Genomic DNA, 50,053 nt, shown 5'->3' on the forward strand with positions numbered 1-50,053 from the left:
AACACCCCGAATCAGATGTATGAGCAAACTAAAACCGAGCTAATTGCTTAACTCGGTTTGAAGTGGAATACTGTCAATCTATTTCAGGACAAGACAAGCTATATGAGTTTATGGAATTTCATTTTCTTCTTCAAACTCAGGCTTCACTTGTACAATGAAGTCTTGACGGTTTAAGCCACGCCATAAAGCAAAAGCTGTACCGATGTAGATTGAAGAGTAGGTACCCACAAAAACCCCGACAAACATCGCTACAGAGAACCATTTCAGACCATCACCACCGAGTAACATCATCGAGATCACCACCAGTAATAAAGTCATTGAGGTGTGAATGGTACGACGTAATGTTTCAGTTAAAGCGATGTTAACGATTTCTAAAGGCGTTGCACCACGAATCTTACGGAAGTTTTCACGAATACGATCCGATACAACAATGTTGTCATTCAGCGAGAAGCCAATCAGGGCCAAAACAGCAGCTAAAACCGTTAAGTCAAACGGCCATTGCATCATGGCAAAAATACCGATGGTGACCACCACGTCATGGAACAACGACAGTACCGCACCCATTGCCAGTTTGAACTCAAAGCGAATTGTTACATAGACCAACATCAGCAGTAATGCTAAAGCCACAGCACCCGCTGAGCGAATGTAGAGTTCATTGCCGACTTGTCCACCCACCACATCAACTTTGTTAACTGAGGCTGAGTTACCCGGTAGCTGTACAGCTTGGGTAATGGTTTTGGTTAAGTCTTCTGCCGCTGTGTCTTCTTGTACAGGCATACGTACAATCAAATCACGATCTGAACCAATAGTTTGTACCACAGGGTCATGAAAACCTGCTGTGGTCAGTGCAGCAGAGACATCGGCTGACTTCACGGGTTTGCTATAGTTTAGTTCGGCAGAAATACCACCAGTAAAGTCCAAACCTAAGTTAAGACCCTTGGTGAAAATAAAGAATAGGCTGCCGATGGTTAAGACAATAGAAAGAATGGCTGCAGGCAGCGCAATCTTCATAAAATCTATCACACGCTCATCATCTGGACGGCCGTATTTTTTTGAATCTTGTTGAGTCACATCAGTCATCATCGATCTCCTTATATGCTCAACTTTTTCAAGTTACGTTTTTTGCCATAAATGAGCTGTACAATCGCACGTGTTACTGTAATAGCAGTAAACATAGAGCAGATAATACCGATCATTAAGGTCACAGCGAAGCCTTTAATTGGGCCTGTACCGATAGCAAATAGGATAAACGCAACCAAGAATGTGGTTAAGTTTGAGTCGAAAATGGTGTTATAAGCACGGTCATAACCCGCTACAATGGCTTGTTTGGGTGATGCTCCCCACTTCATTTCTTCACGTATTCGCTCACAGATCAAGACGTTGGCATCGACCGCCATACCAATGGTAATCACAATACCCGCAATACCCGGCAAGGTGAGGGAAGCACCAATCCAAGACATGACCGTTAGAATCATGGCTAAGTTGAAGACCAAGGCAAAGTTAGCAATTAAACCAAAGAGACGGAAGAAGACCACCATCCAGATTGCGACCAATAAGAAACCGATTTGCGTTGATAAAACACCTTTATCAATGTTTTCTTGACCGAGGCTTGGACCCACTACACGTTCTTCAACAAAGTACATTGGCGCAGCAAGTGCACCAGCACGTAGCATTAGTGCGAGTTCAGACGCTTCTTGAGGTGAATCTAGACCCGTAATACGGAATTGAGAGCCGAGTACCGCTTGAATAGTTGCAGCGTTAATCACGACAGACTCTGCATAAGGTGTACGGACTTCGGTTTGCACGCCAGTCGCAGGATCGGTGATATAGCTAATACGTTGTTTATTTTCAATAAACAACACTGCCATACGCTTACCTACAGCATTACGGGTTGCGTCTGACATCAGTTTGCCACCTGCTGTGTCTAAGGTAATATTTACCTCCGCACCGCCAGTGTCTTGGCTAAAGCCACTTGATGCGTTTTGGACACGTTCACCCGTTAAAATACGGTTACGGTTTAACAGTAATTCACGTCCACTGTCTAAAGACTGATATGCAAAAAGCTCAGTTCCTGGTGGAAGCGGTTGACCATTGCTCTTACTGGTATAAGGGTCAATCACTTGGTCATTTTGGTCAGAGACCAAACGGAACTCTAGGTTTGCTGTACGACCCAAGACACGTTTTGCTTCAGCAGTGTCTTGAACACCAGGAAGCTCAACTACGATGCGGTTACTACCTTGTGTTTGTACCAAGGCTTCTGCAACACCTAACTCGTTAATACGGTTACGTAAGGTGGTTAAGTTTTGGTTCACGGCGTAAGATTGAATTTCTTGGCGGCGAACATCGGTATAGGTTAAGCGTAAGGTTGCACCTGTCGCAGTTGCGACCGCTTGCTGATTAAACTCATTACCACTGCTACGTAAGTAGTCTTGAGCCGCAGTACGATCATCATTGTTGGCGAACTGAACGGTAATGGTGTTGTTGTTTAATGCAAGGCTGTTAAATTTAATTTTGTTGTCACGGAACTGACGACGTAAATCTGTCGCAGAGGTTTCCATGCGCTGAGCAATCGCTTTATCCATATCCACTTCTAATAAGAAGTGAACACCACCACGTAAGTCCAGACCGAGCTTCATTGGTTTTGCACCAATTTTTTGTAGCCACTCTGGCGTGGTTGGTGCCAAGTTCAACGCGACAACATAGTCATCACCAAGGCCACGACGTAACGCTTCTTTGGCTTTTAATTGTGCTTCGCTAGAGTCAAGACGTAACAGTGCAGCATTATTGCTAAAACTGTTGTCATGGCTTGAAATGCTTTCAGATTTTAAAATCTGCTCTGCTTTTTGTACGATGCTTTGGTCAATTTGGGTACCAGCTTTGGCACCAGAAATTTGAACCGCAGGCTCATCTGGATACAAACTAGGCAGGGCATATAATGTACTGATCGTCAAAACCACGAGAATCAGTAGATATTTCCATGCTGGGTAACGCATTTGTTTTCTTCTTAAAATGAAAAAAGTCGTGCGGATGCACGACTAATTTTTTTGATTAAAGGTTATTTAATGTGCCTTCAGGAAGAACTGAAATCACACTTGCGCGTTGGATTTTTACGTCTACACCACGGCTCAGTTCAACCACTGCAAAGTCACCTTCGAGTTTAGTGATTTTACCCATGAGGCCACCAGCAAAAACAACTTCACTGCCTACACCAAGACTTTCAACCAAAGAGCGGTGCTCTTTGGCACGTTTAGCTTGAGGGCGCCAAATTAAGAAGTAGAAGATTGCAATAAAAACAGCAATCATCAATAAGTTTGCGACCATACTTGGTTGTTGCGCAGCTTCACCCGCTGCGTGAGCTGTAGAAATAAAAAGGCTCATTTCAAATTCCTAAACTAAAAAAACGGTGACCAACGAATTGATCATAAATAGACTTGTTCTGCAATTTACCTTGTCTTTTTACCAAGCGCAAATGCTCACAACAATTAATCTTGGGGGCAAGGTGGAACTTCTAAACCACGACGTGCATAAAAATCTTCAACAAAGGTATCAAAGCGATCATTATCCAATGCATCACGAATGTCTTGAGTGAAGCGTTGGTAGTAACGTAAGTTGTGAATAGTACCGAGCATTGAACCCAGCATTTCACCACATTTTTCCAAATGGAATAAATAAGCGCGAGTAAAGTTGGTACAGGTATAACAGTCGCAGTGTGGATCAAGCGGACTTTGATCATGACGGTATTTACTGTTACGGATACGTACTAAACCATCGGTCACAAAATAATGTCCATTTCGGGCATTACGTGTAGGCATGACACAGTCAAACATATCGACGCCACGGCGGATGCCTTCTACGATGTCCTCAGGTTTACCCACGCCCATCAGGTAGCGCGGTTTGTCTGCTGGCATTTTTTCTGGAAGATAATCCAGCACTTTAATCATTTCTTCTTTCGGTTCGCCGACGGATAGACCACCAATGGCATAACCGTCAAAACCAACTTCAAGCAAGCCTTTTAAAGACTCATCACGTAAGTCTTCATACATACCACCTTGAATAATGCCGAATAGCGCATTTTTATTTTCAAGCACATCATGATGCTGAGTCTTACAACGCTTTGCCCAACGCAATGACAATTGTAGCGACTTTTGCGCTTCTTCATGCGTTGCAGGATAAGGCGTACATTCGTCAAAAATCATCACGATGTCAGAGTTCAATGTATGTTGGATGTCCATTGAGATTTCAGGAGACAAAAATACTTTAGAACCGTCAATTGGAGAGCGGAACGTTACGCCATCTTCTTTAATTTTACGCATCGCGCCCAAACTGAAGACTTGGAAGCCGCCTGAATCGGTCAGAATGGGTTTATCCCACTTCATGAATTTATGCAGACCGCCGTGCTCTTTAATCACTTCAAGGCCAGGGCGTAGGTAAAGATGGAAGGTGTTGCCTAAAATAATTTGCGCTTTGATGTCTTCAATATCACGCGGGAGCATGCCTTTCACCGTACCATAAGTACCGACAGGCATGAACACAGGGGTTTCAACCACACCATGCTCTAAAGTTAAACGACCACGACGGGCGCGACCCGACTGACCTAATTTTTCAAACTTCATAAAATATCCTGAACAAGAGCAAAGCACTGCTCTGCTTGCAGTGCAAGAGCGAAAAAACAGTTCGCCGCTAAAAGGAGGCTATTTTCCTTGATTATGCAAATAAACACCAGTGTTGTAACACTTTTAACGCAAAGCTTTTTTGTACGAAATTGTGTGCGGTGACAACGGTTTTGATTTGAGTATGTTGGGGAGCGTGGGAGATGAATTGCCGTGGCATAGCAAGCGATAGCTGCCAGAAGTGAAGTAAATGTAGATATTAAAAAAGGCAATCAAAATGAGTGCCTTGGATGTGTTCTTTGTGTTAGCGCGATCTTTTTAGTTGAAATTGGGACGGTAATCAAAATTTTGCAGCGCAGCAGCGTCACGGAATGGACGCACAGCTTTTTTACCGACAGTCATGGTGTTTACAATGTTGTTGGGAAAGATTTGAATGTGGTTGTTAAACAGTTCGACATTGCGGTTAAAGATGCTGATCGCAGCACCGACATTTTCGTTTTGCTCTTCAATTTCATTCATCATTTTTAGATAAATATCATTGGCTTTAAGTTCAGGGTAGTTTTCGACCACAACATTGAGGCTGCGCATCAGCTCTTGGTTTAATACTTCAATGCGCTGTAGCTGATTGACATCTGTATTGTTTAAGTTCAGGTTGAGAATGTTCTGACGGAGCTCAGTAACTTTTTCCAAAGTGCCTTTTTCAAAGCTGGAGTATTGTTCGACCAGAGGCTCTAAGCCATCTAGAATTTTTATTTTCTGGCGCTCATAGGTTGCTACATCCGACCATGCGCGAATGGTTGCATTGTGGTGTCGCACAATATTATTGCGAATGACGATTACGCCAAACACGATTGCAATAATAATCAAGAAGAAAATCAATAGCCCCATACAGTCCTCAAACAGCAAAATGTCATTATTTTAAAAATTGCGTTAGATCAGACTCTAAGCGCTCTAGATAAGGTAATTTAAAAGTGCGTAAGTGTCCACGCAATGTCGAAATGTCATTGATTTTTTTTGCTTTGCTGGAGATTTCAAACAGGTTTTGTGGGCTGATATAGCACAAGATATTTTTTTCAGGATGAAAAAGTAAATCGCCTTCACGAGAACGGAAAAAATCGGCAGTACGCAGTACAAATGCAGGGGAGAGAAGTTTGGCCATCTGCATCTGGTCAGTACCAAAAAATTTGAGTTTCTGGTTAATCTGAATATCACTACTATGCCACGGAAAGCTATAAGGGTAATAGAATTTTTTATTGTATGCGGTAATCGCGAGTCCTTGCGTGGGTATCTCAAAGACAAAACATCCCCATAAGTCTTTATGCACTTCTTTCACTTTTAACTCATTGCCATCTTTATCACGTACGCGAATTTCATCAACAAAATGATATTGAAACAGCAAAACCTGATGTTGTTGTCCTGCTTCATCCTGCCAAGTGGTACTGGCGTAGTAAGGAATATCGTTGCTGATGGTGCCTTGGTTAAAAATTGGAAACAACTGCTTTAAATGGGCAATAAAAAATGTAGGTTGTAGGACCACGCCAATATGCTGTGGAGGGGTAAACTCGTTGAGCTGGTATTTTTTATGAATAATTTGTTTTTCGAGATAGTCGGTGATCTCTTCAAGCGGATCATCTTGCTCATAACTTAAATAGGCCCAAAGCAGACAGCCTAAGCCGAATAAAAAGCTGAATAAGGTCCAAATGTGCTCTCCGGCAAAGAACACTGGCACAATAAAAAAAATGCCGACTATTCCAAGTAGAATAGGCAGCACATTTTCAAATTTCAGAGTAATCGGTGCTTTCCATGGATGTAACCGATCCAAGATTTCTTGGGCAGTGTCCGCACTCCGAGCAATGTCCCAAAGCCTATCGATATTATCAAACACGACCTGATTCTTTTTACGTCGAATATGAATAGAATGTTTGATCGTATCGAGAGGCATGGTTCTTCTTATTTGGGTTGAAGTTGGTCGACTAACATGGCATCGCCATAACTAAAGAAGCGATACTGGTTGGCTACCGCATGTTGATAAGCTGCCAAAATATTATCACGATTTGATAGCGCTGAAACCAACATCAAGAGGGTCGATTCAGGCAGATGGAAGTTGGTGATAAGACGATCCACCACTTTGAACTCATAACCTGGATAGATAAAAATTTGAGTATCTCCCGTCCACGCTTTGAGTTCACCATCATGCGACTGCGCTGCACTTTCTACGGCACGGGTGGCGGTTGTTCCAACTGAGATGACTTTGTTGCCGCGAGCTTTGGTTTGGCGAATCAGCTCAACGGCGTGCTCTGGAACATCACACCATTCACTGTGCATAATGTGATTGGCAATATCATCGGTACGTACAGGCAGAAAGGTACCAGCACCCACGTGTAAAGTGACAAAAGTTTTTTGAATACCTTTGGCTTCAAGTTGATCCAACAGCTTTTGGTCGAAGTGTAAGCTTGCGGTAGGTGCAGCGACACTGGCTAACTTGGTTGGATCATTAAATACTGTTTGATAACGCTCGGTATCAATGGCTTCAGCTTCACGGTTGAAGTAAGGAGGGATCGGAAGTTGTCCGTATAAATCCAGCACCGTTAAAATTGGCTGGGAAAACTCCACAATAAATAAATTTTCATGACGACCTAGCACCGTGACTTTAATGGCATCTGGGCCAATAAAGAGCTCAGCGCCGGCTTTGGGTGTGTTACTGGCTTTGATGTGGCAGTGTGCAATAAATGCATCTTGCATGCGTTCAACCAGAACTTCGACAGCTCCGCCGCTGGCACGTTTGCCTTTGAGACGTGCTTTCATCACTTTGGTGTCATTTAAGACCAGTAAATCACCTGCATCGAGCAAATCTAAAATGTCGGTGAATTGAAAGTCATGATGCTGACCTTGAGCATCGAGGTGTAACAGTCGAGAAGCACTGCGCGTGTCTAAAGGATAACGGGCAATGAGTTCATCGGGGAGGTCGAAATTAAAATCAGAAAGTTGCATGATGGGAAAGCAGCGTCAAAATAAGGGAGGTCAAAATTGCGCTTAGTATATGCGTTTTTGTTGAAAAACGCTGAAATTGCACAAATATAAAGCTAAAAAAACAAATGTGACTTAAAAATAGCCAATCACTACCAACTTGCGTTGACAAGTTTTTCAAAAAGTTTAATATACGCATCAACACCTTCCCGAGGTGGTGAAATTGGTAGACGCGGCGGACTCAAAATCCGCTGTCAGAGATGACGTGTCGGTTCGAGTCCGACCCTCGGGACCAAGATATTAAAAAACCCAAGCATATTCAGTCTTGGGTTTTTTATTGCCTGAAATTTAAGATTTGAATCAAATCGCCATAAAACATTACAGATGGCTTAAAGCAATTGAATGTTTGGTGCGGGTTTGCTTAATTATGTCCTCATATGATGGACTCACAATTTTGTTTTAATCCTTCTGATAAATAACGAGTTTTCAAAAAGAGAAAGTAGTCACAAGATAAAATTCTGAAATAATTAATTTTTTTGTTAAATGCCATGCTTGTATTGTTGTATTTTTATATTGTTTTAATGTTGAAAATTTGCTAATAAATACAAGTAAATAATAGGTTTGTGCCGAAAATCACAAAAGATGAGGCAGAAATGGGTATTCAATTGCTAGATATCGGGTCTGATACAGAACAGTTAAGTGCTTGTCACTTATCTTTATTGTTGGGCGTGAACAGTAATGACAATAAAATTAAGAGCTTTCTCAAATTTGCGCGAAAAATTTTAGGTGCACATGCCGCAATTTTAACGTTTAGCAATGAACCTTATAGTTGGTATGCGGGCAAACACGCATTCAATGCTTTTCAGTTACCCGCTGCAGCCAATTTTGCTACTCATTTTGAAGGGGAGATTGCGATTGATAGCCTACATTCCCATTATCATCATCTTTCTCAGCAGGTGAGTGCTTTAGGGTTTAAACATCAGCGGATCATCGCATTGGATTTAAAGGTATCGGATAAATCTGTAGGGCAAGTGATTTTCTTTGATGAGCAGTTGGAAGCTTTTACGCAAGATGCTGTAGAAAATGTCTATGAACTGGCCTCTGGGTTTCTTAATCTGCTGCATTTGCGTATGGAAAATGCGGAGCTCAAAGAGTTGTATGAACAACAAGTGGCTATGAATGTCAGTAAAACCAAATTTTTCCAAATTATTGCACATGACTTAAGGGCGCCTTTTCATGGCTTAATTGGTTTCTCAGAAGTGTTGGCTGAAGAGCGCAAAAGTTTGGATGAGTCTGGTGTGCAAAGCATTGCAGATTATTTGCATGATACCGCGCAATCGACTTATAGCTTGTTAGAGAGCCTACTGAATTGGGCGATGGCAGAGGGTGGGCGCTTTGTTTATCACCCCATCCATTACAAGCTTAAGCAGTCCTCTCAAATCGTTTTTGATGTGTTGCATGCGTTGGCTATCAATAAAAATATTCAACTGATTGACCGTGTCCCCGATGATTTAAAAATTTTTGCAGATATCAATATGGTGACCTCAGTGATCCAAAACTTGGTCTCAAATGCACTGAAATTTACCCATATGCATGGCGAAGGTGTTGTGACGATTGATGCCAAACAGCGTGACGATTTTATCGATATCTACATTCAAGATACAGGTTTAGGTATGACCTCGGGGCAAATTGAATCTTTGTTTGAACCGAAACTAACCGTTAGTTTTAAGGGGACAGCAGGGGAGAAAGGTACGGGGCTAGGTCTGGTGTTGTGTAAGCGTTTTGTTGATTTGAATAAAGGTGAAATTTCAGTCACATCGAAAGAAGGTGTAGGTTCAACTTTTATCGTCAGCCTGCCCCGTTCGAACAGCGCACATCAAGCATTGTCACTTGAGACATCTCAGCAAGAATTTAGTGAATAATCATACTTTTCTTATAAAATAATTCGCCTAATCTCATGATCTGCTGTTATAAATAACCAAAACAATGCGAAAGAGTCGATCATGAATGCTGAGCAATTGCAAAAGACATTGCGCGCAAGTCAATATGCGGAACAAGTCCTATCTATACATCAGGTTTATCTTGAACAAGATTATGCAATTGATCAATTTTCTCAGCCATTGACCACCGAACAAATTTTCGATGTCGTTCAAAACACCTTAAAAGACATCAGTGATGAAATCACGTGGATGCGCACCATCCGAATTTTACGTGCGCGTTTAATGTTTCGCTGGATTTGGCAGGATGCCAATCAATTGATCGATGTGATGACGCTAACGCGTGAGTTATCTGATTTTGCTGATGCAGCCATTTGTGTGGCAAAAGCGTTTGCCTTAGCACCATTGGTAGCTAAACATGGTCAGCCTGTGGGTTATAACCATAAAATTCAAGATTTAATTGTGGTCGCGATGGGGAAGCTCGGTGCACAAGAGCTGAATCTATCCAGTGATATTGACTTGATTTTTGCTTTTGATGAACAAGGTGAAACTGATGGTCGTAAATGCATAGACGTACAACAGTTTTGCATTTTGTGGGGTCAGAAACTCATTTACTTGTTGGACCATATCACGGCTGATGGTTTTGTCTTCCGTGTGGATATGCGCTTGCGTCCTTGGGGGGATGGTTCTGCACTGGCGATTAGTCATGCGGCACTGGAGAAGTATTTAAGCCAGCATGGTCGCGAGTGGGAGCGCTATGCGTGGATTAAGGCGCGGATTGTGACAGGGGGCAAAGAGGGGGATGAGTTGTTGGTCATGACTCGTCCTTTCGTGTTCCGTAAGTATGTCGATTACACCGCTTTTGAAGCCATGCGCGAAATGAAAGCCATGATTGAGCGTGAAGTATTACGCCGTAATATCGAAGATGATATTAAGCTGGGTGCAGGCGGTATCCGTGAAGTCGAATTTATTGTACAGGTGTTTCAGCTAATTTATGGTGGGGCAAAGTTAGAATTACAAGACCGTCAATGTTTAGTGAGCTTACATCATTTGGGTGAAGTGGGTTTACTGGATGGTCAAGCGGTCGGTGAGTTGGAAGATGCCTACTTATTTCTGCGCCGTGTAGAACATGCCATTCAAGCTTTAAATGATCAACAAACCCAGTCTTTGCCAACAGAACCAGAACTCAGACAAAGGATGATTGACACCTTGGGTTTTGTCAGTTGGGATGCATTTATTGAGTACTTAAACCAAAAGCGCGCCAAAGTTATTTACCAATTTGAGCATTTAATTAAAGAAAAAGAACATGACCCTTTCGTAGAAAGCTTTAGTCAGTTAGAAGCGCGTTTAAATGAGGTGTTGGATGCGAATGCAAAAAACCTCATTCATGAATTTTGGAATGGTCATGCGCTGAAAAAGCTGCCTGCAAAAGCGGTGCAACGCTTAAAAATGTTTTGGCCGCATTTGATTGAAGCGATTTTACAGTCAGATAAGCCGCAAGACGCGCTGCTACGCCTTATGCCCTTGGTCGAGTCTGTCATGCGACGCACCGTATATTTGGTCATGTTGATTGAGAGTAAAGGGGCGTTACAGCGCTTGGTGAAAATGGCAACCGTAAGTCCATGGATTTGTGAAGAATTGACCCATTATCCAGTACTCTTGGATGAATTTTTGTCCATGGACTTTGAGCTGCCGCGCCGTCAAGATTTGGAAGATTCTCTACGTCAACAGTTGCTTCGTATTGAGCTTGATGACGTTGAAGATTTGATGCGTGTGCTGCGCCTATTCAAAAAATCCAATGTTTTGGCAGTTGCGGCTAGTGATGTTTTGGCTGAAAGTCCGTTGATGAAAGTATCCGATGCTTTGACCGATATTGCAGAAGTTTCGGTCAGTACAACTTTAAATTTAGCTTACCAAATGACGGCAAAGAAACATGGTTATCCGCTCGATGTAGAAGGGCAGCGTTGTTCGATTGATCATTTGGCATTTGCTGTGGTGGGCTATGGAAAAGTTGGTGGGATTGAGTTGGGTTATGGCTCGGACTTAGATCTGGTCTTTATTCATTATATGGATGAGCAAGCCGATACCGATGGGCTGAAGTCGATCAGTGGATTTGAATTTGCAATGCGTGTTGCGCAGAAATTTATGTCATTGATGACCACGCAGACCCTCGATGGTCGGGTTTATGAAATCGATACGCGCTTACGCCCATCGGGTGAAGCGGGGGTCTTGGTCACCAGTTTAAAAGCCTTTGAGCAATATCAGTTGAAAAATGCATGGGTCTGGGAGCATCAAGCATTGGTACGTGCTCGCTCGATTGCAGGTGAGCCAAGTTTGCGTGATAAATTTGAAGCATTGCGCTGTCGGATTTTGACACAGCCACGAGATGAAGAAAATGTTCGCGCAGAAGTGCTGAAGATGCGTCAAAAAATGAAAGACCATTTGGGTTCTTCTAAAGAACAACAAAAAGATGGAATTTTTCATTTAAAACAAGATGCAGGTGGTATCGTCGATATCGAATTTATGGCACAGTATGCTGTGTTGGCATGGAGCGGATCTCATCCAGATCTTGCCCATTATTCCGACAATGTACGAATCCTTGAAGACGCCGCAAAAGCCAGTTGCTTATCCAGTGACGATGCGACTGCATTGATTCAAGCTTATCTCAGTGAACGAGCCGAGAGCCACCGCTTAGCCCTTGCGAATCAATCCATGCAAGTAAATGCTGCGGACTGGCGCGATACCCGAGTGATCGTTTGCAAATTATGGCAAAGATTAATTGATCCAAGCTCAATCGTGAGCATTGGGTAACATGACTGTGTATATAAATTTGGAGTGTGTGTCATGAATTTGGCTGATCGTGATGGTTTTATTTGGCAAGATGGACAATTGGTTGACTGGCGTGAGGCAAAAACTCACGTACTAACACATACCTTGCACTACAGCATGGGTGTGTTTGAAGGTGTCCGTGCCTATGAAACACCGAATGGCACGGCTATTTTCCGTTTAAAAGAACACACTAAGCGTTTATTGAACTCTGCAAAAATTTATCAAATGAAAGTCCCATTTGATCAAGCAACACTAGAGCAAGCTCAAATTGATGTGGTTCGTGAAAATAAATTAGCGTCTTGCTACTTGCGTCCAATTATTTTTATTGGATCGGAAAAATTAGGTATTGCTGCAACAGACAATACGATTCATGCGGTGGTTGCTGCGTGGAGCTGGGGTGCGTACCTTGGTGACGAAGCAATGGCGAAAGGTATTCGTGTGAAAACTTCATCATTTACCCATCACCATCCAAACGTGACGATGTGTAAAGCGAAAGCGTCAGGTAACTATACCTTGTCGATTTTGGCTCACCAAGAAGTAGCGCATTCTGGCTATGATGAAGCAATGCTGCTCGACCCTCAAGGTTATGTATGCCAAGGTTCTGGCGAAAACGTATTCTTGGTGAAAGATGGTGTATTACATACGCCAGATATCGCGGGTGGTGCACTGGATGGCATTACGCGTCAAACCATTATTACTATTGCAAAAGACTTGGGCTATGACGTGGTTGAGCGTCGTATTACACGTGATGAGTTCTACATTGCAGATGAAGCATTCTTTACAGGTACAGCTGCTGAAGTGACGCCTATTCGTGAATATGATGATCGTGAAATTGGGTCAGGTACTCGTGGTCCAATCACTGAACAAATTCAAACCACATTCTTTAATGCGGTTAAAGGTAAAGACCCGAAATATGCACACTGGCTAACTTATGTAAAATAAGTGATTCGGTGGGAAAAGGGCTCTTCAGAGCCCTTTTTTATTTTCTCTATTTTATTTTTATTGACTAATTTTGATTTTAAAATGATCAATACAACATTATCTATTAGTTTCTGAAAAAATATAATATTCACAAAGCATACACAATTGAATAAATTTGTTATTATTCGGTAAAAATTAGATATATTTAAAATTTTATCCATGATTAACAGTCTTATATATAAAGCAAAAGTATTTAGAACATTGTTTGTTTCTGATGAGAGATATTTAAAAAAGAGGTTTATTAATAAATTAGGGTATACCCCAAATTTTAATCAACCTGAAAGTTTTAATGAGAAAGTTACTGCACGAATGATTTTTGATAGAAGTGCACTACATACCAAATTAGCTGATAAATCGGCAGTAAGAGAGTTGGTTATAGATCGGATTGGAGAAAAACATCTGGTCCCACTTATAGGCACATATTGTGACTTTAATATTATTGATTTTAATCAATTTCCGAACCAATTCGTTTTAAAGTGTACTCATGACAGTGGAAGTGCGATTGTTTGCCGTGATAAAAGTACATTTGATATTAAACATGCAAAAAGTAAACTAAATAACAGTTTAAAAATGAATATGTACTACCGCAAGCGAGAGTGGCACTATAAAAATATTTCGCCGCTCATCTTGGCAGAGCATTATGTTGACTTATATCGTGATGCTAACACGAATGCCACCATTACAACATGTCGTGTTCACTGTTTTGAAGGGCAGCCTAAGTATATTGAAGTCGATGTCCAAGGGAGTGATGGTACAGAGTATTCAAATATTTATGATACCTCTTGGGTGTTACAGCCTTTTACGGTAGATTGCAAAGAGAATACGCCAGAAGCGGTGATAGAACCGTGTAAGATGCATAAAATGTTTGAGCTATCTGAGCAGTTATGTTTGGAATATGGCTATAGTCGAATTGACTTCCTATTGTCACAAGATGAAGTGCTGTTTAGTGAAATCACATTGACCCCAAATGCAGGGCGTATGGTTATTTCTCCTGTTGAGTGGGATGTAAAACTTGGAGAATTATGGCGTTCTTAATCATATATTGATAAATATATGCAAAAATAAAAATAAATAAATTATTTTTATAAAGATAGAGTCACCATGAGATTATTTATGGTGGCTCGGATGGTTTTTAATTTGGTATTTCTCTTGAGTAATTTAAGCCAATGTTTTGTATGGTATTAATGGTTTTTTGATACTGTAATTTTTAATAAAAAGCCATTTCATTAACCTCAGCGATTATAAATAAAAGTTGTCTTATTGCTAAGATGTTGCTATTTAAAAATAAGCTTCGTTTATTTAGTTGAGGATATTCAAGCGAAGGATAGGTTTTTTCTACCTCAAAGAATTTGTATAGGTATAGGGGACAGTTTTGTGTTGGATGGTGATTTAGTAAGAAAAATTTTATAGTGTAACGATCTACAATTTAATTTAAATACGGTTGTATTTAAAAACCCTAATTACTGTGTAATTAGGGTTTTTATTCTAGATTGGTTTAATTAGCGAGTGGCTTTTATTTAAACCTGATAAAAGTCACGATACCAATCTACAAATTGTTTCACACCATCTTCAACTGAAACAGAGGGTTTATACCCCACACTTTTTTCTAAAGCGCTGCTATCTGCGTAGGTATCAGGTACATCGCCTGCTTGAAGTGGGAGCAGTTCTAAGATGGCTTCTTGGCCAACGGCTTTTTCAATTGCTTGAATATATTCGATGAGTTTCACAGGATTGTTATTGCCGATATTGAATATACGGAAAGGCGCATTGCTGGTCGCTGGATCTGGATGATTGCTGTCCCAATTTGGGTTGACCTCAGCAATTTGATCACTTGAGCGAATCACGCCTTCAGCAATGTCTTCAACAAATGTGAAATCGCGTGTGTGATTACCATGGTTAAATACCGGAATTGATTGACCCGCAATGATGTTTTTGGTGAACTTAAACAGCGCCATATCGGGGCGTCCCCAAGGTCCATAGACCGTAAAGAAACGTAAGCCTGTGGTTGGCAGTTGAAATAGGTGACTATAGCTATGCGCCATTAATTCATTTGCACGTTTTGTCGCTGCATAGAACTGAATCGGATGGTTTACGCCATGCTGCTCACTAAAAGGCATAGTGGTATTTGCACCGTATACGCTGCTGGTGCTGGCATAGGTCAGATGTGGTGTTTTCGCATAGCGGCAAGCTTCAATAATATTGGTAAAGCCAATAATATTGCTTTCTACATAACTCATTGGATTTTCAAGTGAGTAGCGCACGCCTGCTTGTGCAGCCAAGTGAATCACACGGGCAAACTGGTGTTGTTGAAAGCATTGATCAACTGCTGTTTTGTCAGCAAGATTGGCTTGAATGAAGTCAAATTGGCCAGCACTTTGCTGAGCAGTTTGATGTAATAAGTCGATACGTGCTTGCTTTAAAGCAGGATCATAATAATCATTCATATTGTCAAAACCGACAACAGTATCACCACGCTCGAGTAGTTTTTTAGAGACATGAAAGCCGATAAAGCCTGCTGCACCTGTTACTAAAACCTTCATTCATCGCCTCCAAAAATATCACGGGTATAGATTTTGTTTTCAACATCACTTAAGTCCTGGGACTTACGATTGGCGATGATGACATCACTTTGTTGTTTAAATTGTTCTAAATCATTAATGACTTTGGATTTGAAAAATTCATCTTCATTTAAGGTGGGTTCATAAACAATCACATCAATGCCTTTTGCTTTGATGCGTTTCATGACGCCTTGAATTGCGGAGGCACGGAAGTTATCGGAGCCACTTTTCATCACTAAACGATAAATACCGACAGTATTGGGATTTTTTGCAATGATAGAGTCTGCAATAAAGTCTTTACGCGTACTGTTGGAATCTACAATTGCCTGAATCAAGTTACTCGGCACTTGATTGTAGTTAGCAAGAAGTTGTTTTGTATCCTTGGGTAGACAATAGCCACCATAGCCAAACGATGGGTTGTTATAATGATTGCCAATGCGTTGATCTAAACATACACCTTCAATAATTTGACGGGTATCCAGTCCGAAGGACTGAGCATAGGTATCGAGTTCATTAAAGTAAGCAACACGCATTGCGAGATAGGTATTGGCAAATAACTTGATTGCTTCGGCTTCAGTTGAATCGGTAAACAATACAGGACTGTCTTTTTTGATTGCCCCTTCGATCAGCATATCTGCAAACAATTGAGCACGTTGTGACTTTTCACCGACAATAATCCGAGATGGATAAAGGTTGTCATGCAGCGCCTTGCCTTCACGTAAGAACTCAGGGGAGAAGATCACATTTTCAGTGTTGTACTGGCTTTTGACTTTTTGAGTAAAGCCCACTGGTACTGTTGATTTGATAATCATCGTTGCCTGAGGATTAATCTCGACCACATCTCGAATGACACTTTCCACACTCTGTGTGTTGAAATAATTAGTTTGCGTATCATAGTCAGTGGGTGTTGCAATAATGACAAAATCAGCACCTTGATAGGCTTCATATTTGTCAGTTGTGGCACGAAAATTGAGCGGTTTCTCGCTTAAAAATGTCGATATATCTGCGTCTTGGATCGGAGAGATTTTTTGATTCAACATGTCGACTTTCGTGTCGATGATGTCTAGTGCAATCACTTCATGATGTTGTGAGAAGATCATGGCATTAGAAAGGCCGACGTAACCTGTGCCTGCAACTGCTATTTTCATATCAACCTGATTATATATTCTTCATATGAGGGCTTAAGTGAACCTTGTAAAGGATTTACATAAAGCGATTTCGTATCATAGCACAAACTATTTTTGAGTATTATGAAGGCTTTGAAAAAGCCATACACTAACTTATTGCAAGAAATGTTATGATACAACGCAGAATGCTGGTGGATGATAGAACATGCAGGAAAACGTAAACGACTCGTTGTCAAAACAGGCTGAAACACAGACAGATCAAAATATTGTTTTATGCATGAAATGGGGCACCAAATATGGGGCCGAGTACGTCAATCGTTTATATAACATGGTGAAGCGTCACACCACGGTTGATTTTAAAATGGTTTGTCTAACAGACCGCACCGAAGGAATCGACCCTGCAGTTGAATGTTTTCCCATTCCACCTTTAGCGCTTCCAGAGGGAAGTCCTGAACGTGGGTGGAATAAATTGTCTACATTCGAGCCAGACTTATACGGTTTACAAGGTAATGCGCTCTTTTTAGACTTGGATGTAGTGATTGTTGACAATATCGACAGTTTCTTTACCCATCCAGGAGACTTCCTAATTATCCATGACTGGAAACGTCCTTGGCGTATTACCGGTAATAGCTCGGTTTACCGTTTTAAACTGGGCGCTTTCCCGGGGTTGATGCCCTATTTTCGTGAGCATTTTGATGAAATTCGTCAAAAATTCCGCAATGAGCAAGCTTATTTGTCTTGGTATGTCGATCAAGAGAAAAAACTTTCTTACTGGCCTGATAGTTGGTGTAAGAGTTACAAATATCACTGTTTGCAAAAAATTCCGTTGGCATACTTTAAACCCCCTGTAAAACCTGTAGGGGTTAAGGTCATTATTTTCCACGGTGAAATCAATCCACCTGATGCGATTAATGGTGGTGGTGGGAAATGGTATCGTTATGTATTGCCATCACAGTGGATTAAGGATGCTTGGCAATAATTGCCTATTTAGACTCAGATTTTGAAGTGGTCAAGTGAATGCAAAATATTGATATCGTGATTGCCTGGGTAGATGGCAATGATCTTGAATTAAAAAAGAAACGCCATAAATATCTGACCGGTGAAGATGCATCTGATGCGGTCAGTGCGACGCGTTTTGCCAGTAATAACGAAATTTATTATAACATCGCTTCTATTTTGAAATATGTACCGTTCTGTCGTCATATCTATGTGGTGGCAGATAATCAGCGTCCTGAGTTTATCGATGAATTTGCAGCGCAAGGTTTGTGCGCCGTAGATAAAATTCGTGTGGTTGATCACCAAGAAATTTTTAGAGGTTTTGAAGAGCATTTACCGACCTTCAATACCCGTTCTATTGAAAGCATGCTTTGGAATATTGAAGGGCTGTCGGATTATTTTATCTATCTTAATGATGATTTCTTTTTTAATGCACCTGCGCAAGTCGAAGACTTTTTAAAAGCGGAAAACTTGGTGATCTATGGTCATTGGCAAAATAGTTTTGCACTCAAAGCAAAGCTCAAATATCGTCAGCTAATGAGTCGCCAATTTGGAAAGCCAATTCAGCCGAAACATATGATTGCGCAGATGCTTGGTGCGGATGTTTTGGGATTTAAGAAGTTTTTTGAAATCCATCACTATCCACATATTGTAGATCGTCGTGCATTAAAAGATTATTTGCTGGAGCATCCACAGCTTTTAGAAACGCAGATTAAGTTTAAATTTCGTAGTGTAGAGCAGTTGAATCCAATTTCATTAATGAACCACATTAAGATTCAAAAACAGCAGGCGGAGTTGAAACCAGATCTTGAATTGGCCTACCTTAAAAATCAGGACAGTTTGAATAGTTTTATACAAGCGTTGCATAATCCTGATATTAAGTACGGTTGTATACAGAGTTTAGATCAACTCGATAGAGGTGCTGCAGAGAAAATCAGTACGGCTATGCAGGAAAAATTAGCAGGCTATTTGCCCCATTCAGTTTTAGTTTAAAGGTTCATGATGAAAGTTGTTACTTATTTGATTAATTTGGACGGCAGTCAGGAACGACTTGAAAGAGCAACTCAGCAGCTGAATCAAGTCAACTGGCCTTTTGAACGCTTTTCTGCAGTCGATGGTCGTGGTAAAGCGTTAACTGAATTTGCAAACTACGATGATCAAGGGGCGAAGGACGTACTTGGTCGTAAATTGATGAATTCAGAGTTGGGCTGCTATTTAAGTCATTATGGCTGTGCGGAAAAATTTTTAAGTACAGATGCTGATTATTTGGTGGTACTTGAAGATGATATGAAAATTAATCAAGATTTTAAAGACAAGCTTGATGGTGTGATTGAGTATCTCGATCAGCATAAAGAGCTGGATTGGTATTTGATTAACATTGCAACCAAAAAGAAAAAGTTGGCCAAAGATATTACGAATATTGATGGTATGAGCTTGTGGCATGCTTTTTATTTCCCTATTCGTGGTTTAGGTTTGGTTTGGTCACGTCAAGGTGCTGATGCATTTATGCAGGCTGGAAAAAAAATGACCATGCCTGTCGACATTTTCTTCCAAACATGGCTCAGTAAAAATGGGAAGGGTTTAGGCGTGTGGCCTGCCTTAGTGAAACCTGCTGGTTTGGACAGTGATATTTTGGGGACTGTAGCCGCACAAGGCATTTCTCGGAAAGAAAAAGAAGGGCGTAGTCTTTCTCACGGCATCAAAAAACAAAAACGGATGTGGCGTGATAAATTTTATGCCATGAAGCATTTGGTTGCATCGAAATAAGTAGTATTGGTATGAAAAATATAGTCATCAGCTTAAAGACAGCCACAGCGCGTCGTGAGCACATCGTACAAGAGTTCGGTAAACAAAATATTGGGTTTGAGTTTTTTGATGCGTTAACGCCTGATCTGGCTCGTCCTTTAGCAGAAAAAATGCAGCTTAATATTCAGGAAGAATTTTTAAGTTCAGGCGAATTGGCTTGTTTTATGAGTCATGTCTCGATTTGGCAAAAAATGGTGGATGAGCACATTCCTCATTTGGCTATTTTTGAAGATGATGTGTATTTAGGTGATGCTGCTGCTGAATTATTAAATAACGCAGGCTGGATCAACCCAAATTGGGACATTATTAAGACGGAAGCATTTGCAGATCAAGTTTTTCTCGGTAATGCCCAGTCGGAAATAGCAAATGGCATGCGTCATATTGTTCAACTCACGGGAAAAAACTTGGGCACCGCAGGTTATATCCTGAGTCTTGAAGGTGCTCAAAAATATTTGGAATATGTGAAAAAAATTCAATTGATTCCACTGGACCAAGTGATGTTTGATGAATTTATACGTCATACATTTCATCCCGTATATCAGATGACGCCTGCTTTATGTATACAGGAAATGATGTTATTTCCTGAAAAGAAAACGACACTTTCAAGCGACTTGCTTGCAGAGCGTAAAGCTCGAATGAAAAAGCAAAAGAAGAAGGGCTTGGCTAAAGTTCGACTGGAGATTTTACGTATATTGAAACAAATAAAATATGCGTTAGTGGCTAAGCGGGTTGAGTTTAAATAAGAGCCGATCGGACAGTTAAACTGAATAACTTACTTAAAAAACCAAAATACAAATGTGATGAAATGATTCCTTTTCTAGATTTAAAAAATATCAATCAGCAGTATCGTGAAGAGCTAATTGCAGCTTGTACGCGTGTTTTTGATTCAGGCTGGTACATTGATGGTAAAGAGTTAGAACAATTTGAACAAAACTTTGCAAACTATTGTGGGGTCAAATTTGCTATTGGCGTGGCTAATGGTTTGGATGCATTAATTGTAACCTTACGTGCTTGGAAAGAGTTAGGTAAGCTTCAAGATGGTGATGAAGTGATTGTTCCTTCAAACACCTATATTGCCAGTATTTTAGCAATTACAGCAAATAACCTAATGCCTGTTTTGGTTGAGCCAGATCTTGCTACCTACAATATTGATCCATTGAAAATAGAAGAAGCAATAACCGCCAAAACTAAAGTTATTTTACCTGTCCATTTATATGGTCAATTAGCTGAAATGCCAGAAATTATGGAGATTGCAAAACAACATAATTTATTGGTTTTAGAAGACTCAGCACAAAGTCACGGTGCCCAATTAGATTGTAAAAAAGCGGGTAACTGGGGAGATGCTTCGGGTTTTAGCTTCTATCCGGGGAAAAATCTAGGTGCTCTAGGAGATGCTGGAGCGATTACAACAAATGATGCTGAGTTGGCAAAAACGTTGAAGGCCTTGCGCAATTACGGATCACACGAGAAATATAAAAATTTATTCGCGGGTGTGAATAGTCGATTAGATGAAATCCAAGCAGCAATACTTGATGTGAAATTAAAACATTTGGATGATGAAACCCAACATCGACGCCAGATTGCAGATCTTTATATGGCTGAAATAAATAACCCACTCATTGAATTACCAAAAGTAAATAAAGATGTACTTAATGATCAGCAACATGTTTGGCATGTATTTGTAATTCGTTCAAAGCATCGAATGGAATTGCAAAAGTATTTAGCAGAAAATGGCGTACAAACTTTAATTCATTATCCAATCCCACCACATAAGCAGCAAGCATATGAGGAATGGAATGACCTAAGTTATCCTATTTCTGAGCAAATTCATGCAGAGATTTTGAGCCTGCCGATGGGACCAACTTTAACAGTTGAAGATGCTGAAAAAGTCATTCAGCTTTGTAATGAGTTTAAAGTGTAATGGATAATTTACTAGATACACCGTTAGTTACAATTGCTATCCCATGCTATAACCATGAGGTATTCGTGCAGGATAGTATTAGAAGTGTTATTAACCAAACATATAAAAATATTGAGTTCATTATTATTGATGATGGTTCAACTGATCAGTCTGTGAATAAAATAAAGGAAATGCTCGGTCAATGTGAGCAAAGATTCACTCGGTTTGAATTTCGGGGTCGTGCAAATAAGGGATTATGTAACACCTTAAATGAAGCTTTAGAATGGGCTCAAGGAGATTATTTTTGTGTGATTGCTTCTGACGACCAGATGCTTCCTGAAAAAACAAGCTTACAGATTAGCTCGTTTAAGTCTGATACTGTGGGAGTTTTTGGCGGTGTGAATATTATTAACAATACAAATCAAATACTTTCCTCACGGGTAAGAGAATATTCTGAAACTGGATTTGAAGATATTCTTCTGAATAAACATGATCTACCAGCCTCTTCACAAATGTTTAAAACAGACATTTTGAGGCAGGTTGGCGGATATAATCCTAATGTAAAGGTAGAAGATTGGGATTTGTTGTTACGTATGTCAAAACTAAATAAAAAAATGGTTTATATACCACAATTGCTGATTAATTATCGTAAGCATGATTCTAACATTAGCTCAGATAACACCTTTATGTATACTGAAATGATAAAAATACTAGATCAATATGTAGATGAACCTAAATATGCACAGGCCTTATATATAGTAAAAAAAAGACTGCTTGTTAATCCTATGAAAAAAATAAGTAAGTTAAAGGCCTTTTTCTTAAAGATTAAGATTCTTTTAGAATATAAATTTAACTGAAACTTTAGTTTGAACTCAGTTTTTTTAGTAACTTAGCTGGATTTCCTGCATAAATTGAGTATGCGGGGACGCTTTTTGTGACAACAGAACTGTTACCAATGACGGAACCTTCTCCTATGGTTACTCCTTTTAAAATTCTCACATTTTCTCCGATAAATACATGATTCTCTATAGAAACAGGTAAGCATTGATAATTTCCATTTGATCGATCTTTTATTTCTACGCCTGGAAATCAGAGTCAGTGATAAATAAATTTGGACCAATTAAGCAGTGTTCCCCAATAGTTATAGAGGTTTTATCTGCAATAATTACAAAATTATTATTAATAATTGTATGATCTTTAATTGTCACCAGTGCCGAACTATTTCGTGCTTCAATATATCCGACAGTATTAGACCTCTTGCGAAAGTATCGTTTACCTAATTTTTGAACTAGCTAAAACCTTATTAAATGTAGCTTTAGGCTGTTTAAATTTTGACTAACGCAAGAAGTCTATTATAAAAATATGGAGAAGGGATGACACCTAATTGAGCCATTTCAATATGAATTTTCCCTTTCCCTGAGAATAACGTCGGATAGCGAGACTCTTTTTTAATAACTAAATGATCACAATCGGAAAGCAGTTTTTTGTAAATAAAACATCTTATTTTATTGTAAATTTTTCTAAATTTCATTAAGACATTTCTTTATGGCACGCAAAGAACAAATGTTAGAGGACAGAAGCTAAAAAAGCTAGAGGATTTTCATGACTTTATGGTGTGTGTATGGATGCAGGTCGCTCTTTGAAATTTTTAGTTAAGTAGGCTTAAATTTAAATAAGTGATGATGTGAAATGGATTGCTCATTTGTTGACTTTCTTTTTGTATGGGGTATCCATAAGTAGATGGGGGCAATCAATATGATAGGTATAAAGAAATATTGGGCTAAAAGTATGTTTTCACATGTAGTTTGATTTGCTTGATATTGTGCTGAATTAGGTTTGCGAATCTTTAAAAAACTGACTAATCTTTTTAGTTAATTTGCCTTTAAACTGTGTTTAATTGGCTGAGCGTTTTATAATAGCTACTTTATTTTTATCATCTATGAGTATCATGATAGAGCCAAATATAACAATTGTGACTGCTTTTTTTGATATTGGTCGCGGAGATTGGACTAAAGATAAGGGACATCCTGGTTATTTGCATAGGCCTACATCTCAATATTTTGATTACTTTAAAAACCTTGCTGAATTAGATAACCCATTCATTGTTTATACTTCATCTGATTTTGTGGAACAAATTTTAGAAATTCGAGAAGGTAAACCGACGACTGTTATTTCTATTGACCTTAAAGAAAAATTTTCATCTGTTTTAGAAAGAATAGACGTGATACAGAATGATGAACATTTTCGTTCAAAGGTAGATGATAAGCAGCTACGGAATCCCGAATATTGGTCTCCTTATTATGTATTGGTTAATAATTTAAAGTCCTATTTTGTTTATGAATCTATCAAGAACAATTTAGTCACGACAGATTTAGTTGCTTGGCTGGATTTTGGATACTGTCGAGATAAAAAAACCTTAAGCAAGCTACGACAATGGAGCTATAGCTTCGATACGTCAAAAATACACTTGTTTACCATTGCGGAGGAATTTGAATTCAGTGAAGCTAATGTGCTTAACTCAATTTTAGGTAATGTACCTTATATCATTGGTGGCGGTATCGTTGGTAGTGTTGAAAAATGGCCAGATTTTTACAATCTAATCTTAAGTAGCCAAATGGAATTGCTTAATAATAATTTGGTGGATGACGATCAAGGAGTTTATCTCTTATCAAAATTGAGAAATCCAGATATGATCCAGTTAAACTATTTAGGCAAAAACAATTGGTTTGGAATATTTAAAAAATTTAGACAAACAAATGGCTTGCTTGATAAGATAAAATTATTCCTGAATTTTTAGTAGTCTGTTTTTATGGAAAAGTGTTCCGAATTTCGCCCTGTTATTATGGGAGCAGCAACAGGTTATTCACCCGACAAAGTTGAATTATTTCTTAACAGTATATCTCGGACAAACTATACAGGTGTGGTAACTTTATTTTTAAATGGATCTCAGGTTACTGAATATAAAGATTTCTTCAAAAACAGAACGAATTATAAGTTTAGTTTAGAGTTTGTGGACTCTAAGATAGGAACCTTCAGTAGCTCTAAGAGCATTAGTAAAAACTTCAAGAAATGTATTCGTTTTTTAAGTAAATTTATTGTCTCTTCAGAACCTAAACTTAAGAAAGATTTTATCTATTTTCTTGCACCGCCTCATGTTTCTCGTTTTTTTGATTACTATGATTATTTGCAGCGCAATAATTTTAGTCATGTCGTGCTGACTGATACTCGAGATGTAATTATTCAGGGTGATTTGAACGAGCTAAATCAGGATGGGCTCTTTTTAGGCATGGAGGATAAGAGTTTACTATTAGGTAAAGATTCTTTTCATATTAAGTGGATTAGTGATGTTTATGGTAAAAACTATCTGAAAGAAATTGCTGATAAACAGATTTCTTGTGCTGGGGTAACCTTCGGTGATTATCAGTCTATGAGCAAATATCTTGATGTAATGATCAATGAATTTATGAGCTTGCCTTACTATACGATGGTGAGATCGAATTACGATCAAGGTATTCATAACAAGTTATTGTATTCTGGTGCATTTTCTGCATTGCACTTATGTCAGCCCTTAGAGTCTAAAATTGCAACATTAGGTGTTATGAATGTTGATAAAATAAATTTAAATGAGGATGCTATCCTTTTAAATTTAGATGGAACAACCCCTCTATTTGTTCATCAATATGATAGACATGAAGAGTTAGAAAACATCTTCACAGCGAAATATTTATAATTATTGAGTGAAAGGGCGGATAATTACTCCTTATCCGCATTTCCTTTCAAAACCATATAAATTAAGCCAACAAAAATGACAAAAGCACCTGCAAGGCTACTTACACAGAAAAAGACAATACGGTCATAGGTGGTTAAATTAAATAATTGATTGTCTAGAATATAGCGCATGAAAAACCATTGCACGATTGCAAACACAATTAGCACAATACCACGACGACGGACTTCAGGACGCATAGCCATTTGCTTGCTCACAACTGATATAAAACAGGACGCTATTATGCCATTGCTGAGAATTGATCTCAAATGAATAAAAGTATTCTATTCAGGCCTTTAGCAAATAGCATAAATTATTGCTTTCGAACTGCTTGAGATCATGTGCGAGTTTGTGGAGCCTATATTGGTGGCTGTATCCGATAAGCATTGATATTGCCATAACAATTTCGAAAACGTTTATAGGACCAAATATACTGTTCAGGTGCTTGGTTAATTATGTCTTGCATGGCAAGATTTAAACTGTCCACCGACAGCTGTAAATCTGTCGATAAAATATCTTGAGATAAATCTGTACAGTACACATTAAAACTCGCTGCGTCAGTATTACGAATACAACTTAATCCAATTACATTGCATTGTGTTTTAGCCGCCATTTTAGAGACCAGTGTCGTGGACAAAGTATTTTGCTGGAAAAAATATGAATAAATACCGCCACTCGGTTTTGGCAAATGATCCGGTAAAATCACTGTCAGGCCACCTTGTTTTAAGTGCCTGAAGATACTGCGGATACCCGTTTCATCAGTAGGAACAAGGGTTGCATTAAACTTTTGCCGTGCAGCTAAAATATAGCGATTAACCCCTTTAATTTTATAGGGTTTATACATGATCATCGGTTGCGTATAGACATTTAACCATGCATTTAACAGCTCCCAACAGCCAAAATGTGGAATGACCACAATCACGCCTTTTTTATTGGCTAAAGCCTCTGTTAGAACAGATTCCCCATGAATATTTTTTAATAAATCTAGGTTGTATTGTGGTGGCATTCCCCAACATTTTAAAAATTCAATATAGGTCTGACACTGGCTTTGAATGCTGAGATGAACGCGTTTCTGGAGTGCTATTGGGTCGAGCTCAGGGTAGACCAACTGTAGATTAATGGTGGTGATACGCTTAATTGAAGAGTCACTATAGTAAATCAAGTGCGCAATTCCGCGTGCGATGTATTGTAAAAAGGACAATGGAAAAAGTGAGATTATTTTAAGCAGATAATAAATAGCCATATTTTGACTCAGAAATCTTTTTAAAAGATGAGATGAGAGAAAATTTTGCAAAGAGACTTAAAAATCTAAGATAGATAGAATCAAAAAAAGATGAGCATCTTAAGAACAAAATAAATGAATAAATCAATAGAGTGATTCAGTGCAAGAACGGCTGCAATAAAATATAGACTATCGTGAATCACTGTAAGGGGAATAGATCAAAAGTTCAAAAGAAATTTTGGAAAATTTGAAGCGAAAATAATATCTATAGAATGGATGGTCTGGTCTTGAATGAAAAAACCCTGCACATGGCAGGGTTTCTTTAATCAAAATCTAAAGATTATTTGGTTTCTTCAGCTTTTGGTTTTTCACGTAAGCGAATACCTAAATCACGTAGTTGATTTGATTCAACTGGAGCAGGTGCTTGCGTTAATGGACATTCAGCAGTTTTAGTTTTCGGGAATGCAATCACATCACGAATAGAAGCACCACCCGTCATGAGCATGACTAAACGGTCTAGACCGAATGCTAAACCACCATGCGGAGGAGCACCGTAACGTAATGCGTTGAGTAAGAAGCTGAATTTCTCTTCAGCTTCTTCTTCACCAATACCTAATGCTTCAAAAATTGCTTTTTGCATTTCTAGGTTATGAATACGCAGTGAACCACCACCAATTTCGGTACCGTTTAACACCATGTCATAAGCCACAGAAAGCGCAGCACCTGGGTTATTTTTCACATCTTCAACGCTTGATTTAGGCAGTGTGAATGGATGGTGAACAGAAGTCCATTTGCCATCATCTGTTTCTTCAAACATTGGGAAGTCAACCACCCAAAGCGGTGCCCACTCGCAAGTCGACATTTTTAAGTCATGACCGACTTTAATACGTAAAGCACCCATGGCATCGTTCACAACTTTAGCTTTGTCTGCACCGAAGAACACGATATCGCCATTTTCTGCACCAACACGTTTCAATAGATCAAGCACGATCGGCTCGATGAATTTCACGATTGGAGATTGTAAGCCTTCGATACCTTTTTCAAGTTCATTGACTTTGATGTAAGCCAAACCTTTTGCACCGTAGATGCCGACAAATTTCGTGTATTCATCAATTTGGCTACGCGGTAAAGAACCTGCACCCGGAACACGTAATGCAACGATACGACCTTTAGGATCTTTTGCAGGACCTGCGAATACTTTGAATTCAACGTCTTGCATCAGGTCTGCAACGTCAACCAATTTCAAAGGAATACGTAAGTCTGGTTTGTCCGATGCATAATCACGCATAGCATCTGTATAGGTCATGCGCGGGAATTTATCGAATTGAACATCAAGAAGTTCTTTGAACATCTTAACCGTCAACGTTTCCATTAAATCCATGATGTCATCGTCACTCATGAACGATGTTTCAACGTCGATCTGGGTGAATTCTGGCTGACGGTCGGCACGTAAGTCTTCATCACGGAAACATTTTGCGATTTGGTAGTAACGATCGATACCACCTACCATCAACAATTGTTTGAATAATTGTGGTGATTGTGGAAGTGCGTAGAAGCTACCATTTGAAACACGACTTGGCACTAAGTAGTCACGTGCACCTTCAGGCGTTGCACGGGTTAAAATCGGGGTTTCAACGTCTAAGAAACCATTGTCTTCGAAGTAGTTACGAATGAGATTGGTTAGTTTTGAACGGAAACGTAAACGATCTAACATTTCAGGACGACGGATGTCCAAGAAACGATATTTCAAACGAATTTCTTCAGAAATATTGGTGTTGTCGTCATTCAATGGGAACGGCGGAGTTTCTGATGCAGCAAGAACTTCGATTTCTTTACCCAACACTTCGATTTGACCGCTCACCATATTGGCATTTTCTGTGCCTGCATAGCGACGACGTACACGACCTGTAATTTTTAATACGAATTCTGAACGTACTTTGTCTGCAGTTGCAAATGCTTCAGGAGTATCTGGGTCAATAACCACTTGCACAAGACCATCACGGTCACGCATATCAAGGAAGATGACACCACCGTGGTCACGGCGACGGTGTACCCAACCGCAGAGGGTTACTGTTTCATCAATTTGAGCTTCGGTTAAAGAACCGCAGTAATGAGTTCGCATCATGGCGTTAAAAATCCAACTATATGGCTAAAGGTAGCGAATACGTAAACAGCGTACCGCCAGAAATAAAGGTAGGATTATGCCTCTTTGGGCATTGACTCTCAAGGTATAGCTTAAAAAAGGCATGAAATAGCATTTAAGCGTTGGTCTAAATTCAGCCCAAACGATAGTCTCGATCTAAAAATAAAAACAGAATGCAGCCAAAGATCAAAATTAGCAAAGCGATTTGGCTAAACTCATTAATACTTCGCCCCGTAAAATAATACAGGTCTGACTGCCACACTTGCGTGGGGATATAACGTGCATAATCCCAAACACTGACTAACCCGCCCAACAGGCTCAGTATGAACAGCCCCATCGCGAAGCGTTTGATTTTTAGACTGACAGGGAAATGTTGCTGATAAGTTTGGTAATAGCGCCAACCCATCCATGCTAACAAGGGCAGAGCCAGTGCTGATGTGCCAATTTGTAAAATGCGGTGTAGCGGATAATATTGCCCTAACAGTGAGACCTTCTGGCTTAGAAACTCATGTCCGAACAAGGTGCGGAAGTCAGCATGGGTGAGTCCATCCCATAACAGATGCGTTGCTGTACCCAGCAGTATCGCGAGAATAACGGCCATAGAAAATTTAAAAAAACGCAGCATACTGCTCAGCCTTAACTCATGCTGAATACCTAAAAAACGATAAAAACAGGGCCGCAATAGCGTGTACCACAAAACACAAAAACTGAGTCCAATCCAAAGATCGGGGTGAATCAGTGAAGTCCAGTAGTGGGTCGTATTTGAATTGGCTTGTGTAAACAGTCGATAAAGATCTGGGGTCATACTGCCAATGGCAATCGCCGCAACTGGCAATCGGTCACCACTGAGTTTGGCTAAAGGGGGTGCGAGAACGGCATGTGAAATGGTAAAGGGCATTGATCTGTTGGTGTTGGCATCGGCTTAGTTGGATAGGGCAGTTTATCTTTTTTCTACGATTGGAATGTTTTTTATTGCAATGAATTTGAAATGTTATATTATAACAATAATCAAAAATTGTACGCTTGAGTGAGTTCCATGGCTTTCCATAAAAATTTGATAACGCTCTCTATTTTGGCGGTGGCCACGCCTGCCGTTTTTGCAGATGACACAACAACACAACAACTTGAAACGTTGACCAGCCAAGCACATCCACTCGTTCAGACCGCTGCTGATTTTGCAGTCGCCGATCAGGTTATCGAGCAAAAAAGCTTAAAAGAACGTGCACCGACCATCGGGGATGCTTTGGCCGATGAGCTAGGCGTATATTCAAATCAATATGGTTCAGGTTCAAGCCGACCTGTGATTCGTGGTCAAGATGGCCCACGCGTGAAAGTCTTACAACATGCTTCAGAAACTGCTGATGTCTCGAGTTTATCGCCAGACCATGCCGTGACTGTCGATCCGATTTTGGCCAAGCAAATTGAAATCATTCGTGGCCCTTCAACCCTGTTATACAGTGCAGGTACCGTGGGCGGTTTAGTCAATGTCACCGATCAAAAAATTCCAACCAGCATGCCTGAAAAAGGTCTTGAAGGTACGGCGGGATTACGCTACAACTCTGGCAGTGATGAAAAGATGGCCAGTGCTGGGGCGACGGTTGCTTTGGGCAGTCAGTTTGCTCTACGGGTTGAAGGTTCAAAGCGTGAAGCGAATGACTATATTGCACCGAACTATTTCCATGAGCATGAGGGTGAACTCGAAAAAGAACGTCGTGTCGGAAATACCTTTGCCAAAGGCGAAACTGTCAGTGTTGGTGGTTCATGGATTAGTGAGCGTGGTTTTGCGGGTATCGCTTATACCAACCGTCAAGATCAGTACGGTTTACCTGGGCACAGCCATGAATATGAAAGCTGTCATCCGCATGATGATCATTTGCACTGTGACGGAAGCGATAATCATGGACATATGGATGAACACGATCACTCAGGACGCGACCATGCACATGACGAACATGAGGCAGGGCCTTGGGTTGACTTAAAGTCTGAGCGTTATGACTTCCGTACAGAAATCTTAAATCCCCTTGCAGGGTTTGAGAAGTTACGAGCCCATGCCAGTTATACCGACTACCAACATGATGAAATTGAAGGCGATAGTGTTGCAACTACCTTTAAAAGTAAGAGTTATGATGCGCGTCTAGAAATGGTGCATCAGCCGATTGCGGATTGGGAAGGTGTGGTTGGCGTACAGTACAATCAACAAAAATTAGATATCACCGGTGAAGAGTCTATTTTAGAACCGACCAAGACGCAAAAGTGGAGCGTATTTGGTTTAGAACATAAGCAATGGAATGACTTCCATTTTGAGTTAGGGGCACGTGTCGATCAGCACACCATTGATATTGAATCTGATCGAAAAGACTATGATTATTATGCCGTGTCCTATTCGGGTGCTGTGAATTGGATGTTTGCACCGAACTATAAGCTGTCTTTGGTTGGATCACATCAAGAGCGTTTACCTTTGGCGCAAGAGCTTTATGCTGATGGTAAGCATCTTGCAACCAATACCTATGAGCGTGGCAATGAAAATCTCGATGTCGAAAAGTCTAATAACCTAGAGTTAGGTTTCCATTACGATACGGATAAATTTGATTATCACGTTCATGTTTACCACAACTGGTATGACAACTACATTTACGCTCAAACCGCAGACCGTTACGAAAACTTCCGCCTAGTAGACTACACTCAAGACAAAGCGCATTTTTATGGGACTGAAGCAGAAGCCTCTTATACCATCAATGATGTTTATAAAATGAGTATCTTTGGTGACTATGTACGTGGCAAAATTGACAATAAAAATGCTCCACGGGTGCCTGCTGGCCGTTTAGGAACAAAAGTGAATGCGAAATTTAGTGACACGTGGTCAGGAACAGCAGAGTACTACCATGTGTTTGAGCAAGATCGAATTGCAAGCTATGAGACCGAAACCGAGGGCTATAACATGGTGAATCTGGGCTTGGCGTATAATGGTCAGTATATGCAGGGCAATGATTATCGCGTGTATTTCAAAGCCAATAACCTCTTAGATGAGACGGTTTATTCGCATACCTCTTTCTTATCGACCATTCCACAAGTGGGGCGTAACTTCACGGTCGGACTGGACTTTAGTTTCTAAGGTGCTATTTCAAGCTTCAATCCAACCTTTTCCATAAAGAGGAGATGCTCGCTCTCTCCTCAAAGGAGAGTGTTAGGGAGAGGTTGCCAAAACATTGACAACAGAGATCCTCTTGAAAAATCAAACAATAAGACCTAGTCTGAGTATATTGGATTAGGTTTTTTGTTATGCGTATCTTTCGAAAATTACATCAAAAGCTCAACTGGACATCGACCCGTTATGTCGGTGTCGTGGTGGGGTTATTGGCTCTAACTTACTTAAGCTCAGCGGTTTATCATACTGTTAAACCACTGCCTGATGGCATGGACTATACGGGCAAGTTACGTCATGCTGATGTCAAATTTATTGCAGATCAAACCTACATCGACTCACAAGGCAAACAGCAACAAGATCATCATATTTTCGACACAGTGTTTAAACTAATTGAAGATGCACAAACCACGATTGTGTTGGATATGTTCTTGTTTAATGATGAAGTGGGGACATCTCAAGCATCACAACGGGCGTTGACTCGGCAGTTGACCGATGCGTTGATTGTCAAGCGAAGCTTACATCCGAATATTGAAATCAAAGTCATTACTGACCCGATTAACTCGGTATATGGCGGGCTATTACCTGAGCATTACCGTAAATTGCGTCAGGCAGGCGTGGATGTAATTGAAACGGATTTACGTCCGCTACGTACTTCCAACCCTGTTTGGTCTGGTTTTTGGTATATCTGTTGCCAAAATGCAGGTAATAATCCCGACGGCGGTTGGTTACGAAACCCGTTTGGGAATGAAAAAATCACCCTACGTAGCTATCTAAACTTATTTAATTTCAAAGCTAATCACCGCAAAACTTTGGTGGTCGATACCGCGGAAGGTTGGAAAACCTTGGTCACATCGGCGAATCCACATGATGGCAGTTCGCGACATTCCAATGTGGCGCTGTTGGTGACAGGCAATACCGCAATTGATGTCTTGAAAACCGAGCAAACTGTGGCTCACATGTCTCAGGGCGATGTGCCGATGGTGATTCTAGGCGAAATTGCAGGAAATTCATCGCAGCCTCAGGTACAGGTGCTGACGGAAAAAGCAATCTTAGATGCAACACTCAACTTGTTGAATACGGCAAAAGCCAATGATCAGATTGATTTGGCGATGTTCTATTTGTCTGAGCGTCAAATCATCAATGCTTTAAAAGATGCACAGAACCGTGGCGTTAAACTTCGGATTTTACTCGACCCTAATAAAGATGCATTTGGTCGTCAAAAGAATGGAATTCCGAACCGTCAAGTTGCCTCTGAGCTTAACGATGCAGGTAATACAGTGCGGTGGTGTAATACTCAAGGAGAGCAGTGTCATAGCAAAATGATTTTAAAACGCCATGCGCAAGAAGCAGAGCTTATTTTAGGTTCAGCGAATTTTACCGCACGGAATTTGAAAAATTATAACTTAGAGACCAATTTACGTGTGATTGGCCAGTCTAAGGCAGCGGTGTTTACAGATGCACAGCAATATTTTGATGGGGCATGGTCGAACTTAAATGGTCGTCAAATGAGTGTGGGCTATGAGCAATACAAAGATGAGTCAAAACTCAAATATGGGCTATACCGCTTTATGGAATGGAGTGGTTTGTCGACGTTTTAGAGATTTTTTTCCTTGTTAGAAAAGGCGTAGCACAGCTAGGGAAGAGAAAAAAATAAAATAAAAAAAGCGCAATATGCGCTTTTTTTATTCGGACTTACTGTTCAGGATTTGGCGGGATGATTTGATCCAAATCTTTATCAGTCATCTTATCGAGTTCATGTAGATCGGTTTTGATTTTCCATTTTTCAATATCTTCTACAGGGCTTGGTAGGCGTGCTTCTAACCAGTCACAAATGACATCGGGTGGAAAATCAGCATGGTTACACTGAATGACCCATGCCAAGAATTGCTTGGCTTCACCATTCATATATGGCGGCGGGGAAACAGGTAGAAACTGCGTCGGTAGGCGCTCATTTTTAGAAATATAGTTCAGTACATGTCCCAGCTCTTGTACCGTTTGCCATGCCAAAGGATGATCTACATCAATTTGAAACTTAAACCACCATGCACTTTTTCCATCTGTGCCATAAGCATCAATCAGATTTTTTTGAATACTGGGCACTTTTGCAAAATATTCATAGAGTCGATCAAAACTTAATTCAGCCACGATTGTTCATCCAATACATTTATAAACAAAGATTAAGTATAAACTGAAAACATATACAATTTTTTGCTTTTCAAAGAAATCCTGCTTTAAACCTTATATAGTCAAATCATTATAAAACTAATACAAATCAGTCGATGAATTATTTCGAGTTTTTTTCGAATAGTGTATGGATAATAAAGTAGTTTGACTATAGCGATGATAATAGGCAGTGATCTAAAATTGACAAATTGTACATTTTTTATTCATAAATGGGTTTAAAATAATAATATTCAACTCAGTGGAGGAGGAAGATGATGAAATATTTAAAAATAATCTATAGAATAAGTTTACTCAACTTATTTCCTGCACTGAGTTTTGCTCAACCCGCGATGCGTTATTATGGAAAACCGCTGACTTCGCAAACCCAACGTTTCCCAACCTATGCTGGGCCATATCAAGGTGCAATGCCCAGACCTACATCACCGCCTCAAATTGAGCCCCCTCATCACAGACCGCCTCCGCACAATCCACCACATGGCGGATATCCGATGCGACCCGGTGTGAGTATTATTTACCGAGCGCCCAGCTATTCAACCTATAGTCAGGAAACCAATAGCTATGTGTATGGGGATGGTGATTCCAGTATTGAAAGCCGTGATTATGTGTTGATTACCGATTGGCGACGTTTGGGACTGCCAGACCCACCTGAAGGTATGCACTGGATTTTTGAAAATGGACGCTACGCTTTAGAACCTGATTCAAAATAAATGAATCTTTGCTTGATACAGAAAACCCTCCGTTGTTTAGATGGAGGGTTTTTTAGTGGTCAATAAAGAATTAAGCGAGTTCATCATCTTGTGGGCGTGGTGTTTTCCCTTCAGGTAAAGGCTTGTCGGCATGTTTATCCCGAATTACTGAAGGATAATTCCACGATGCATAACGCACCACCAAAATTGCAATCGCCATAATTAAAATTGAACCCGTAATAATTACCAAATCCATATCAGCTTTGTGGTCATGCTGGATATCGGAAATTAAAAGACGGGTGAGGGCAGTAATGGCGATATAAATTAAAAAGCGGACAGGCATGTGGTTAGTTTTAAAATAGATACCGACCATTGCACCCAGTTCTAAGTAGATGAATAACAGTAAAATATCATCAATTGAAGCATATTGTTTAATGGTCAGGATCTCATAAACGGTATGTCCTGCCGACCAAATCACCATGCAGCCAATAATAAATAAAGCCACATAGTGAAAACTTTCTACTGCAGTATTGCCCAGTTTGTCGAGGAGGGTTTCTATTTTCTCTATTTTAGGGTCACGGTTAGTCATGGCTGCCTCCTCATATTTTGCGGATATTATATTGAATCATATGCAAATTTCATGCAAATGACGAGAAGTTGATTATAAAAAGCTGACTTTAAAAAAACGCCTGACTGGGCAGGCGTTTTTTATCGTGTTTAAACTAATTAAGACTGGTTGGTGAAGTAATCTTCGCTGAAGTTCATTACCACTTCTGCACCCGCTTTCACTTTGGTAATGCGTAAAGCCAATTCTGGCAAAATACGTTGTACAAAGTACAGTGCCAATGACAATTTGTTTTGATAGAACTCGCCCTCTTTTTGCTTAGCGGCATTGGCAATGCGCGCAAACATATATGAGAAGCTGAGCAAACCTACCGCATGTAAGTAATCTACTGCTGCAGCATTCGGGAAATCTACATTTTCTTTAGCTGCATTTAAAACGTATTGGGTCACAGATTCGACTTCGGTCGCTGCATCTAAAGTTGCATCTTTAATAAAGTTGAGGTCTGCATCTAAACCATTGGTGAAGTCACGGATTTCTGCAATGTATTCTGCAATAAATTCACCATTACACTTAATAGTTTTACGACCAATTAAATCTTGAGACTGAACGCCGTTGGTGCCTTCATAGATTTGCGCAATACGTAAGTCACGTACACACTGCTCCATGCCCCATTCACGAATAAAACCATGTCCACCGAAGACCATTTGTGAATCAATTACAGCGTTAAATGCAGTATCGGTTAAATAGGCTTTTGCAATAGGGGTTAATAAGGCTACACGGTCATTGGCTGCTTTCACCGCTTCAGGGTCTGTTGAGAACTTAGTGATATCCAGTTGCTGACCGACGTAAACTGCAAAGGCACGCGATGCTTCGTTGTTCGCACGTGCATTCAGCAACATACGACGCACATCACCATGTACAAGAATGCTGTCTGCAGGTTTAGCAGGTGATTGAACACCTGATGCACTACGGCCTTGTAGACGGTCTGTTGCGTACTGTGCAGCATTTTGGTAAGCAAACTCAGATGCACCTAAACCTTGGATACCCATCGACAAGCGTTCGTAGTTCATCATCACGAACATCGCCGCAAGGCCCTCATTTTCTTTACCGACCAAGAAACCCTTCGCACCGTCAAAGTTCATCACACAAGTCGCAGATGCTTTGATCCCCATTTTATGTTCAATTGAACCTGGGCCTGCAGCATTGCGCTCACCTAGAGAACCGTCTGCATTCACCAAGAATTTAGGTACGATGAATAGTGAAATACCGCGTGAGCCCGCAGGCGCATCCGGCGTTTTCGCCAATACTAAGTGAATGATGTTTTCAGACAGGTCGTGGTCACCGCCAGTGATGAAGATTTTCGTACCTGTAATGTTATAAGTACCGTCTTCATTACGTTCGGCTTTAGTTTTGATAATACCTAAATCTGTACCTGCATGTGGCTCAGTTAAACACATCGTGCCTGACCATTCACCTGTGTACATTTTTGGCAAATAAGTTTCTTTTTGCTCTTGTGATGCATAGCTGTTTAACGCCATGCCTGCACCTACAGAAAGAAGCGGGTAGAGCATGAATGATGGGTTGGTTGCAAACAGCATTTCATCAGACAGAACAGTCAGCATTTTCGGCATGCCTTGACCGCCCCATTCTTCATCTGCGCCTAGACCAATCCAGCCACCTTCAGCATATTGCTTAAACGCTTCTTTAAAACCAGCAGGTGTAGTCACTGCACCGTTGCTAAAAGTTGCGCCTTCTTCATCACCGGTGCGGTTGATGGGTAGGGTGACGTTTTGCGAAAATTTAGCCATTTCTTCGAGGATCGCTTCAGCCGTCGCACTGTCTACATGAGCTAGATTTTCATTAGACTGCCAGAACTGTTCAGCGTTAAAAACGTCATTGAGGATAAACTTCATATCCGCAAGGGGAGCATTATAAATGGGCATGTTGGTTCACCTGTTTATTGTTTGAATCCGGGTAGACTTAGGGCAGCTTAGTAAACAACTGCAGAGGTTGTTAGATGACCCAAGGGAAATAACGCTTTATTTATAAAGAAAAAGGACCATCAAAGCTATGACCGTCCTTTTTCATTTCTGTACTCAAGAGTACAACATTTTGAATATCATTTAGAGATTCAGATTAGAATGCAAAGTGTTCTGCATCTAATGCAAGTAACGGTTCTACGCCGCCTGCAATCACATCTACATGTGAACGAACACGTGGCAGAATCTTCTTAAAGTAGAAACGCGCTGTCGTTACTTTCGCATTGTAGAAGTCTACATCACTGCTGCCCGCTGCAAGCTTGTCTTGTGCAACCAAAGCCATACGTGCCCATAGGTAAGCAAGCGTTACATAGCCAGAGAAATACATGTAATCAACTGCAGCTGCACCCACTTCATCAGGGTTTTGCATTGCGCGCATACCAATTTGCATGGTTAAGTCGCCCCACTCTTTGTTTAGAGTAGCAAGAGGTTCAACAAACTCTTTTATTGCAGCATTGTCTTTGTTTGCTTCAACAAACTTATGGATGATTTTGGTGAAGTCTTTCAACATTGCACCTTGTGTACCCAACACTTTACGGCCTAAAAGGTCAAGTGCTTGAATCTCAGTGGTTCCTTCATAAATGGTAGAGATACGTGTATCTCGTGCAATTTGTTCCATACCGTATTCAGAAATGAAACCATGACCACCCAATACTTGAATACCGTGTTTTGCTGACTCTGAACCTGTTTCAGTTAAGAACGCTTTTGCAATTGGGGTTAAAAGAGACAAGATATTGTCAGAAGATTTGCGTTCTTCTTCAGTTGCACCTTGTTCAACGATATCTGCGTGTAGACACAACAGATACACTAGTGCGCGACCACCTTCTGCAAATGCTTTCTGCGTCAACAGCATGTTACGTACCGCAGGATGCACAATGATTGGATCTGCTTCTTTTTCAGGGGCTTTAGGGCCAGAAAGTGAACGCATCGCTAAGCGATCTTTGGCATAAGTCAAAGCACCTTGGAATGCACCTTCAGAGGCTGAAAGACCTTGTACAGCAGTACCAATACGTGCAGTGTTCATGAAAGTGAACATGCAGTTTAAACCACGGTTTTCAGGACCAATCAAGAAACCTTTCGCGTTATCAAAGTTGATGACGCAAGTTGCGTTACCATGAATCCCCATTTTGTGTTCGATTGAACCACAACGAACTGCGTTACGCTCGCCTAAAGAGCCATCTGCATTTACATTGAACTTTGGTACGATAAATAAAGAAATACCTTTGGTGCCTTTAGGTGCGCCTGGTAAACGTGCCAATACGATGTGCACGATATTCTCTGCCATGTCATGTTCACCAGCAGAGATAAAGATTTTCTCGCCTGTGATGGCATAGCTACCGTCTGCTTGAGGCTCAGCTTTGGTGCGAATGATACCTAAATCAGAACCTGCATGTGATTCAGTAAGACACATGGTGCCGGTCCAAACACCTGAAACCAAGTTAGGTAGGTAGGTGGATTTTTGTTCGTCTGAACCATGATGTTCTAGGGTACGTACTGCACCGTGAGAAAGGCCAGGATACATGCCCCATGCCCAGTTTGCTGTACCTACCATTTCTGAAATCACGTTACCTAGAGAAACAGGTAGACCTTGACCGCCATATTGCTCTTCAGCAGACAGCGATGGGAAACCCAGTTCGATATATTTTTGATACGCTTCTTTGAAGCCCGCGGGTGTTGTGACCACACCATCGTTCCACGTACAACCTTCTAGGTCACCGCTTTGGTTAATTGGAGATAATTCATTTTCACAGAAGTCTGCAGCAGCTTCTAAATATTGGTCAACCAATTCACGGTTTACAGTTTCCTGAAATGCAGGCAATTTAGAGTAATGTTCTTCTGCGTTAAGTAACTCATGCAGTACAAATTGCATATCACGTAAGGGCGCTTTGTATTGTGGCATCTCGGTTTCCTCAATACTGGTTTAACCAGCTTATAATCCTAATAAACATGAAAACGTGTCTTCATTGACACGTGTTGGAATGGTTCAATCGTGCAACATCTTCTAATTTGGTACAAGCGTTTCAGGGGCTTTTCTTGGTGACTGTAAAGTCAAATAAATATTATTTAAAATCGCTAAGTGGTTTGAGTGTAAACAGTTTTGGCTGTTCTAGCATGACATAAATAGTCAAAAAGCGTAAAAAGTTATGTCCAATAAAAAAGGCGCAATTAGCGCCTTTTTTATCTATTTATGCTTTTTAGAGTGGCTTAAGCGCCCTTATTCGATGCTGAAACAGGGGCTTTAGGCTGGAAGTGAACCATGCACTTGCCATCTACTGTTTGTGTGCCAATTTTTAACTGCACGGCTTTACCATTGGTTTGACCTTGGCAGGCTTTGGCCGCAGCTTGTTGACGCGCTTGATGTTCAGCTAAACGTTGATCGTATTGCTGGGTTAACTCAGCACGTTTCGCATCGGTTAGTGGTTCGCCGCGTTGCATATGCATGCCACGGAATTCACCACGATCGGCTTGATCACCATGCATTGGGCGATGTTCACCACGTTTCATTTCATCACGGTTCGGTTTAAATGAAATCGCACATGTGCCTTCTAGTGTTTGCTCACCTGCTTTAATTTGGACTGCTGCCCCCACCGCTTTGCCATCGCAGGCTTTTTTAATGTCTTTCATGACCTGTTTGCGTTCAGTACGCATTTTTTCAAACTGTTCGCGTTGTTCAGGTGTCATGCGACGGTCTTTTTGATAATGACCATGCATATGTTGCGACTGCTCCATATCTTTTGGTGCTTGGGTGGATTGACAGGCAGTCAAAGCACCTACAGATAAAACGCTGGCAGTCGCTAAAGCAATTTTTGTCATCTTATTCATTCTACAACTCCCCCATACAAGAGCATGTCATTTTGGATGATTAAAGATTAAATAATAAAGATGTAGAAACAATGGAGAGTTTTTTGATGCAGTGTTCTATACAATAAAAAGGCAAAAGAACGACCGAGAGATTGCTTTTGAAGATTCGCCGCGTACCGATTGCTTTACGCTTATTCCTCACTGTATTGCTGACCACTTTGGTGATTACCACGGTGAGTTTAGGTGTGCTGCATTGGACGATGCAAAAGAATTTTGCCAAATATGTGGCGGATGTGGAAATGCAAAAGCTCGATCATCTGATTGATAACTTGGCAGGTGTTTATAGTACTTATCATGACTGGGGCAATGCCATTCAAGCGCAAATTTTGCAGATTGAAGGACATGCTGCGCCAGATGATTATGACCGTCTCTCTCGTTGGTGGTTACGTCGCCAGTATGACATTGCTTTGCAACAGCGTTATTTTAAAGAAAATACCAACACCTTACTCAGTGATGTCTCTACCACTGAAGTCAAACATGAAAAACAGATTTTAACCGAACAAGAATTGCAAGCTTTGGAGGAAAACTTACCTTCGGAGTTTCAACCCTTTGAAGGTTTAAAGTTCCCGCTCAGCGCCAATCAAAATGTTTTCCGTCCAGATCGTAAAAAAGAAGAGATTGAACAAGAGAGCAAACAAAACACAGGCAAAAAACAGTTTATTTCTACGCCTGACCGTTTAGGCCTTAGCTCGCGTTTGTCTTTATACGATACGCAGCGTCAGTTCGTGGTCGGTGAACCTTCGGATGATCAAGTTTCTTTCCGTCCTATTGTGGTGAATAACCAAGTGGTGGGCTACTTGGGGCTGAAACCAGTTCTTGATCAAGATGATGCGTTGAGTATTAACTTCTTTAGTAATCAAAAGCGTTATTTATTACTGGTCTATGGTTTAACCGTTTTTGCGAGTTTAATTGCTGCGTTGTTACTTGCGACTTATTTTAAGACACCGATTCAACGCTTGTTAAATGGTACGCGTGAATTAACCAAGGGTAATTTTCAGCATCAAGTTAAAGTGAATCGAAACGATGAGCTGGGTGATTTATCCAATGAACTTAACCAACTGGCGGTGATTTTAGATCAGCATGAAATTTCACGTCGTCAATGGGTGTCAGATACTTCGCACGAGTTGAAAACGCCGCTGGCCGTGTTACAAGCGCAGATCGAAGCGATGCAAGACGGGATTCGAAAACCAACACCTGAGCATTTTGAATCGATGTTACGCCAAGTCACCAGTTTGAAAAAACTCACGCATGACTTGGCCGATTTGGCACAAGCGGAAGCACAGCAATTAAACTGTTACTTTGCAACCGTGAACCCTTGGGCGGTGATTGAGCAAGAAGTGGAAAACTTTAAGCCCAAATTTGAACAGGCCCATTTAAGCATCAGTGTCGAAGGTGAGGGCGCTGAGTTACAACTTGATATTGACCGCTTTAAGCAAATCATGGTCAATTTGTTGGGTAATAGCATTCGTTATACCGAAGCAGGTGGTCAGGTTCGAGTTCATACGGAACAGTCCACAACATCTTGGACCGTCTATGTTGATGACAGTCCTTATGGTTTAAGTGATGAGCAACTAGCAAGACTCGGTGAGCGTTTCTACCGAGTAGATGACTCGCGTACGCGTAGCACAGGTGGTACAGGTTTAGGTTTGGCTTTATCGGCTAAACTGGCACAGGCTTTAGGCGGTGAATTGAGTTTTGATCATTCACCTTTGGGTGGTTTACGTTGCAGGTTAACGTTCCCAAAAAAATGAAACACAAAAGGAAGTATGTATGAAACATATTATGCTGGTTGAAGATGAAGTAGAACTTGCACAATTGATCCGCGATTATCTTGACGCAGCGGGCTTTGAAGTCAGTATGTTTCACGATGGTCAGGACGCATTTGATAGCTTTACGCAGCGTAAACCGAGCCTGATGATTTTAGACTTGATGGTGCCGCGTATGGATGGCTTGACCATTTGCCGTAAAGTCCGTGAACAGTCGGACTTGCCGATTATTATGGTCACGGCACGTACGGAAGAAATTGACCGTGTGCTTGGCTTGAACATGGGGGCTGACGACTATGTGTGTAAACCTTTTAGCCCGAAAGAATTGGTGGCACGTGTCCAAGCCGTGTTACGCCGTTTAGAGCGTAAGGCTGAGCCCGAAGATCAGTCTTTGTTCCGTATGGATAAAGCGCAGCAACGTATTTGGTATCAACAAAAGCCTTTAAACCTAACGCCGACGGAGTTTCGATTATTGGAGTTGTTTTTAGAGCATGTGGGACAAGTCTATTCACGTGCGCAGTTACTGGATCATATCAACCCTGACAGTTTTGAAGTGGCTGACCGTGTGATTGATAGTCATATTAAGAACTTACGTCGTAAGATTTCGGATGCGGCTGAAACAGGTAACCGTCATGAATGGGTGCAGGCGGTATATGGTGTAGGTTACCGTTTTGAATATCCTGAAGATTAATTCAGTTTTCTGAAGGATAGAAGAAGCGGATAAGCCTTGGGCTATCCGCTTTTTTTATGTGATGGAGTCAAGGCGTCAATCAAAATCAGCAGTTCACTTAAATCTCCAACTGGTGAAATGAAAACGAGCAATCTGCGATTTTAAAGAACAAGACTGGTTGATCATCTGTGCAAGCGGTACAATTCTTTTTTTTATCAGATGAGCATGTGTTTTGAGCAGCGAGACGCCTAAACTTCAGCGCCGTTTAAAGAACCGTCATATCCAGTTGATCGCCATGGGTGGTGCAATTGGCACAGGGCTGTTCTTAGGTTCAGCACATATTATTGAATCTGCTGGCCCTTCGATTATTTTGGGTTATATGATTGGCGGTTTGATTGCATTTTTAATTATGCGTCAGCTCGGTGAAATGATTGTACATGAGCCAGTGACGGGTTCATTCAGCTACTTTGCCTTTAAATATTGGGGGCGGTTTTCAGGCTTTTTAACGGGCTGGAACTACTGGGTACTATATATCTTGGTGGTGATGACTGAACTGACCGCGATTGGCAAATATGTGAATTACTGGTGGCCTCATATTCCTGCGTGGGTCTCGGTGCTGGTGTTTTTTGTGGTGATCACACTGGCCAATCTTGCCAATGTCAAACTGTATGCGGAGTCTGAGTTTTGGCTGTCGATGATTAAAGTTGTGGCGATTATCGCCATGATCATCTTCGGGGTTTATCTATTGTTGACGGCTGATGTCGGTTCAACCGCATCCGTCACGAACTTATGGGCACATGGCGGGTTTTTCCCACACGGCTTTGAAGGTTTGTTTTATATGCTGGCCTTTATGATGTTTGCATTTGGCGGCATTGAGCTGATCAGTATGGCGGCTGCGGAAACCGAAGATCCTGAAAAGAACATTCCAAAAGCCGTCAATCAAACGGTGATTCGGGTTTTCCTGTTCTATATTTGCTCGCTGGCGATTCTTTTGTCTCTGGTGCCTTGGAATCAATTGGATTTGGGTGGCTTAGATAAAAGTCCATTTGTGCTTATTTTTAAGCAAATTGGCATTGAATGGGCAGCGCATTTACTGAATTTTATTATTCTGACTGCATCGGTTTCTGTTTGTAATAGTGGGATGTATGCCAATAGCCGCATGCTATTAGGTCTGGCAGAACAGGGCAATGCCCCACAAGTTTTTAAGCAGGTGAATCGGCAAGGGACACCGATTGCGGCGGTTTTATTTTCAGCATTACTGATTTTTGGTTGCGTGCTGTTGAATTACTTTTTGCCTGAAAAAGCGCTCAGTTATCTGATTTATGTTGTGGTCAGTGCGGCGGTGCTCAATTGGATGATGATCAGTTTGATCCATCTTAAATTTAGACAGACTATGAAAAAGCAGGGCATTCAAACCAAGTTTCCAGCGTTATTTGCACCGTTTAGCAATTATTTTGTTTTAGTGTTTATGCTGATGATTTTATATATCATGTGGAATCAGGGTTTTATGCTGTCAGTATTGATGCTTCCTGTCTGGATACTCCTGTTATTTGTTTTATTTAAAACATTGAAGCCGAAGAAGAGCTAAAGCGCAGATGATGATGTTGAAAAGGACTCCATATGAGTCCTTTTTTATTGGGCTTTTGATCGGTATATAAATTATAGATATTTCAAATCATGTGTCGGTTTGTCTTTTTACTTTTACATTTGTTTTAGATAAGGTCGATGAGTCTGTATTCAAATCAAGGAAGCATTCTACAAACCATATGTATGTCACCTAGGGTTGGACTGTGAGATGGCATTCTAACTTTTCAACAATACAATCAAATAAGCAACTGAGCAGGAAAATGACTAAGACTTTACTGATTCTCAGCCCGTCTTTGTACGAGTTCATCCTGACCTGCTGATTAAATTGGGTGGAGAGTGAGCTACTCTCATACTTCAACTTTTCGGATTGATATGGATAGATAATTAAATAGGCAAAATCGAGAAAGAGTGATTGTATTTCCAACAGATTGAAGTACTGAGCTATAAAGTTGCTTTTAAATCACGCAAAAAGTAATTTTTAGGAGTAAGGCTCAGCTTTAGTCATCCTGAAAACTATCCACAATTTCTGCGGATAATTTTGGGGGTAAGTCTAATTAAGCTTATTTTTCTATGTACGTTTTGGCTTACAACTATTTAAGCGGATTACGTCTAGGTTAGTCCCAAGTTTTTTTATATGATGCAGTCATAGAGAACAGGAAGTTCCAAAACATAAAACAAAAATGATAAGTTCAACACTAGGATGTGAGGTACGACAGGAGTTATACCTAGCTAACCAATACGAAAAAGTCCGACAGGATGTCGGGCTTTTTTTATCATCTATAAATGTCTCATTTCACTTTTCGTTTCGAATTTTGGGTTCCAAAGTGGGCAATACGTAGAAAACGTTGAAAAACTGTTTAGCCGAAACAATATACGTTCAAATCCATGACCTGTTTGATGTGGTGATAGGGTTGTGCTTTAGAACATGTAATAGGAATAATTAGCAATTTTTTCATTCAATACATATTTAGGTGATGGCTTGAAGCGCAGCGATTTGCTTTCTTTGTCGTTTATTCAGCTTGGATACCACGAGCTCATAAGAACTTTGTACCAGATCAATGACTAAATCCGAATCTAAGTCTTCATCTTCATAAATTGAAATCCAATGCTTTTTATTCATATGCCATCCTGCATGAATATACGGATAAATATCACGTAGCATCGCGCCCTGGTCAGGCGTAACTTTTAAGTTACTTAAAGCCGCGCCACTTAAAGATGAATTGAGCAAAAACATTTTATCCATGACCTTATAGACATCACGGCCTTCACCAAAGGGCTGACTACACGTCACTTCTGGTAGGGCAAGTGCAGCTTTTGCAGCAATAAGGTGTAAGGACATGGTGATCATCACTCTAGTGGAAAGCCTTGTGGATATTGTTTAATTTATCCACAGTTTAAGCCAAATGCTTAAGAGGAACAACTCACCATCACCTCAGGAACATCCGTTGGCAAAGGTGCTAAATCTTCCGCTTTCTCTAGTGCTACATTTCGCTCAAACGGTTGACTAAGCAGGTCAAATAAGCGTTCGACTTCTGAGAAATCATTCCGTTCAGCCAGCTCAATCGCTTTTTGTGCCATGTGATTGCGTAGGATATAAACAGGGTTGGCTTGTTGCATGGCCGCATTAAGTTCTGCTGTGTCTTGATTTGCACGAATCTGTTCATATTGCGCGAGGAAACTTTCAAATTGACGACGGTCAAGGCAGTCATCTTTAATCGTCTCATATTGTTGATTCTGTAAACGCGTAAAGCTTTGTGTGTAGTCGAGCTGTTCTGTTTGTAGAATCCGTAAGAAGGTCATGGCACAGTCAAAACTGTCCGTGTGGAAATGAGGTAAGCCCATTTTCTGACTTAAACCCAGTTTGTAGTGCTCCAAGAACGTAGGTTCATAGTGCTCTAGGCAAGTGGCAAGGTCTTGCTTCCATTGTTCTTTGTCATAGTCTTGAGGGCAAAGCGGAATGAGGTTATTCAACCATGTCCATAAGTTCCAGTGTCCAATGCTTGGCTGCTGCTGATAGGTATAGCGGCCTTGGTAGTCGGAATGATTGTTAATCCAATTCGGACGAAAGCGTTCCATAAAGCCATAAGGGCCAAAATCGAGGGTTGAACCTGTAATGTTTAAATTATCGGTATTCATTACTCCATGTGCGAAACCGACCAGTTGCCATTTGGCAATCATTATCGCAGTCCGTTGAATCACTTGAGTTGCAAATGCCAAAACAGGTTGCTCTGCCTCTAAACACTCAGGGTAATGCCATTCGATGCATTTTTGGGTAAATTCGTCGAGTAAATCCGGTTGGTACTGGTTGATCCACTCAAAATGTCCTAAGCGAATATGACAGTCTGATGTGCGTAACATCATTGCACCGAGTTCCAATTTCTCCCGCTGCACGCCTTGAGCTGACGAGGTAAAGCCCACCGCGTTACTTGAAGCCACGCCTAAACTATTCAGCGCATGTCCAGCCAAATACTCACGAATGACGGAGCGAAGTACCGCACGACCATCTCCCATACGCGAGTAAGGAGTAGAGCCGGCACCCTTTAAATGCAGGTCAATGGTTTGACCATGTTGATCGAGAATCTGTGCGATCAATAAACCCCGACCATCACCGAGCTGTCCTGCCCACTGACCAAATTGATGCCCAGCATAGACCATTGCCAATGGTTCAAATTCACTAAAGGTTTTTTGTCCGCTACAAATCTCTACCCAAGACTGTTTGTCGGCTTCAGACCATTGCAACTGTTCTGCTAAAGCGGCATTGAAGTGACCTGCTTTTGCGCCTTTTAGTGGTAGGGGCTGTTGATGGTGATAAAGCTTTGAAGAAAGGAGGGAGTAGCGTGAATTGAACTGCATAGTGAAGGATCACAAGGGATAAGCCATGACCCCATCAATATAGCAAAGTTTTAGTGTTAAGACATATATCCAACTGTTTTAGTCAACTATAAACAGCTTGGCACGCTTTGAGCTGGACGAGCGATGAGCTTTAGCTTGATCTGCAACTTGGTAACTCATGCCAGCTGTGAGGGTAAAAGTTCGACCATCATCTAGTTCCGTGTGTAGTTCGCCTTCTAAGAACAACAGGATATGTCCTTTAGAACACAATGAGGATAAATCAAGCATTGCTTTATTTATACGCAAGGGCCACATAGTTCTCAGAATACTCCTCCATACACACGCGAATCGCGTCAAATTGCTGAGTACGCCATAGGGCATAACCTTGATCACCTATATGGCGGGTGGTTGGTATCTAGGCCCAGTTGGTGATACCGAAAGGAATGTTGTTAATATCCATGCTGTTATCCTTTATGAACTGCTAAAAAAAGCCCCTTGCGGAGCTTTCTTTTGAAATGGTGAATCAGAGATTAATTATTGTGAAACAGGGGCTTTTTTAATGCTACGCATCAAGGTGGTTAAGGTTTGACGGTGATGACCTAGACGCTGTTCAACCAATTGAAATTCAATTTTAAGCTTTTCATCCATTTGATGGATTTTTTCAGCCACTGCTGTTTTCTTGGCTTGAATTTCTTGTTCTTTCAATTTTGCCCAGTCATTTAAGGTCTGGGTGAACGCATCATACTCTTGTGCAATACGAGCTTTTGCTGAGCTGATGTCATCACTGACATTCAGACCATGAACTTCTAAGTCTTGCTCAGCATATTTAAACTTCATCGCAAGTTCAGCTTTTTTAATATTGAAGCTCGGAATACGACGTAAGTTTTTAGCTAAACCCAGTTTTGAGCATGACCAAATCAACCATTTAGTTGGGTCATATTGCCACCATTTCACACCATTACGGTAGTCGTATTGGAAAATGTGATGGTAGTTATGATAACCCTCACCCCAAGTCGCAATCGCTAACCAGAAGTTGTCACGTGCGGTATTTTCGTCTGTATATGGACGTTTTCCCCACATGTGGCATAAAGAGTTAATGAAGAACGTAACGTGGTGGCTGAGGATTAAACGCATTAATCCGCCCAACAATAACACGCCCCATAAGTCGCCTACAGCCCAACCAATAGGTAATAAAATACCCGTGTGGACGATGATCACTAAAGGAACATAGTATTTGTGTTGGAACATCACCAATTTGTCATTCAGTAAATCGGGTGCATTTTTAAAATCAGGTTCTGCTGATGGATAGTCACGAAGCATCCAACCCATGTGCGCATACCAAAAGCCATTGTTAATCGAGTACGGATCTTTCTCGATATCATCGACATGGCGGTGGTGGGTACGGTGACCTGAACCCCAATATAAAATACTGTTTTGCACGGCAAAGGTACCCATAATCATCAAAATGATTTTTAAAGGTAAGCTTGCTTCATATGCACGGTGTGCCCATAGACGGTGATAGCCAGCGGTAATACCTAAGCTACTAACACCCAGTAATACAAACATACTGATCCAAGCGGCTAAGCTGAAATCATGCTGAAAGGCATATAAGGGAATTGCAATCACAGCCACAATGGGAAGAAAAACCAATGCAAAAATTGCAACCCAGTTAAATGGGGCTTTGGGTAGGGGAGCATTCATCTCCAACAGCACTCCTGAAACCTTGGGAGGTATAAATGGAAGGTCAATCCATTACTTTTTGCATGGATTAAGCTACAGCATATTAGCATGAGCGAACCTTGGTTCACTAGCATTATTGTACAGATGTATTGTACTAAACAGTAACAGAATACGAATGTTTAGATATCGAAATTACCGAAGCATTTCTAGGCTTTATCGTAGCAGAGCGATCAATATGAAAAATCAATATTTTCAGTGTCACTACTCATGTAAAACTCAAGTCAGTCGTTGGCTTGTTCAATGTGCATCTGCCAAATGTTGTAGCATCATTTTAGGAAAATCGGTAATTAATCCATCAATGCCACAGTCACGTAAATGTTTGGCGCGTTCGATGTCATTCACTGTCCAAACACTAATGGCTAAATTCGCTTGTTGTGTGGCTTTTAACAAGTCATCGGTTGCCAGTTGGTTCATCCAGCCGATTTGGCAACAGTCGTATTTGAGCGCTTGTTCAATCGCAAGATGTTGAATATCGTCTTCAATCAATAAGCCACGTTTAAATGTTGAGTTTTGATTTTGGAGTGCTTGTAGGATTTTAAGATCAAAACTGGTGATGACCGCACTGTGTTCAAAGCCTCTAAGTTGCTGTGTGAGATGTTGTGTTAGTCGCTCAGCTTCAGCTTGTGTTTCTACAGCTTTGACTTCAACTTCAAGATGTTCGAAGTCCTGCATAATCTGGAGTGCTTGTCGTAATGTTGGCGTACTTTGCTTTTCCCAGTCTAGCCAAATATGTGCTTGATTATAGGTATCGAGTTCTGTACTGCTTAATGGGTAGAGTGCTTGGTCGATACCGGTGGTTCGGAGCATGTTGTCATCATGCATAATGATCAGCTCATGGTCTTTGAGCTGACGAACATCAAATTCGACCGCACGTATGCTCAGATCATGAATATATTGAAAACCGCCGAGTGTATTTTCTGGGGCTTCGCCACGTGCACCACGATGTCCGATGATTCTCATATTGAACCTGATCTATATACGTCTTTTGCGTGATTGTAGCGCTAAAAATATCTGATTGGGATAGATTCTAAGGTGGAAAGGCTTTGTTGCACAAAGCCGTTCTTAAGGGCTTCTTCGGCAATATAATTTCCAAATGAAGAAGCCTACACACAAAATCTACCGCACAACCAATTGG

Annotated in this window: 41 protein-coding genes, 1 tRNA gene and 1 pseudogene; 19 read left to right on the forward strand and 24 right to left on the reverse strand. The window is 40.8% G+C overall.

Features of this window, described 5'->3' with window-relative positions:
* Window positions 1-108: 108 nt before the first annotated feature.
* From secF to queA, 7 genes are all read right to left on the reverse strand, one after another.
* Window positions 109-1,083: a protein translocase subunit SecF gene (gene secF / locus ACG9ZB_RS13430; protein ID WP_419326253.1), complete on the reverse strand. Its 975-nt coding sequence runs from the start codon at window positions 1,081-1,083 to the stop codon at window positions 109-111.
* Window positions 1,084-1,091: 8 nt separating this feature from the next.
* On the reverse strand, window positions 1,092-2,993 hold the full coding sequence (gene secD, locus ACG9ZB_RS13435) for a protein translocase subunit SecD (RefSeq protein ID WP_279687827.1): 1,902 nt from the start codon (window positions 2,991-2,993) through the stop codon (window positions 1,092-1,094).
* A gap of 55 nt (window positions 2,994-3,048) precedes the next feature.
* Window positions 3,049-3,378 carry a preprotein translocase subunit YajC gene (gene yajC, locus ACG9ZB_RS13440; protein ID WP_004697692.1) on the reverse strand — a complete coding sequence of 110 codons (330 nt, stop codon included), beginning with the start codon at window positions 3,376-3,378 and terminating at the stop codon, window positions 3,049-3,051.
* A 104-nt stretch (window positions 3,379-3,482) separates the two neighbouring features.
* Complete coding sequence (tgt, locus tag ACG9ZB_RS13445) at window positions 3,483-4,613, reverse strand: tRNA guanosine(34) transglycosylase Tgt (RefSeq protein ID WP_419326255.1); 1,131 nt, start codon at window positions 4,611-4,613, stop codon at window positions 3,483-3,485.
* A 315-nt stretch (window positions 4,614-4,928) separates the two neighbouring features.
* Window positions 4,929-5,498 carry a LemA family protein gene (locus ACG9ZB_RS13450; RefSeq protein WP_419326256.1) on the reverse strand — a complete coding sequence of 190 codons (570 nt, stop codon included), beginning with the start codon at window positions 5,496-5,498 and terminating at the stop codon, window positions 4,929-4,931.
* Between the two features lie 25 nt (window positions 5,499-5,523).
* A complete protein-coding gene (locus tag ACG9ZB_RS13455) occupies window positions 5,524-6,552 on the reverse strand; it encodes a hypothetical protein (RefSeq protein ID WP_419326257.1) in 1,029 nt (342 codons plus the stop codon).
* An 8-nt stretch (window positions 6,553-6,560) separates the two neighbouring features.
* Entirely contained in the window at window positions 6,561-7,601 is a 1,041-nt protein-coding gene (queA, locus tag ACG9ZB_RS13460) for a tRNA preQ1(34) S-adenosylmethionine ribosyltransferase-isomerase QueA (RefSeq protein ID WP_419326258.1), read from the reverse strand.
* 184 nt (window positions 7,602-7,785) lie between these two features.
* Between queA and ACG9ZB_RS13465 the strand changes: the two genes are divergently transcribed.
* The 5 genes from ACG9ZB_RS13465 (at window position 7,786) to ACG9ZB_RS13485 (ending at window position 14,359) form a co-directional block, all read left to right on the forward strand.
* Window positions 7,786-7,872: transfer RNA gene (locus ACG9ZB_RS13465), tRNA-Leu, on the forward strand.
* 358 nt (window positions 7,873-8,230) lie between these two features.
* Complete coding sequence (locus tag ACG9ZB_RS13470; protein WP_419326260.1) at window positions 8,231-9,499, forward strand: sensor histidine kinase; 1,269 nt, start codon at window positions 8,231-8,233, stop codon at window positions 9,497-9,499.
* Window positions 9,500-9,580: 81 nt separating this feature from the next.
* The gene (gene glnE / locus ACG9ZB_RS13475; protein WP_419326261.1) at window positions 9,581-12,325 is read left to right on the forward strand and encodes a bifunctional [glutamate--ammonia ligase]-adenylyl-L-tyrosine phosphorylase/[glutamate--ammonia-ligase] adenylyltransferase; all 2,745 of its coding nucleotides are present in this window, start codon (window positions 9,581-9,583) and stop codon (window positions 12,323-12,325) included.
* Between the two features lie 33 nt (window positions 12,326-12,358).
* Window positions 12,359-13,285, forward strand: coding sequence for a branched-chain amino acid transaminase (locus tag ACG9ZB_RS13480; RefSeq protein ID WP_004983545.1), 927 nt, complete (start codon window positions 12,359-12,361; stop codon window positions 13,283-13,285).
* Window positions 13,286-13,483: 198 nt separating this feature from the next.
* Complete coding sequence (locus tag ACG9ZB_RS13485; protein ID WP_348929239.1) at window positions 13,484-14,359, forward strand: ATP-grasp fold amidoligase family protein; 876 nt, start codon at window positions 13,484-13,486, stop codon at window positions 14,357-14,359.
* Between the two features lie 482 nt (window positions 14,360-14,841).
* Here ACG9ZB_RS13485 and ACG9ZB_RS13490 read toward each other — a convergent pair whose 3' ends face one another.
* Window positions 14,842-15,864: an NAD-dependent epimerase gene (locus ACG9ZB_RS13490; protein ID WP_419326263.1), complete on the reverse strand. Its 1,023-nt coding sequence runs from the start codon at window positions 15,862-15,864 to the stop codon at window positions 14,842-14,844.
* Entirely contained in the window at window positions 15,861-17,030 is a 1,170-nt protein-coding gene (locus ACG9ZB_RS13495) for a nucleotide sugar dehydrogenase (RefSeq protein WP_419326265.1), read from the reverse strand. Before ACG9ZB_RS13495 ends, ACG9ZB_RS13490 begins: the two co-directional genes overlap by 4 nt.
* Before the next feature lie 184 nt (window positions 17,031-17,214).
* Between ACG9ZB_RS13495 and ACG9ZB_RS13500 the strand changes: the two genes are divergently transcribed.
* The 6 genes from ACG9ZB_RS13500 (at window position 17,215) to ACG9ZB_RS13525 (ending at window position 22,568) form a co-directional block, all read left to right on the forward strand.
* A complete protein-coding gene (locus tag ACG9ZB_RS13500; protein WP_348929235.1) occupies window positions 17,215-17,988 on the forward strand; it encodes a glycosyltransferase in 774 nt (257 codons plus the stop codon).
* Window positions 17,989-18,026: 38 nt separating this feature from the next.
* Complete coding sequence (locus tag ACG9ZB_RS13505; protein ID WP_419326267.1) at window positions 18,027-18,998, forward strand: stealth family protein; 972 nt, start codon at window positions 18,027-18,029, stop codon at window positions 18,996-18,998.
* Window positions 18,999-19,007: 9 nt separating this feature from the next.
* Entirely contained in the window at window positions 19,008-19,772 is a 765-nt protein-coding gene (locus ACG9ZB_RS13510) for a glycosyltransferase family 25 protein (RefSeq protein ID WP_419326301.1), read from the forward strand.
* Between the two features lie 11 nt (window positions 19,773-19,783).
* Window positions 19,784-20,554 (forward strand): glycosyltransferase family 25 protein, encoded by a 771-nt coding sequence (locus ACG9ZB_RS13515; RefSeq protein ID WP_419326268.1) that lies wholly within the window; start codon window positions 19,784-19,786, stop codon window positions 20,552-20,554.
* 62 nt (window positions 20,555-20,616) lie between these two features.
* Window positions 20,617-21,732, forward strand: a complete 1,116-nt coding sequence (locus ACG9ZB_RS13520) for a DegT/DnrJ/EryC1/StrS family aminotransferase (protein WP_419326270.1) — start codon at window positions 20,617-20,619, stop codon at window positions 21,730-21,732.
* Window positions 21,732-22,568, forward strand: a complete 837-nt coding sequence (locus tag ACG9ZB_RS13525; RefSeq protein ID WP_419326272.1) for a glycosyltransferase family 2 protein — start codon at window positions 21,732-21,734, stop codon at window positions 22,566-22,568. The genes ACG9ZB_RS13520 and ACG9ZB_RS13525 overlap by 1 nt, the downstream gene beginning before the upstream one ends.
* A 4-nt stretch (window positions 22,569-22,572) precedes the next feature.
* Here the strand turns inward: ACG9ZB_RS13525 and ACG9ZB_RS13530 are convergent, their stop codons facing one another.
* Complete coding sequence (locus ACG9ZB_RS13530) at window positions 22,573-22,710, reverse strand: hypothetical protein (protein ID WP_419326274.1); 138 nt, start codon at window positions 22,708-22,710, stop codon at window positions 22,573-22,575.
* A gap of 898 nt (window positions 22,711-23,608) precedes the next feature.
* Between ACG9ZB_RS13530 and yibB the strand changes: the two genes are divergently transcribed.
* Both yibB and ACG9ZB_RS13540 read left to right on the forward strand, forming a co-directional pair.
* A complete protein-coding gene (gene yibB, locus ACG9ZB_RS13535) occupies window positions 23,609-24,508 on the forward strand; it encodes a protein YibB (RefSeq protein ID WP_252716364.1) in 900 nt (299 codons plus the stop codon).
* 12 nt (window positions 24,509-24,520) lie between these two features.
* Entirely contained in the window at window positions 24,521-25,441 is a 921-nt protein-coding gene (locus ACG9ZB_RS13540) for a hypothetical protein (RefSeq protein WP_419326276.1), read from the forward strand.
* Window positions 25,442-25,464: 23 nt separating this feature from the next.
* On the opposite strand, the gene ACG9ZB_RS13545 is transcribed toward ACG9ZB_RS13540, so the two are convergent.
* The 4 genes from ACG9ZB_RS13545 to ACG9ZB_RS13560 form a co-directional block, all read right to left on the reverse strand.
* Window positions 25,465-25,683, reverse strand: a complete 219-nt coding sequence (locus tag ACG9ZB_RS13545; protein WP_004983573.1) for a hypothetical protein — start codon at window positions 25,681-25,683, stop codon at window positions 25,465-25,467.
* Window positions 25,684-25,835: 152 nt separating this feature from the next.
* The gene (locus ACG9ZB_RS13550) at window positions 25,836-26,720 is read right to left on the reverse strand and encodes a lysophospholipid acyltransferase family protein (RefSeq protein WP_419326278.1); all 885 of its coding nucleotides are present in this window, start codon (window positions 26,718-26,720) and stop codon (window positions 25,836-25,838) included.
* Between the two features lie 319 nt (window positions 26,721-27,039).
* On the reverse strand, window positions 27,040-28,824 hold the full coding sequence (aspS, locus tag ACG9ZB_RS13555) for an aspartate--tRNA ligase (RefSeq protein ID WP_058870282.1): 1,785 nt from the start codon (window positions 28,822-28,824) through the stop codon (window positions 27,040-27,042).
* Between the two features lie 151 nt (window positions 28,825-28,975).
* On the reverse strand, window positions 28,976-29,740 hold the full coding sequence (locus ACG9ZB_RS13560; protein WP_419326280.1) for a DUF4184 family protein: 765 nt from the start codon (window positions 29,738-29,740) through the stop codon (window positions 28,976-28,978).
* Window positions 29,741-29,878: 138 nt separating this feature from the next.
* On the opposite strand from ACG9ZB_RS13560, the gene znuD reads away from it, so the two are divergent.
* Both znuD and ACG9ZB_RS13570 read left to right on the forward strand, forming a co-directional pair.
* Window positions 29,879-31,954, forward strand: a complete 2,076-nt coding sequence (gene znuD, locus ACG9ZB_RS13565; protein WP_419326282.1) for a zinc piracy TonB-dependent receptor ZnuD — start codon at window positions 29,879-29,881, stop codon at window positions 31,952-31,954.
* Between the two features lie 167 nt (window positions 31,955-32,121).
* Window positions 32,122-33,585, forward strand: coding sequence for a phospholipase D family protein (locus ACG9ZB_RS13570; protein WP_419326283.1), 1,464 nt, complete (start codon window positions 32,122-32,124; stop codon window positions 33,583-33,585).
* 94 nt (window positions 33,586-33,679) lie between these two features.
* On the opposite strand, the gene ACG9ZB_RS13575 is transcribed toward ACG9ZB_RS13570, so the two are convergent.
* Window positions 33,680-34,132, reverse strand: coding sequence for a hypothetical protein (locus ACG9ZB_RS13575; protein ID WP_062031407.1), 453 nt, complete (start codon window positions 34,130-34,132; stop codon window positions 33,680-33,682).
* A gap of 290 nt (window positions 34,133-34,422) precedes the next feature.
* Between ACG9ZB_RS13575 and ACG9ZB_RS13580 the strand changes: the two genes are divergently transcribed.
* Window positions 34,423-34,878 carry a hypothetical protein gene (locus ACG9ZB_RS13580; protein ID WP_419326284.1) on the forward strand — a complete coding sequence of 152 codons (456 nt, stop codon included), beginning with the start codon at window positions 34,423-34,425 and terminating at the stop codon, window positions 34,876-34,878.
* 70 nt (window positions 34,879-34,948) lie between these two features.
* On the opposite strand, the gene ACG9ZB_RS13585 is transcribed toward ACG9ZB_RS13580, so the two are convergent.
* The 4 genes from ACG9ZB_RS13585 to ACG9ZB_RS13600 all read right to left on the reverse strand — a co-directional run bounded on the left by ACG9ZB_RS13585 (window position 34,949) and on the right by ACG9ZB_RS13600 (window position 40,284).
* Window positions 34,949-35,446: a phosphate-starvation-inducible protein PsiE gene (locus ACG9ZB_RS13585; RefSeq protein ID WP_004983586.1), complete on the reverse strand. Its 498-nt coding sequence runs from the start codon at window positions 35,444-35,446 to the stop codon at window positions 34,949-34,951.
* 137 nt (window positions 35,447-35,583) lie between these two features.
* Window positions 35,584-37,365 carry an acyl-CoA dehydrogenase C-terminal domain-containing protein gene (locus ACG9ZB_RS13590; protein WP_419326286.1) on the reverse strand — a complete coding sequence of 594 codons (1,782 nt, stop codon included), beginning with the start codon at window positions 37,363-37,365 and terminating at the stop codon, window positions 35,584-35,586.
* 193 nt (window positions 37,366-37,558) lie between these two features.
* Window positions 37,559-39,361 (reverse strand): acyl-CoA dehydrogenase C-terminal domain-containing protein, encoded by a 1,803-nt coding sequence (locus ACG9ZB_RS13595; RefSeq protein ID WP_419326287.1) that lies wholly within the window; start codon window positions 39,359-39,361, stop codon window positions 37,559-37,561.
* Window positions 39,362-39,666: 305 nt separating this feature from the next.
* Window positions 39,667-40,284 (reverse strand): hypothetical protein, encoded by a 618-nt coding sequence (locus tag ACG9ZB_RS13600; RefSeq protein WP_419326289.1) that lies wholly within the window; start codon window positions 40,282-40,284, stop codon window positions 39,667-39,669.
* Between the two features lie 137 nt (window positions 40,285-40,421).
* Here ACG9ZB_RS13600 and baeS point away from each other — a divergent pair, with 137 nt between their 5' ends.
* The 3 genes from baeS to ACG9ZB_RS13615 all read left to right on the forward strand — a co-directional run bounded on the left by baeS (window position 40,422) and on the right by ACG9ZB_RS13615 (window position 44,347).
* On the forward strand, window positions 40,422-42,074 hold the full coding sequence (gene baeS / locus ACG9ZB_RS13605) for a sensor histidine kinase efflux regulator BaeS (protein ID WP_419326291.1): 1,653 nt from the start codon (window positions 40,422-40,424) through the stop codon (window positions 42,072-42,074).
* 19 nt (window positions 42,075-42,093) lie between these two features.
* A complete protein-coding gene (locus ACG9ZB_RS13610; RefSeq protein WP_419326293.1) occupies window positions 42,094-42,780 on the forward strand; it encodes a response regulator in 687 nt (228 codons plus the stop codon).
* A 211-nt stretch (window positions 42,781-42,991) separates the two neighbouring features.
* On the forward strand, window positions 42,992-44,347 hold the full coding sequence (locus ACG9ZB_RS13615; protein WP_419326294.1) for an amino acid permease: 1,356 nt from the start codon (window positions 42,992-42,994) through the stop codon (window positions 44,345-44,347).
* A 966-nt stretch (window positions 44,348-45,313) separates the two neighbouring features.
* On the opposite strand, the gene ACG9ZB_RS13620 is transcribed toward ACG9ZB_RS13615, so the two are convergent.
* The 5 genes and pseudogenes from ACG9ZB_RS13620 to ACG9ZB_RS13640 all read right to left on the reverse strand — a co-directional run bounded on the left by ACG9ZB_RS13620 (window position 45,314) and on the right by ACG9ZB_RS13640 (window position 49,878).
* A complete protein-coding gene (locus tag ACG9ZB_RS13620) occupies window positions 45,314-45,685 on the reverse strand; it encodes an MmcQ/YjbR family DNA-binding protein (protein ID WP_419326296.1) in 372 nt (123 codons plus the stop codon).
* 68 nt (window positions 45,686-45,753) lie between these two features.
* Complete coding sequence (locus tag ACG9ZB_RS13625; RefSeq protein WP_419326298.1) at window positions 45,754-47,199, reverse strand: protein adenylyltransferase SelO; 1,446 nt, start codon at window positions 47,197-47,199, stop codon at window positions 45,754-45,756.
* 78 nt (window positions 47,200-47,277) lie between these two features.
* Window positions 47,278-47,593: pseudogene (locus tag ACG9ZB_RS13630) on the reverse strand (DHCW motif cupin fold protein).
* Window positions 47,594-47,712: 119 nt separating this feature from the next.
* Window positions 47,713-48,879, reverse strand: a complete 1,167-nt coding sequence (locus ACG9ZB_RS13635) for an acyl-CoA desaturase (RefSeq protein ID WP_058870271.1) — start codon at window positions 48,877-48,879, stop codon at window positions 47,713-47,715.
* A 276-nt stretch (window positions 48,880-49,155) separates the two neighbouring features.
* Entirely contained in the window at window positions 49,156-49,878 is a 723-nt protein-coding gene (locus tag ACG9ZB_RS13640; RefSeq protein ID WP_419326300.1) for a glycerophosphodiester phosphodiesterase, read from the reverse strand.
* Window positions 49,879-50,053: the final 175 nt, after the last annotated feature.

Origin of the sequence: Acinetobacter johnsonii (assembly GCF_048551975.1) — a bacterium.
Lineage (GTDB): Bacteria > Pseudomonadota > Gammaproteobacteria > Pseudomonadales > Moraxellaceae > Acinetobacter > Acinetobacter johnsonii_A.

Bases quoted from the DNA above. Each gene is read 5' to 3' on its own strand.
- secF (WP_419326253.1), bottom strand. From the start codon at position 1,083: ATGATGACTGATGTGACTCAACAAGATTCAAAAAAATACGGCCGTCCA.
- secD (WP_279687827.1), bottom strand. From the start codon at position 2,993: ATGCGTTACCCAGCATGGAAATATCTACTGATTCTCGTGGTTTTGACG.
- yajC (WP_004697692.1), bottom strand. From the start codon at position 3,378: ATGAGCCTTTTTATTTCTACAGCTCACGCAGCGGGTGAAGCTGCGCAA.
- tgt (WP_419326255.1), bottom strand. From the start codon at position 4,613: ATGAAGTTTGAAAAATTAGGTCAGTCGGGTCGCGCCCGTCGTGGTCGT.
- ACG9ZB_RS13450 (WP_419326256.1), bottom strand. From the start codon at position 5,498: ATGGGGCTATTGATTTTCTTCTTGATTATTATTGCAATCGTGTTTGGC.
- ACG9ZB_RS13455 (WP_419326257.1), bottom strand. From the start codon at position 6,552: ATGCCTCTCGATACGATCAAACATTCTATTCATATTCGACGTAAAAAG.
- queA (WP_419326258.1), bottom strand. From the start codon at position 7,601: ATGCAACTTTCTGATTTTAATTTCGACCTCCCCGATGAACTCATTGCC.
- ACG9ZB_RS13470 (WP_419326260.1), top strand. From the start codon at position 8,231: ATGGGTATTCAATTGCTAGATATCGGGTCTGATACAGAACAGTTAAGT.
- glnE (WP_419326261.1), top strand. From the start codon at position 9,581: ATGAATGCTGAGCAATTGCAAAAGACATTGCGCGCAAGTCAATATGCG.
- ACG9ZB_RS13480 (WP_004983545.1), top strand. From the start codon at position 12,359: ATGAATTTGGCTGATCGTGATGGTTTTATTTGGCAAGATGGACAATTG.
- ACG9ZB_RS13485 (WP_348929239.1), top strand. From the start codon at position 13,484: ATGATTAACAGTCTTATATATAAAGCAAAAGTATTTAGAACATTGTTT.
- ACG9ZB_RS13490 (WP_419326263.1), bottom strand. From the start codon at position 15,864: ATGAAGGTTTTAGTAACAGGTGCAGCAGGCTTTATCGGCTTTCATGTC.
- ACG9ZB_RS13495 (WP_419326265.1), bottom strand. From the start codon at position 17,030: ATGAAAATAGCAGTTGCAGGCACAGGTTACGTCGGCCTTTCTAATGCC.
- ACG9ZB_RS13500 (WP_348929235.1), top strand. From the start codon at position 17,215: ATGCAGGAAAACGTAAACGACTCGTTGTCAAAACAGGCTGAAACACAG.
- ACG9ZB_RS13505 (WP_419326267.1), top strand. From the start codon at position 18,027: ATGCAAAATATTGATATCGTGATTGCCTGGGTAGATGGCAATGATCTT.
- ACG9ZB_RS13510 (WP_419326301.1), top strand. From the start codon at position 19,008: ATGAAAGTTGTTACTTATTTGATTAATTTGGACGGCAGTCAGGAACGA.
- ACG9ZB_RS13515 (WP_419326268.1), top strand. From the start codon at position 19,784: ATGAAAAATATAGTCATCAGCTTAAAGACAGCCACAGCGCGTCGTGAG.
- ACG9ZB_RS13520 (WP_419326270.1), top strand. From the start codon at position 20,617: ATGATTCCTTTTCTAGATTTAAAAAATATCAATCAGCAGTATCGTGAA.
- ACG9ZB_RS13525 (WP_419326272.1), top strand. From the start codon at position 21,732: ATGGATAATTTACTAGATACACCGTTAGTTACAATTGCTATCCCATGC.
- ACG9ZB_RS13540 (WP_419326276.1), top strand. From the start codon at position 24,521: ATGGAAAAGTGTTCCGAATTTCGCCCTGTTATTATGGGAGCAGCAACA.
- ACG9ZB_RS13545 (WP_004983573.1), bottom strand. From the start codon at position 25,683: ATGGCTATGCGTCCTGAAGTCCGTCGTCGTGGTATTGTGCTAATTGTG.
- ACG9ZB_RS13550 (WP_419326278.1), bottom strand. From the start codon at position 26,720: ATGGCTATTTATTATCTGCTTAAAATAATCTCACTTTTTCCATTGTCC.
- aspS (WP_058870282.1), bottom strand. From the start codon at position 28,824: ATGATGCGAACTCATTACTGCGGTTCTTTAACCGAAGCTCAAATTGAT.
- ACG9ZB_RS13560 (WP_419326280.1), bottom strand. From the start codon at position 29,740: ATGCCCTTTACCATTTCACATGCCGTTCTCGCACCCCCTTTAGCCAAA.
- znuD (WP_419326282.1), top strand. From the start codon at position 29,879: ATGGCTTTCCATAAAAATTTGATAACGCTCTCTATTTTGGCGGTGGCC.
- ACG9ZB_RS13570 (WP_419326283.1), top strand. From the start codon at position 32,122: ATGCGTATCTTTCGAAAATTACATCAAAAGCTCAACTGGACATCGACC.
- ACG9ZB_RS13580 (WP_419326284.1), top strand. From the start codon at position 34,423: ATGATGAAATATTTAAAAATAATCTATAGAATAAGTTTACTCAACTTA.
- ACG9ZB_RS13585 (WP_004983586.1), bottom strand. From the start codon at position 35,446: ATGACTAACCGTGACCCTAAAATAGAGAAAATAGAAACCCTCCTCGAC.
- ACG9ZB_RS13590 (WP_419326286.1), bottom strand. From the start codon at position 37,365: ATGCCCATTTATAATGCTCCCCTTGCGGATATGAAGTTTATCCTCAAT.
- ACG9ZB_RS13595 (WP_419326287.1), bottom strand. From the start codon at position 39,361: ATGCCACAATACAAAGCGCCCTTACGTGATATGCAATTTGTACTGCAT.
- ACG9ZB_RS13600 (WP_419326289.1), bottom strand. From the start codon at position 40,284: ATGAATAAGATGACAAAAATTGCTTTAGCGACTGCCAGCGTTTTATCT.
- ACG9ZB_RS13610 (WP_419326293.1), top strand. From the start codon at position 42,094: ATGAAACATATTATGCTGGTTGAAGATGAAGTAGAACTTGCACAATTG.
- ACG9ZB_RS13620 (WP_419326296.1), bottom strand. From the start codon at position 45,685: ATGTCCTTACACCTTATTGCTGCAAAAGCTGCACTTGCCCTACCAGAA.
- ACG9ZB_RS13625 (WP_419326298.1), bottom strand. From the start codon at position 47,199: ATGCAGTTCAATTCACGCTACTCCCTCCTTTCTTCAAAGCTTTATCAC.
- ACG9ZB_RS13635 (WP_058870271.1), bottom strand. From the start codon at position 48,879: ATGAATGCTCCCCTACCCAAAGCCCCATTTAACTGGGTTGCAATTTTT.
- ACG9ZB_RS13640 (WP_419326300.1), bottom strand. From the start codon at position 49,878: ATGAGAATCATCGGACATCGTGGTGCACGTGGCGAAGCCCCAGAAAAT.